A 57,671-nucleotide genomic window follows, 5' to 3' on the forward strand; every position below is an offset into this window, starting at 1 on the left:
ATGGTCGGCGTCATCAAGTCCGGAACCAGATTCGATCCGCAGCTAGCGCTTGCAAAACTCTAGCTGACACAGTATCTGCGAAGGCGGGGACCCATTCCATGTCCCCGAAGTCGTTCAGCGTGCTATGGGTCCCCGCCTCCGCGAGGACGATGTGCAGGCTGAACTTGCTAACGGTCGCGAGGCGTCGCACCGCCGCCTACGCGAGGACGATGTGGGTTGCGTGCGCTGCGAAGGCAGCAGGCTGGTTAGAATTCGACTATCATTTACACCCTTTGGATTTTTCCGCCACTTCAAGTTACGACCATGATGATCGACCACGCTACAGACCACCCTGCCGACGACAGCGAACCCCTGGTGCAGGAGCCGCGCTTGTGGCAAGGCAATGGCTGGACGGCCAAAGTCATCAAGAACGAGGATGACGAGGGCTGGGCCGTGGCGATGATCAAGGATGGCGAGCCGGAGCCAGCCCTGGTGGGCCCCTGGACCATGGGGCGCGACAAGAAAAACCCGAAGCCGCTCGACACCAACGCCTTCCATACCCTGGTCAAGACCGCGTCCGAGGTATTGCGCCGGCACGAGCAGCAATTGCATGCAATGTTGCACAAGAGTACGGTCGTGACCGTGGGCGGGGCCGAAATCAAGGTCACGCTCGACATCGTGCCCGACGAAGATCATCCGTATGCCTTGCTGACGGCCATCGATGAATCGGGCGAAAAAATGGCGCAGGTGCGTACGGCGGCCAACTACAAGCTGACGCCCTCGGGCGCGGCAGACTGGGTTGAAAACGGCTTCCGCAAGCCCGCCTGACCTGCTAGTATTTCCCTAGTGCACCAGACTAGGGGAACCATGGAAAGCCGCCGACTTCAACGCCTCGAGGCTGTGCAGGCGATGCTGCTGCAAATTGGCCAGTTGTCGAACACCTGCAGCGACATTCATGCCTTCATTGGCGGCGTGCACCACGCACTGGGACGCATCATGTATGCGGCCAATTTTTACGTGGCGCTGTCGGACCGTAGCGATGGCAGCGTGCGCTTCGTGTATTTTGTCGACGAACTCGATCCGACCCCGGACCCGGAAGAACGCATCACGCTGGCCTCGCCCGAACAGTCGCCCACGGCCTGGGTCATCATGCACGCGCAGAACCTGGTAATGCGGCGCGCCGACCAGCAAGGGCGCGGCGCCCACTGGGGCCGCGGCAGCACGGCCGAACACTGGATCGGCTCCCCCTTGCTGGACCACCAGCACCAGGCGCTGGGGGCCATGGTGATTCAAAGTTACGATAGCGCGCACACCTTCAGCGACGAAGACGAAGCGCTATTCGCGCTGATTGCCAACCATGTTTCAAACGCGCTGCAAGGCTTGCAGAGTGTGGACCGGCTCGAGCGCGCCGTGCGCGAACGCACTGCCAGCCTGGAACACGAATCGGCGGAACGGGGGCGCGCGCTGGCAGCGCTGCAGCAAGCCCAGTCGGAACTGGTGCGGCAGGAAAAGCTGGCCTCACTGGGCCGCCTGGTGGCCGGGGTGGCGCACGAAATCAATACCCCGCTGGGCATCTGCGTGACCGCCACCAGCCATCTGGTGCAGGAGCTCAAACTCACGCGCGAGGACTTGGCGGCAGGCGCGCTGACCGAAGACGGCTTGCAGAGCTTTTTCGAGATCATCGACCAGTCGCTCAAGATCATGACTACCAATACCCAGCGCGCCGCCGCGCTGGTGCGCAGCTTCAAGCAGGTGGCGGTGGACCAGTCGTCGGATGCGATCCGCACGTTTGCCCTGAAACCGTATCTGGAAGAAGTGCTGCTGTCGCTGCAGCCCAAACTCAAGGGCCGCGCCGTCACCGTGGGTTTGACCTGCGACGCGGCGCTGCGGATGGACAGTTTTCCCGGCGCCCTGTCGCAGATCGTCACCAACCTGGTGATGAACACGCTGGTGCACGGCTTCGCGCCGGAGCAGGCAGGCAGCATCGTGATCACGGTGCGCGCTGACGACGACGAGGTGCTGTTTGATTACAGCGACGATGGCGCCGGCATGGACCAGGCCACGCTGGCGCAGCTGTTCGATCCATTTTTCACCACCCGGCGCGGGCAGGGCGGCAGCGGCCTGGGGGCGCACATTGTCTACAACCTGGTGACCGGCCCGCTGGGTGGCAGCGTGAAGGTGGACAGCGCCCCGGGGCAGGGCTTGCAGTACCAGCTGCGCTTTCCGCGCAGCCGCCGTCCGCTGAAGTGAATCAGTCGGGCCAGCGCCGGTTGATCTCCACCGCGCGGTCGATGTGGGCAATCAGCAGGTCCACGTATTGCGGGTCGAGGTGGGCGCCGGCCACGTCGCGCAGGTGGTCGAGCACGCGTTCGATGGGCCAGGCTTCCTTGTAGCAGCGCTTGTGGCACAGGGCGTCGAACACGTCGGCCACGGCCACGATGCGCGCATAGCGGTGAATGGCCTCGCCCTTGAGGCCCTGCGGGTAACCGCTGCCATCGTATTTTTCGTGGTGCTGGTGGGCGATGACGGCAGCAGCCTTCAGGATGGGCCGCTGCGAGCCATCCAGAATCGACAAGCCCACTTCGGGGTGCTGCTGCATGATGGCCCATTCTTCGGGCGTGAGCTTGCCCGGCTTGAGCAGCACCGCGTCGGGCGTGGCGATCTTGCCGATGTCGTGCATGGGGGCGGCGTGCATCAGCACCGCTGTTTCGTCTTCCGGCAGACCCGATACTTCGGCCAGCAGGTGGCAGATCTGGGACATGCGGCGCACGTGGTTGCCCGCTTCGCTGGAACGGGACTCGACCACATCACCCAGGCGCAAAATCAGCTCGGCCTGGGTATCGGTGATTTCCTGGGTCAGCAAAATATTGTCGAAGGCGATGGCCACGCCCGAGCAGAACACTTCCAGCAGCTGGGCATCAATGTCGGAAATCTCTTCCACGCCCTTGAGCACCAGCAGCGAGGCTTTGCCGCTGCTGTTGGGGAAGTAGCCCACGTAGGTGTCGCCATGCAGGCGCGAGATGCGGTTGCTGCGCGCTTCGTCGAGCTGGGCCAGCAGGTCCGGACCGACCACGTTGGCGCCGATGTCGCCAATCTGGGCCAGCACTTCGTACTCGGTTTCACCGCTGACCAGGCTGGCGCCGGAAACGCGCAGCAGCATGCTTTGCTCCAGGCGCAGCAGGGCCACCACTTGCTGCAGCAAGCCGCTGGCAAAATCCTTCAGATTGCGTTGCTGGAAGATGTGGGCAGAGGCGGCGATGACGCGCTCCAGGCCTTCCCGGTAACTCATTTGCACGCGCCGCGCCTGTTCGACCTGCATGATGTCGCGGTAGGCGCGCAGGGCAGCGAAGGTGGTGGTAAACAGCTTGGTGCGATCGAGTTCGGTCTTTTCTTTGTAGTCGTTGATGTCGTAATTGACGATCACCCGCTCTTCGGGCGCCTGGCCGGGCTGGCCGGTGCGCAGCACGATGCGGGTGAACTGGTTGTTCAAGTCTTCGCGCATCCAGCGTGCCACTTCCAGGCCGCTGTCTTCCGCTTCCATGACCACGTCCAGGAACACCAGCGCAATGTCGCTTTCGGACGCCAGGATGTGCTTGGCTTCCTGGCCGCTGTAGGCATGCAGGAAAGTCAGGGCGCGGCCATCGAGCCGGAAGCGGTTCAGGGTGAGTTTGGTGATGTCGTGGATGTCGGGCTCGTCATCGACCAGCAAGACTTTCCAGGGGGCGAGTTTGGGCGCAGACGCGGCAGCGAGAAAAGTCATGGAAAGGATTCCGGTAGAGGGTCGAATCGATTGTAGTACGGCCCTCTGTTATTGACAACAAGCAAGACGACCTGTCATGCATACCTTTTCTGGCAGCGTTCGCAATAAAAGCTGCGCCGGCGCGACTGGCCCAGGTGGCCCTTTTTGAAGGGGATGTGGCAGCGCGGGCAGGTGGACTTGGTGTGGGCCAGCCAGTGCTGCTTGAGGACGAACTGTTTTTTCCATTCCAGGAAATCGAAGCTGTACTGACGCGCCTGTTCGACCAGTTGGCGCAGCTTGGGTGCGGGCAGGTCGCCAATGCGGGCCAGCGGGTGCAGGCGGATGCGGAACAGCACTTCATTCTTGATGATGTTGCCCACGCCGGCAAAAATGTCCTGGTCGAGCAAGGCGTCGCAGGCCAGCAGATCGGGCGCGGCGCGCAGCTTTTTGCGCGCCAGGGCCGGATCCCAGTCCGGTGACATGACGTCGCCGCGCCAGTCGTAGGCGCCGTCCAGATCCGCGTCGATCTGGCGCACCGAGCAGGCGTAGAAATTGAGTTCGCTACCGTCGGTGCATTGCAGAGACAGGCGCGGGGCGCTGGCTTTGCGCTCGTCAATACGATAGCTGCCAAACAGCATGAAGTGGATGCGCAGGGCGGTGTTCGGCAAGGCAATCAGAAATTGCTTGCCGAAGCTGCGCACGGCTTTGATTTTGGCGCCTTCCAGGCTGGGCAGGTCGAGGGTGCGCGTGTTGCCTTCCGCGCGGGCGATGGTCTTGCCCTTGAAGCGCGCCGCTTCCTCGCGCAGGATGACAATGGATGGGCCTTCCGGCATGGTATTCCTCCTTGCTATCCATTTTGTCGGGGAATGTTCTACGGCTGTGTGCGCAGCCTAACAATTCGATACAAACTGGGGACAATGCGGCTCTGGCAGGGCGCGCAAAAGGGCGTATATTGGTTTATAACCTGTACGAAAGGAAGCAATCATGAGGAACTTGATCCGGCCTGCGGCCCTGGCCGCACTGGGATGGATGGCACTGGCCAGCAGCGCGGCGCTGGCCAATCCCGCCACGGTCACCTATGCCGAACCTGACCAATTTACCGACGTGCCGCGCTCGGCCTGGGATCGGGAGCGCATTCTTAAGCAGTTGAGCGGGCATTTCGATGCGCTGGCGGCCAGGTTGCCGGCCGGGCAGACGCTCAGTGTGGAGGTGCTGGACCTGGATCTGGCGGGACGGACGTTTCCTGGGGCGATGCGCAATCCCGATCTGCGTGTGATGGGCACGGGGGCTGACTGGCCGCATATGCGCTTGCGGTATGCGGTCAAGGAGGGTGACAAGGTGATCAAGAGTGGCGAGGATACGCTGAGCAGCATGAGTTATCTGGAGCGGATTAATCGCTATGACAAGGGCGATAGTTTGCGGTATGAGAAGGCGATGCTTGATGAGTGGTTCAAGAGCAAGATCGTAGTGGGCTGATCTGCCGCTACATCCTCCTCGCGAAGGCGCTGGCGCATGCGCCAGCCCTATTCCACGCTGAACGACTTCGGTAGCGTGGTATGGGTCCCCGCCTTCGCGAGGACGATGTAGGGGCGCTTTTACTTTGCGGGTGCTTTGCCTTTAATCAATCCAGTTGGCGCGCGGGAATTTGGCGCGGAATTCTTCGGGCATGACGACCACTTCGCTGGTCTTGTAGTTGTAGAACACGAAGCCGGATTTGGCCATGGCAATCAGGGTCTTGTCCTTGGGCCGGGTGATGCGGAAGGTGATGTCGCCGCCGTATTTGTTGAAATCCATGACGCCCACTTCGAACAGCAACTGGTCGCGCGCGTGCGCTTCGCTGCGGTAGGTGGTGGCCAGGTCGGTGACGATGATGCCGGTGCCGTCGCGTTCGCTCTCGCGCACGCCAAATTCATACAGGAAGCGGGCGCGCGCTTCCGAAATCATGGAAATCATGGAATCGTTGCCCAGATGGTTGGCGCCGTTGATGTCGGTCACGCGCACCGTCAGCGGGGTGGTGTAGTAGAACTGCTCTTCGGGGAAGTCGAGGTGGAGGCGGGCCATGGTGGTCTCGTTTGGTCTCGTGTTAGAGGGGGAAAACGCGCGCGGCAGGCCGCACCGCGCGCACGAAAAAGGCGTAGGACGCCAGGGCGATGAGCAGCAGCATGCCAAACAGCAGGGCCGCGCCAGCGTGGTGATCGATGACGGCAGCGAGCACCAGCGGGCCGGCCGCCTTGGCCAGCAGCGAGGGGGCCGCCAGCGCGCCGGCAATGGCACCGTAGTTGCGCGCGCCGAACAGGCTTTGCGGGACGATGCCGCGCACGATGGTGAGAATGCCGTTGGACAGGCCGTACAGGACGCAGAACAGGGCCACGGCCGTTTGCTGGCGCCCGCATACAAGCAGGGCCAGCAAGGCGGCAGGCAGGGCCGCGAAGCACAGCTTGCCGATGGTGGCCGGCGCCAGGCGCTGGCCCAGTGCCATTTCGCCCAGGCGCCCCGTCACCTGCATGGGGCCGATCAGGGCAGCCAGCAGGACCACGCTCGCCATGGGGTGGCCCAAGCCGTGCAGGATGGGAATCAGGTGCACGGACAGGCCGGAAAAAATGAAGCTGTTGCAGGCAAAGGCGGCCGCCAGGGTCCAGAAGGCGGGGTGGCGCAGGGCTTGCCGCAAGCTCAGGTCGCTGTCAACGCGGGCGCGCTGCGGCTGGGGCCCGGGCGCCGGGCCGTCCAGCAGCACATGCAGGGGCAGGCACAGCAGCAGCTGCAGCAGGGCGTAGTACCAGAAGGTGGTGCGCCAGCCGGCGTTGCTGTTCAAGGCCAGGGTCAGTGGCCAGAACACGGTGCTGGCAAAGCCGCCAAACAAGGTCAGGGTGGAGATGGGGCGGCGCGCCAACGCACCGAACGCATGGATCAGACTGGCGAAAGCCGCTTCATACAGTACCCCGGCCATGGCCACGCCCAGCACGGTCCAGGCCAGCGCATAGCTGAGGGCGTCGTGCGCGCGGCTGAGCAGGATAAAGCCGAGGCCGCACAGCAGCGAGCCGGCAGCCATCACGTAGCGCCCGCCAAAGCGGTCAATCAGCATGCCGGCCGGGGTGCTGGCCAGGCCGGCCACCAGCAGACACCACGAAAAGGCGCCAAAGGTCCAGGCCGACGAGAGGCCCAGGTCGCGCTCGATGTCGCGCGCCACGATGGCGAAGGCGTAGTACAGCGTGCCCCAGGAAACGATCTGGGTGACGGCGAGGATGGCGATCGGTTTGACGGTGCGGTGGTGTTCCATGGATCCGCGCATTGTACCGCCGCGCGCTAGGGCTGGGCGGGGGACGGTTCGCGCAGGCGCGTCTTGCGCACCACGCCCTCGGGGCCGAACAGGATCACGAATTCGGCGGCCTGACCGTGCGGGCGGGCCAGTTGATAGGCCCAGACCTGGTAGCCGCTGTCGAATTGCTGGACCTGGGCCGGACCAAGGGCGGCCTGCACGGACGCGACGCTGCTGTGGCCAGGCAGCACGGCGGCAGCCACGCGGGCCGGGTCCAGCGCGGGCTGGGTCGGGGCGATGCTGGCGCAGCCGCCCAGCCAGGCCAGGGTGCACAGCGCGGCGTGGCGGGCCTGGCTCCTCATGGGGTGTCCATGAAGTCAAAGCTGAGCAGGGTGTCGTCGGGCCAGCTGCGGTCCCACAAGGGCGCGTAGTAACTGCGATCGAGCAAGACCTGGCAGTCGCAGAAGGGCAGGCTGGCGCGGGTCTGGGTGCCGCCTGCGTACAGCATGGCCAGGGGCAAGGTGGCGCTGCGCGCGCCATGCTGCAGGGTCACGCCAAACACGGGGCGGTCGGCAAAGAACAGATAGTTGCCGTCAGGCTGGCTGCAGACCGCGTCCGGGTCGCTCAGCCAATCGGCCAGCCAGCCGAACAAGGGCGCGCTGTTGGAGACCAGGCCGGCCGTCATGCCGACCAAACATTCCAGGCGCAGGTCGCCCAGGCGGCGGGTGCCGGGCGGCAGGCCGGGCGTGGCGACCCAGGCGCGCCAGGTCAGGCTGCTGGTCTTGCGGTTGGCGAGCACGGCGGCGTCTTCGCGTGCAGCCAGCGCATCGCGCGGCAACGCGAAACTGCCGTCGGGGGCCAAGGCGATGGGGAGCGACACGGTGTCACCGGCCACGCGCAGGGTGAGGTCGGCCAGCCGCAGGCCGGGCGCACGGGGCAGCAGGCGAAAGCGCAGCGTGGCAGCGGGCGCCAATGCCTGGTCGCGCGCGAAGCGGTCCATTCCCTGCAGCATTTTTCGATAGGATTTGTCGACCGGATCGCGCGTGCTGGCGACCTGGACCGATGGCAGCGCCTCGGCCGCCATGGCCAGGCTGGGCAGGAACGCCCAGCTCGCCATAAAAAGTAGCTGTATGGCAATAAAATTTCGCATATGTCTTGGCGAAATCGTATTGCCTGCTGGCTTACCAGTGGCGCGGGCGGCCCGTGTCGAGGTGGACAAATTGCGAGTCGGGGTAATAGCCGACGCCGCCACCGTTGGCCTTGAGGGCGGCCTTGTGCAGGGCAGCCAGGTCGCGCCCGGGCATCCGGATGTCGATGGCCTTGCCTTCGAGGTGCATGCTGTGCTTGGCGACGCCGCCACTGGCTGCGGCCAGTTTGGCATTGCTTTCCGGCGAGCGGTAGCCGGAAATGACGTGCAGCACGTCGGTCCCGCCAAAGCGGGCACTGACGCGGTCCAGCAGGAGCAGCAATTCGGGGTCCATGCTGGCCACCGTGTTGTTGCGGTGGTCGCGCAGCAGCTTGTTGATGTCGGCCAGGGCTTCGGGAATGAATTCGCCTTCGGCCCAGAACACGCTCTTGATGCTTTCGCCCGTGTGGGTGTTGTACAGACGCAAGACGCGTTCGTGCGGCGCGGCAGCGGCAGCGCGCGCCACGGCAGGCACGGACAGGGCGGTGGCCAGCACGGCCGAAGTCTTGAGGAAGGAGCGGCGACGGTTCATGGTGCAATCCTAGCGCGTATTTCTTGAGTACCCATGATACCGCTGTCTCGCCTTGGGCGCATTAAATTGCGTGTAGGAATGCTTGCTGCATGACAGGCCAAAGCGGAAGAATCTCACCTATTGTTGCAAATTTGTGACGGCTCGGAAAGAGCTTTTCCATAGTGCAAACGAAATTTGGTTTGGTGACTTTGATGAAAATACAAAGATTCCACGTTAATTTAAAGCATATTTAAATTAATTCTTTTGCTATAGTCTTTGACACTTGTTTTTATCGTAGTAAGTCCACAGAGGGTAGCACAATGAAAATAATGAACCAGAGACTCAAGCCGCGCCTTGGCGCAACCATGTTTGGATTGATCGCGTCGCTTGGCTGCGCCGCACCGGTGTTGGCAGACACCATCAATTTCACCCCTCTCGCACCGGCCGTGTACGAGAGCGGGACGGCCATCAGCCAGGCCGGCTACAACATGCTGTTCGTGGAAAGCCCTGCGGGTGCGGCCGCAAATGTGGTCAGCGGCGTCGGCTCCGTGCTCGACGGCAACGATCCCTTCAGCTGCGACATCATTGGCTGCCCGGCCGGCGCCAACGGCAATTACCTGGCCATTCTCAATGATGGCGGCGTGCAATTTACCCATCCTGGTTCCCTCAATGGCTTTGCCCTCAGCGGCTTGAATTTCTCCTTCATTTCGCCGGTGCCAGTCGGCCCGGGCGATTACGGTCAACTGGTGCTGACCGGCACCAACTGGTTCGGTCAGACTGTCTCGACCAGCCTGGCCTTCCCTGGCCAGAACAACAATGGCCAGTTCCAGTTTGGCGCAGCCGCCCTGGACGCGGCCTTCCGCGGCAACGTGTTCACCAGCCTGACCATCAGTGCCTGCATCTACGACGTCAACAATGTCTGCAGCAATTCGGTGGACAGCCCGGCATTCAACCAGGCCCAGTTCGCCATTGATGATGTGGTTCTCAACGCCGTGCCGGAACCGGCCTCCTTCCTGCTGGCCGGCCTCGGTCTGGCAGCGCTGGGTGTGTCGCGCCGTCGTGCTGCCCGTTCCACTTCCCTCTGATCCAAGGACTGCATTCATGAATCTTCGCCCTATCTCCGCAGCCGTCGTGCTGCTGCTGTCCTCGCTGGCCGTCAGCGCCCAGGCGCAGGAAGCGCGCCGTTCCTACATCGTCCAGCTGGCCGACAAGCCGGTGGCCACCTACACCGGCGGCACCGCCGGTCTGGCCGCGACCAAGCCGGCTGAAGGCACCCGCCTCAATGTTGAGGCAGCCGATGTCCAGAACTACATCCAGTACCTGGAAACCAAGCAGGCCAGCGTGGCTGCCACCGTGCCAGCGTCGCAAATCACGCACGAATACAAAGTGGTCTTCAACGGCTTTGCTGCCTTGCTGACGGACGATGAAGTGCGCGCACTGAAGAAAAACAGTGCCGTGGCCAACATCACTGCTGACTCGGTGATGCAGCTCGACACCAACTACACGCCGACCTTCCTGGGTCTGGACGCGCCAGGCGGCCTGTGGCAGCAGCTGGGCGGCCAGGCCGGCGCCGGCGAAGATATCGTGATCGGTATCGTCGACAGCGGCATCTGGCCAGAAAACCCCAGCTTTGCCGACCGGGTCGACAACAATGGCAACGCCAGCCACAGCGGCAGCACCGTGGTGTACGGCGCCCCGCCAGCAAGCTGGAAGGGCAGCTGCGTGAGCGGCGAAGGCTTCACCGTCGCCAACTGCAACAACAAACTGATTGGCGCGCGCTACTTCAAGGCCGCCTCGCAAACCTTGCACTGGACCGAATTCCTGTCGGCCCGTGATTCGGTGGCAGGCGCCGAAGGCAGCGGCGGCCACGGCACCCACACCGCCAGCACGGCGGGCGGCAATGCCAACGTGATCGTCAACAACAATGGTCTGGTCTTGGGCAAAGTGTCGGGCATGGCACCGCGCGCCCGCGTGGCCGCCTACAAAGTGTGCTGGACCGACGGCGTGACAGGCAAGAACGGTTGCGCCACTGCCAACAGCGTGGCGGCCATCGAACAGGCGGTCAAAGACGGCGTGAACGTGATCAACTTCTCGATCGGCCCGAATGCTGGCGGCGGCTCGTTCAGCGAAGCGACCGAAGTGGCCTTCCTGGGCGCGGCCAGCGCCGGTGTGTTCGTTGCCGCTTCGGCAGGCAATGGCGGTCCGACCTCGACCAACGTCACCCCGACGGCCCACATCAGCCCATGGCTGACCTCGGTCGGCAACTCGACCCACAACCGTCTGTTCGTCGGTGACGCCGTCCTGGGCAGCGGCACCACCATGACCGGTGCGTCGTCGAACGCGCAGACCGGCTACGCCACCCTGATCCGCTCGCGCGATGCCGGCTTTGACGGTGTGCCAGTGACCGACAACCTGCTGCGCTGCTTCGGTTCGGCCGATGCCGTCGCTGCTTTGCTTGACCCGGCCAAAGTCGCTGGCAAGATCCTGGTGTGCGACCGCGGTGCCAACGTGCTGGTCAACAAGACGGCAAATGCCAAGGCGGCTGGCGCAGCAGGCGTGATCATTGCCAACGTCACGGGCGGCGCTGACACCATCATCAACCAGGCGCACTCGATCTCCACCGTGCACCTGAAAGCGGTCGATGGCAATGCACTCAAGGCCTACATGGATGCCAACGTCGGCACCGCCACTGCGTCGCTGGGCAACCTGCGCGGCGTGGTCGATCCTACCGTGCAGGCGCCGCAAATGGCGGGCGGTTCTTCGCGCGGCCCGAACGTTGCCAACAACAACATCATGAAGCCGGACGTGGCAGCCCCTGGCACCGACATCCTGGCCGGTGTGACGGCTGACCTCACGCGCGACGAGCGCAATGCGGTTGCCGGCGGCGCTGCGGCACCGACCAACTGGGCGTTCTACTCGGGCACCTCGATGGCCAGCCCGCACATTGCCGGTATCGCTGCACTGCTCAAGCAGAAGTATCCAAGCTGGACCCCGGCGATGATCAAGTCGGCCCTGATGACCACGGCCAGCATGACCAAACCGGACGGCCAGAATGGCGCGGTTGCCTGGGACGCGACTGCGCGCACCACCGGCACCTTGCCTTGGGGCCAGGGTTCGGGCCAGGTAACGCCAAGCGCGGCGTCCAATCCAGGCCTGGTGTATGACGCCAGCGAAATCGATTACGCACGCTTCCTGTGCGGCATCAACGCCGGTGTGTATTCGGCCGCCACCTGCAGCGCAGTGGGCACGATTCCAGCATACAACCTGAATCTGGCTTCGCTGACCGCAGCCAATGTACTCGGTTCGCTGACGCTGACCCGTACCGTGACCAACGTGGGCGCCACCAGCTCGACCTACAACGCCACGGCGGCGGTGCCAGGTTACACGGTTGACGTGCAGCCAGCCAGCCTGACGCTGGCGCCAGGCCAGAAAGCCACGTTCAAGGTCAAGCTGACCCGCACGACGGCACCGCTCGATACCTGGGTCTACGGCAGTCTGACCTGGTCTGATGGCGTGCACAATGTGCGCAGCCCGCTGACGGCGCGCGGTTCGGCCCTGTCGGCACCGGCAAGCGTGGCAGCGGAAGCGGCCACGGGTAGCAAGGTATTCACCATTGGTACCGGTTTTGCTGGTGCCCTGAGCGCGGTGAAATCCGGCCTGCTGCCTGCAGCGCAGGAAACCCGCACCGTTGGTGCAGCGGGCACCAACAGCACGGTCTACACCGCGGCTTGCCGTGCTGGTGGCGGCGCTGGTGTGAACGTGCACGCAGTGACGATCCCAGCCGGTACGCTGGCGGCGCGCTTCTCGCTGTTCGATGAAGACACTGCAGGTGGTGCGGACTCGGATCTGGACTTGATCGTGGTGACGCCATCGAACACCCTGGCAACCAGTGGCAACGGTGGCTCCAATGAACGCGTCCAGCTGGTCAACCCGGCACCGGGCGAATACAAGGTGTGCGTGATTGGCTATGAACCAGTGGGTGGTTCGGCTGAGTACAAGCTGTCGTCGTGGGTGCTGGCGCCTAACGTGATCAGCGGCGGCTTCAAGGCTACCTTGCCTGGTCTGGCCTATATGGGCGGTACCGGCACCGTGAGCGTGGGCTGGTCGGGCTTGGCTGCCGGCAAGCGTCACCTTGGCGCGCTGCAGTATGTGGTGGGCGGCGCCGTTCAGGGCACGACCGTGGTTGAAGTCAACACCAACGACCCGCTGCCGCAGTTTGACACGGGCCGTTCGGCACAGGCACTGGCTTACTAAGCAGCACAGTGTGAGTGGAGAAAGCGCCCTGCGGGGCGCTTTTTTTTTGGACGGACTGGCCAGCGAGGACGTAGTGGGCGGCGGCGAAGTCGCAAGCGCAATGCACGGCGATCGCGGCGGTTGACTGCTGTGTTCGGGTTGCTGATTGTACTGGAGGGAATTGCATGGTGCCGTCAGTATCGCGTTCGTGCTCGCAAGGCGCTGCCAAGGTGTCGTTCAGGTTAGCGGGGGGCAGTATCGCGTTTCTGCTCGCATGGTGCTGCCACTGTCTCTTTCAGGCTGGCGGGCGTCAGTATCTCGTTTGTGCTCGCAGGGCCCTGCCACGGTCTGGTTCAGGCTGGCGGGGCGGCAGTATTTCGTTCGTGCGCGCAGGGCGCTGCCGCGGTCTCGTTCAGGCTGGTGAGGCGTCAGTATCTCGTTCGAGCCGGAAGGCGTTGCCACTGTCTCGTTGATGCTCGCAGGGCGGCAGTATCTCGTTTGTGCTCGCAGGGCCCTGCCACGGTCTGGTTCAGGCTGGCGGGGCGGCAGTATCTTGTTCGTGCGCAGGGCGCTGCCGCGGTCTCGTTCAGGCTGGTGAGGCGTCAGTGTCTGGTTCGTGCTGGAAGGCGTTGCCACTGTCTCGTTGATGCTCGCAGGGCGTCAGTATCTCGTCAAGCTCGCCTGGCGCTGTATCGCGTTCAACCCCGCGCGGCATCGTCACTACCTCGTTCATCCCTGCCCGGCGTTGTCACTGTCTTGTTCATGCTCGCACGGCGTCCACTATCTCGATGATGCTCGCACGGCATCGTCACTCTCTTGGTCATCCTCGGCCCGCGTCTTCACTGTCTCGTTTATCCTCGGCCGGCGGCTTCACTGTCTCGTTCATGCTCGGCCGGCGTCGTCACTATCTCGTTCATGCTCGCACGGCGTCGTCACTATCTCGTTAATGCTCGCGCGGCGTCGTCACTATCTCGTTGGTGCTCGCACGGCAGTTTTGACTGGCTTGTTTATGCTCGCGCGGCGGCTGAAAGGCTTGCTCGGCACCGAACCGTGGCGCTAAACGAGTGTCCAACAAGGGAGCGCCTGATAGCAAGCTAACCACCGGAGACGAGCATGTTCGAGACTATGCGCCTGCGCCTCAGACCTACCACCCGCGCAGCCTTGCTGCGATTGCTCACCGCGCGCGAAGATCGGCGCGACCTTGATACGGTTGTCGACGAGATCTTGCTTGGATGGCTAGAACAAGTTGCGATTACCGATCCGCAGGCCACGCAGGCGGCGGCGCGCGGCTATCAATGGAGAAGTTTGTTTCTTCCCGAAGGAACATGTGTTCGATTTGAGTATAAACGCCGTACCTATCATGCCCACGTTCGCGGAGACCGGCTGCTGTATCAAGACCAGGCCTATTCGCCCCGTCAGCTCCTTCTGCATGTGACAGGCACGGTGCGAAATGCCTGGCGCGAACTGTGGCTGCGCAGTCCGGGAGACGCACGCTGGCACCTCGCCAATACGCGGCGCCACATTCTGCGACGCACGCCTCAGGGGCGCCATCCGCGCGGTATCGATACCCCCGACAACAATGCCGCCTTCGCGCAGCAAGCCCAGTCAGACCGGGCGCCGTCATCCACATCTGCGGCGTCTTCCAGGGCGGTGTCGCCAGCGCGCCAAATGAACACGACGATGGCGCCGCCACCCGCTGCGTCGCCCACCAATGCATTTCAATCCGGTCCGTCGCGGCAGGAACCTGGCGCGCGCCCAGCGGTGAGGAAGCCGGCAGCGCAACATCCCGCCTGGCGTGCAGAATCCTGGCCTCCGGCTGTGCCACCCCCAGCATCGCCTTCTTTGCCAGCATCAACGTCAGCAACGTCAGCATCAACGTCAGCATCAACGTCAGCAACAGCGTCAGCATCTACGTCGGCGCCCACATCCGCATCAACATCAACGCCGACACCAACATCATCGCCACCGGCCATGGCTGCCCGACTTTTCGGATTGGGGCCCCATCGCGGCAAAATCGCCACGTTGCGCGCTTTTCTGTATCGGGATGATCTTGTTCGAGACGACCAGCCTGACCTGTCGTGCCGAACTGGTGGCGCAGGCCCGGTGGGCGCAGGACGCTCGGGTCCAAGCGACCGGCGCTATTCCAGCTATCTGGCCAACCTGATGGCAGCGCGTTGCGCGCACGCGCTGTTATCCGGCTGAGGCAGCCAGTTCAAGAAGCGCACGCAGTGCGGCGTGCGCCGTCATCAGCCCCCGAAAAGTCAGTTGCTTAACCGAGGCCGAGGCTGGTTTGTTTTAGCGCGACCGCTTAGCGGGCCAGATTGGGGCCGCCCGCTGGCACGCAGCGGCCAGCGTTGCAGCTGGCGCCCGGATCGACCACCACCGAACATGTCGACATCATGCCGGACTTGGCATTCTTGTTCTTGCGTTCGGCGCTGTAGTCGGCCGCCAGGCGCGCTACTTTGGCAGCGTCGCCGGTTTTGGTCGAGTAGGCGAGATAACTTTCCGGGCCGCCGCAAGCCTTGTGGCCAACGGCGATTGTTTTGCATTGCGCCGAGGTGTCGCAAGCAGCCGCGCCAATTTCAGCCTCCAGCTGCTGCAGCAGTCCTGCAGCAGCAGGGGCAGCTGCGCTGGCCGCGCCTGGCGCTGCCGGTGCCGGCGTTGCCACGGCAACGACTGGCGCTGGCGTTGTTGCAGCCGCTGGTGCGGCGGGCGCTGAACCGGGCACGCCGCTGCAAGCGGCACTGGCGGTGGCGAGGAAGGCGGCGCCCAACAGACGCAGCAGAGTAGGGGAGAGGGTCGTTTTCATACCCTAATCATCGCCGAGACTTGCGCTGTTGGCAAGCGGCACACCCATCGATTCAAGGTTCGCGCGCAATTACGTCGAGCCCACCCAGCCGCGCCGCCAGAAAATCGAAGCAGGCGCGCACCCGCGGCGCCATATGGCGCGCACTCGGTACCAGCAATTGCACCGGCAGGGGCGCGGGCTCGTAGCTGCGCAGCAGGCGCACCAGGGCGCCTGTCTCCAGTTGCTCAGCCACCTGGTAAGACAGCGGCCGTCCGATCCCGCGCCCGGCCAGCAGTGCCATTAGAATCGCATCGATTTCGTTGACTGACAGGCGCGGCGTCAGGCGCACCACCACTTCCCTGGCGCCGTCGCGAAAACGCCACTCGGGCTGGGGCGCCAGCCCGGCATTGAAGATCACGTCGTGCCGCTCCAGCGCCGCCGGCGTGAGCGGTTCGCCGTGCGCCGCCAGATACGCCGGACTGGCGACCAGCACCCGCCGCACTTCGCCCACCTGGCGCGCCACCATGCTGGTATCGCCCAGGGTGCCGATGCGCACGGCCAGGTCGATGCCGTGCTCGATCAAATCGATGTTACGGTCGTTGAACACCAGTTCCACCTGCAGCTCCGGATGCTGGTCGAGAAAATCAATGATGGCTGGCGTCACGTGCCGCCGTCCGAACACGTGCGGCGCGGTGATGCGCAGCATGCCGCGCAGCGACGCACCTTCTTCTTCGCGCAGCGCCGCCTCGTAGTCGGCCAGCACACGGCGCGCCATCTCGGCCAGACGCATGCCGGCCTGGGTCGGTGCCAGCTTGCGCGTGGTGCGTTCCACCAGCCGCAGTCCCACCCGTTCTTCCAGTGCCGCCAGGGCCCGCGTCACGGCCGGCGCGGAACGCCGCAGCTTGCGTGCCGCGCCGTTCAGGCTGCCTGCATCAAGAATCGCCGTAAAAATATGCAGTTCATCGAGGCGGTCCATGCATTCTTCCAGAAATTGAAATAATGATTTGCAGATTACCATTATTTACGCCGCCAGGTGGAAGCGATAGCATGGGGTTTTCCGCTTCCGAGGCCCACATCATGCGCACGCCCGCTCCCCTGATCCTGCATGGCACCAAGTTGTCTGGCCATACCCATCGCGTTGAACTGCTGTTGCGCATGCTTGCCTTGCCGTTCGAGTTCGTCAACGCCCCCGCCGATGTCCGCGCCAGCGCCGCCTTCCGCATCCTCAACCCACTGGGTCAGATCCCGCTGCTGCAGGATGGCGCTGTCACGGTCGCTGACAGCAATGCAATCCTGGTCTACCTGGCCAAGCGCTACGCGCCAGGGAGCAACTGGCTGCCGGACGATGCCGCCGGCGCCGCCGCGGTGCAGCGCTGGCTGTCAGTGGCTGCCGGCGAAGTGCGCTTCGGCCCCGCCCTGGCGCGCGCGGCAACGCTGTGGCAGGCGCCAGGCGACCGCGCCCAGGCCAGTGCCTTGTCCACCCGTTTGCTCACCTTTATGGAAGCCCATCTGGCCGCGCGCGACTTCCTCGCCGCCCCGCACGCCACCATCGCCGACCTGGCCTGCTACAGCTATCTGGCCCATGCCCCCGAAGGCGGCGTCGCCATCGCCCCTTACCCGGCCCTGCAAGCCTGGCTGGCCCGGGTCGCAGCGCTGCCCGGCTTTGTCGCCATGCCCGCTTCGCCGCTGCCTGCTGCGCCGCTGCCTGCTTCGGCGCGACCATCATGAGCAGCTTCCACCCTGGCGAACTGCGGGCCCAGCACCTGGCCGGCGTGGTCGGCAACGGTGCCGGCATCCGCGCCTTCATGCCCGAGCAGCACCGCCTGTTCTTCGAAGCCCAGGCCTGCATGTTCGTGGCCACCATCGACGCCAACGGCCAGCCGCGCGCCCAGGTCCTGCACGGCAGTCCCGGCTTCGTCCACACGCCCGACGATGTCAGCCTGACCATCGCCACCGAGGCGCGCTTCACGCCTGGCAGCCCGATCGGCCTGCTGGGACTGGATTTTTCCAACCGCCGCCGCAACCGCGCCAACGGCGTGGTGCGCAGCAGCGTGCCGGGGCAGCTGGTGCTTGACCTGCGTGAAAGCTTCGGCAATTGCCCGCGCTATATCAGCCTGCGGGACCTCCACCTGGCCGCACCTGCGCCCGGACCGGTCACGCACTTCGCCGGGCTTGACCCGGCCGCGGCCGCGCTGGTCGCGCAGGCCGACACCTTCTTCATCGCCACCAGCGGTGGCGTACACGGTGTCGATATCTCGCACCGCGGCGGCGCACCCGGCTTCGTGCGTATTGACGGCACCAGCCTGCAGGTGCCCGATTACGCCGGCAACCGCTTCTTCAATACCCTTGGCAACCTGGTGCTCGATGCGCGCGCGGCGCTGCTGTTCCTCGATTTTGCCCGCGGCGATGTGCTGGAACTGCAGGGCAGCGTCTCGATATCCTGGCAACAGGACGGCGCCGCCCAGGTCCGCAGCTGGCGCTTCGACTGCCGCGCCGGCACCCTGGCGCGCGCGGCCCTGCCGCTGCGCTGGACCGATCGTTGAGGCTGCCAAACAAGGAGGCAATTGCTTCAGTATAATTGCGGCAAGCTGCCCGCCGCTTTTGCGCTACCATGAAAAGCCTGTGCAGCACGCCGATGGCCGTCCCGCCGTCCGCGCACACTCTTTTTGATGGGCTTTTAGCATGCCAACAGATTTGACCTCGACGCTGATTCCCGTCAGCGTGCCCGTTTCGCAGCGTATCCGCGAGCGTTTGGTAAACACCAAAACGCGCTTCCACGCCAACGACAATATCGCCAGCTTCATCGAGCCAGGCGAACTCGATGCCCTGCTCGATGAAGTCAGTGCCAAGCTGCAGGGCGTGCTGGAAAGCCTGGTCATCGATACCGCCAATGACCACAACACCCAGGACACCGGCCGGCGCGTGGCCAAGATGTTCATCAACGAAGTCTTTGGCGGGCGCTATGTCCCCATGCCGCCGGTGACGGAATTTCCCAACGCCTCGCACTTGAACGAGCTGATGATCGTCGGCCCCATCACCGTGCGCAGCGCCTGTTCGCACCATCTGTGCCCGGTGATCGGCAAGGTCTGGATCGGGGTCATGCCGAACGAGCACTCGGCCCTGATCGGCCTGTCCAAGTACGCCCGCATCGCCCAGTGGATCATGGGCCGCCCCCAGATCCAGGAAGAAGCCGTGGTCCAGCTGGCCGACGTGCTGCAGGAGAAAATGCAGCCGGACGGCCTGGCCGTGGTGATGGAAGCGGACCACTTCTGCATGCAGTGGCGCGGCGTCAAGGACATGGATGCGAAAATGATCAACAGTGTGATGCACGGCTCCTTCCTCAAGGACCCGAACCTGCGCCGCGAATTCCTGTCTTTGATTAAACGCTAGACCAACCGGAAGATCACCATGCTCGTCAGACTCCTGTACGCCAGCCGCGCCGTGGGCGACACCCAGAACGCGGTCATCCACGACATCATGCAGCAGTCGCATGCGCACAACCCGCACAACGGCATCACCGGCATCCTGTGCTACAGCGACAAGGTGTACATGCAGGTGCTCGAAGGCGGACGCGCCGCCATCAACGGCCTGTACGCCAAGATCCTGCGCGATGCGCGCCACACCGACGTGGTGCTGCTGCACTACGAAGAAATCTCCGAGCGCCGCTACGCCTGCTGGACCATGGGCCAGGCCAACCTGGCCAAGCTCAATGCCTCGACCCTGCTGCGCTTTTGCGAAGTCCCCGAAATCAACCCGCACGCCATGTCAGGCAAACACTCGCTGGCACTGATCGACGAACTAATGGCATCGGCCACCGTGGTGGGCCGCGCCTAACCCCCCCCCATCGTCCTCGCGAAGGCGGGGACCCATACCACGTCACCGAAGTTGTTCAGCGTGCTATAGGTCCCCGCCTCCGCGAGGACGATGTGGGGGCATCAGCGCCGCTGCTTGAGAAACCACTCAAACAACCCCGCCTTGTCATACGCATGCACCCAGGCATCAACATGCCCGCCCTCGGGCAGCACGGTATACTGCACATTGCCCCCCGCAGCCTTGAGCGCAGCCACCATGCGCGCCGACTCCTCCTCCGGCACAGCCTCATCTTTCTGCCCGTGGAAAACCCAGGTCGGCAGCGCGCGCAAACTACCCACCGTGCGCACGATGCCGCCGCCGCAGATCGGCGCCAGCGCCGCAAAATACTGCGGATAGCGCGCCGCCAGATCCCAGGCGCCGTAGCCGCCCAGCGACAAGCCGGTCAGATACACGCGGTCGCGGTCGACCTGGTACTTTTTAAGCACGTCATCGAGCAAGTGCTTCAGCGCCAGCGCGTCCCACGATTCGCCTTCGGGCAGCTGCGGCGCAATCACGATGAACGGGAAGTCCGGATCCTTGTCGGCGATCGCCGGCGGACCCCATGCCTTGACCTTGTCCAGATCGCTGCCCCGTTCCCCGGAACCGTGCAGGAACAGAATCAACGGCGATGCCGGACCGCGGCGCGAATACGATGTGGGCAAAAAGGCCAGATAGCGCAACTGTGAACGGAAGGTCGAGGTCAGCGCTTGCGCGCGCGTGCGGGCAGCGGCCGGCAGTGCCAGCGCCACGCCGAGGGCCAGGCCCGTCAGGGCCAGCAGGGAGCGTCGTTGCATGATGGTGGTCGAAAGAGGAAGACGGTCGATACTACCATGCACGGCCGGCACCGGCGCCGCCCCGCTAGGGCAAGTGCGCCAGCAGCGCAGGCACGCCGCCCGGCGGCAGCGGGGCATTGAGCGCGGCGGTCGCCACGCCCAGGTTGGACAACACCATCTTCAGATTCGAATGCAGGGACCAGAAGGGCGCGCCCACATTGCTGCCCGCGCTGTAGCGCGGCCCTTCTGCCACCAGCGCATCCCAGTGGCGCAGGCAAGCGTCCAGCAAGGCCTGGCGCCGGTGCTCGGGGTAAGCCCAGACCAGATTGGTTTGCGCCAGCAGGCCAACCAGGCTCCAGGGCGCTTCCAGCGACTGTGCCCAGACCGCGTCCACCACCGCCTGCGTGAGCCGGCCTTTCGCCAGCGCGTCCTGAATGGCCATGTGCAGGGCAAATGCATGGAAATGGGGCGCGCCCCCCAGCAGCGGGCTGGGGCCGTGCAGCACGATCAGACCGGGATGGTCGGCGCTGTCAATGCGCGCGCCGGCCGTGACCGCGTCCCAGCTGTCGCCGCGCGCCAGCGCCGTGACCCGTTTGCGGCAGGCCGCCAGCACGTCCTTGTAAATGCCGTACTCAAAGTCGGGAAATTGCATGCTCAGATCCCCACTGGCGACAGCAGGATCATCATGATGATCAGACACATCATCCCGACCGTCATGGTGGTGGCCACCATCACGGCCTGCTGCTGCGGGGTGAGCGGCGCCAGCTGGAAGCGCCGTTCGCGCACGGGCTCGCCCTCAGGCACCGGCACCGGTACCAGTTGCTGGCGCCGGTACTGATAGGTAATCACCCCTGGTTCAATGGCTTCGAACAGATAAATGCCGCCGGGCGCGGGCACTGCGCCAAAGGTGCCCGGTTCGCCGATCGGGCCCAGCGTGACAGGCACGCCGGCCGTGGCCATCAGGCCGGCATACATGCGTGCCTCGGCCCGGCCCGCGCTTTGCAGCGTGGTCGGCTTGATTTCATACAGGTGGCGCCGGCTTGGCGCCAGGTTCAGGATATCGGGCTTGAGGGCCAGGCTGGCCGCGCTCAGCGCGCCCGGATTGGCCGCAATGCCCAGCGCGCTCGCTTGCGACAAGATGGAGGACAAGGGAATGAAATTGGTAAACACCGGGTCGCCCGGATGCGCGCCCACGTAATTGGCGGCAATGCCGATGTGCGCCTGGTTGCCGATGTAATACGGGATCGGCTGGCGCCCGGGCGGCGCCCATGGTCCAGGCGCGACCGGCCCGCTGATTCCGCCCGCCACGGCCGGCGACAAGCCGCCCGCGCTCGCGCCCGCGGCCGCCATGGCCATGGCCCCGGCCATCATGGCGGCCAGGCCTTCGCGGGTGGCGTCGCTGATATGGCGCGCGACGGTGGCAAAGTCCAGCATGGCTTGCTGCTGGTCGCTCGGCAGACTCTGGGCCTGGCCGCCGAAAGCATCGAGCTCGCTCTGGCTGATGCCGGCCGCGTCAGTATGGGCCAGCCGCACCAGGGTGATGGCCGCGCTGATGCGCGCCACGTCCACGCCGGCCTGGGGCGGGCGGCTGATGAGCACCTCCAGCATGGACTGGGCTGCCAGGTCGTTGAGCACGCGCAGCATGTCCTGCATCGACAGGCCGTTCAGCAAACGGTAGGCGGCATCGTAGTCACCGACCCCGGCCACCGGATCGGGCCGGTTGAGGGCGGCGACCACCTGCTCGGTGATGGACGCGGGCGCGCCAGCGTCTTGCATGTCGATCCGCAGCGCACCCTGGCCTTGCTGAATCACATGGCTCAACTCGTGCGCAAGCAGTTGCTTGCCGCTGGCCGTGTGCGGCGCATACCGGCCGGCGCCAAACACGACATCGCGGCCCACGGTGTAGGCGGCGGCGCCCATGGCCTGCGCCGAACGCGCAGCCAGCGCGCTGGTATGCACCCGCACGTGGCCAAAGTCGTGCCCGAAACGCGCTTCGAAGAATTGCCGGCTGGCCTGGTCCAGCGGATGATGGGTGTGGCGCAGCGCTTGGTGTACCAGCGGCGGGGCTGCCGCAGCGGCGCTGTCGCGTCCGGCACCGGGCTGGCGCTGCAGGACGCCGTCGGTTTGCCCCGGGTCTGCCATGCGCAGGACGTGTGCGGCAGCCTGGTCGGCCTCCCGTTCGGCAGCATCATGGCTGGGACGACGCGACAAGGCAGGCGCAATCGGATGCACGGGCAGGCGGGCAAAATCGTGCCAGCCAGGCGCCGCTGGCGCGGGGCGCAAGCGTGCCGGCGCGGCGTGCTGCTGCGGGCTGTGCGCGGCGCCCGCCTTGCCCTTGGCGCTCTGGGGTTTCTCGGCAAAGGTGTGCATGATCCATCTCCCTGGCTGGGCCCGAAGCCCGTAAAGAGGCGCACGCATGCGCACGATAAATGCAAATCAAATGGATGCTGACGGCTAGCGCCGCCTTGAAGCGGCAGGCAAGAATGGTTGAATCATAACGGTTAACCGGGGCTGTCGATCACCGCGCGCGACATTTTTTTGTGGCCGCGCAGAGTGTTTCCGAGGTTTAATTTTCTGCCTGGCCCTGGGCCGCGATCCAGTCGCTCAGCTCGCGCCCCAGCACGCGCAGCCGGGCCGTCTCGACCTGGCGCTGTTTGTAGGCAGCGTGGCTGGCCGGTCCGGCCAGGGTCAGCTCGTGGCTGGCGCGGTCCATCAGCTGGATCTCGTACTCGAAAAAGAAATCGACATCCGGTTCCCCGGCCTGGCCCGGCACCGGCGCCATCCCGTGCAGATGGATCATCTTGCGCAGCGTGACCTGCAGGCTGGAAAAGCCGCTGCCGCTGTGTGGATTGTCACTGCGCGTCTGCGGCTGCGACAGGGCCAGCAATTCACGGTCCATGGTGTCGAACAGGGCCGCCGGGTAGGGGCCGGCACGGTCAATCAGGCTGCGGTAGCGGATGAAGACCTGCTTGGCCGCGTCCAGGTCCAGCAGGGTATTGCGGGTGCGCTGGGGATCGACATTGGTCACCGACAGCAAATGGGCGCGCTGCAGCGCGTGCAGCGCCAGCAGGCATTCAAAGCGGGTGGCAAACACCAGGCGCACGCCCAGGTGGTCGTAAATGTCAGCCGCCAGATAGGCTGCCTTTTGCAGCAGCTTGAGCAAAATGCTGTTGCGCCCCTTGTGGCTCTTCTTATCGTAATGCAGCAGCGGCAGGCGCACCTCGCCGTCGTGCAGGTAGAACTGTTCGCCCTCCTGGTGGATTACTTCATCGAGACCGGCAAACACTTGCGCCCGAATGGCATTGAAGTGGCGCAGTTTGAGGTCGCTGTCGATGTAAAAAATCCCGTGCATGACCTTCAGGATGGCGCACGACCACATGCGCTGCACATCGCCGCTGCCGGCGCGCTGGGACGCGTACACCAGCAGCTGGAGCGGGTCGCTCGCTGCGCGGACTTCAAGTGGAATCAGATGTGCCTGGCCGGGCGCCAGGAAGTGGGCGGTGATGAAGTCGACCGCCTCGCGGTGGCCGCGCAGCAGGCGCGCGCAGGTGGCGCTCTGGTCCAGGTCGAAGCCATATTCGCGCGCGAACTGGCGCGCGTCATGCAGATTGCGCAGCGCCAGCGCGGACAGGTCGATGGCTGACATGCCGCTGGTGATGGCATGCAGGTAGCCCCAGTTGAGCGAGAACTTGTGCTTGCCCTTGCGCGCCGTCGGCTCGGCCATGGAGCGCCGCGCCCTGCCTTATTTCGCCGACAGGCAAGTCTTCATGAAGGCCTTGCGCTCGTCGCCTTTTTTGCCGCTGGCGTCGGCATTGCAGGTCTTCATTTTTTCCTGCTGCGGCGTCATTTTCTTTTCCGGTTTGGCCGACAGACAGGTCTTCATGAAGGCCTTGCGCTCGTCGCCCTTCATTTCCTTGGCGTCGGCGTTGCAGGTGACCATCTTGCTTTGCTGGGCCGACTTGGGCGCCGGCGCCGCCTCGGGCGCGGCCCATGCTGCACTGCACAGTGTGAAAGCGGCAACCAGGGCAAATACGTTTTTCATGGCAGGATCCTAGGTGAGATGAAATGGATGTGCAACGCTTTTACTATACGGCAGCGCAGCCTGCCTGCATCGACTATTTACCTCGCGTAACACGAAACTGCGGCATTCAAGCAACGCTAGCGCACCACCGCCAGCTTGGTTTTTTTGCCGGCCCGATAGGTGTACAGCGTCATCGCCGGCTGTTGCAAGTCGCCGTAGGCATCGAAGGCAATGTCCCCCGTCACGCCGTGGTAGCGCAGGCGCGCCAGGGCCGGCACAAAGCGCGCCGGCTCGGCCGACTTGGCCTCCTGCATGGCCTTGGCCAGGACCATCACCGCATCGTAGGCATACGGCGCATAGGTCTGCAATGGCAGCTTGAAGGTGGTGCGGTAGCGCGCGCTGAAGTCGGCATAGGCCTGTTCGCCGTCGCCACTGACGCCGCCCGCCACCGCGCACAGCACCTTGTCCTCGCCCAGGCCGGCGCCGGCCAGCTGCGCCAGCTTTTCCGAACACACGCCGTCGCCGCCCATGAACTTCACGTCCAGGCCGAGCGCCTTCATTTGCAGCAGCATCGGCCCGGCCACGGCATCCATGCCGCCGTAAAAGATCAGGTCCGGCCGGGTCGCGCGGATCTGGGTCAGAATGGCGCTGAAGTCGGTCGCCCTGTCGCTGGTGAACTGGCGCGACACGATCGTCACCTTGGGGCTGGCGGCCCGAACCCCCTTGATGAATTCATCGGCCAGGCCCTGGCCAAAGGCGGTGCGGTCATCAATCACCGCCACCCGCTGTGCCTGCAGGCGCTGCACGGCCTGGCGGCCCAGCATGCTGCCGACCCGGCCATCATTGGCCACCAGCCGGAACGCCGACTTGAAGCCTTGTCGGGTGTAGGCCGGCGTGGTGGCCGAGGGGGTGATTTGCGCCACCCCGGCCGTGTGATAAATCTTCGAGGCTGGCACCGTGGTGCCCGAATTGAGATGGCCGACCACCCCAACCACGCCCGCATCGACCAGCTTTTGCGCCACTGCCGTGCCCTGTTTCGGGTCGCCGCCATCGTCTTCGGCCAGCAGCACCAGGCGCACCGGTTTGCCATCAATCTGGAAGCCGCGTGCATTCAAATCGTCAACCGCCAGGCGCGCGCCGTTCTCGGTGTCCTTGCCCAGGTGGGCACTTGGACCAGTGACGGGCGCGGCGCTGCCGATGCGCACCACCGTCTCGGCGCCCAGCGCCGGCAGGCAGCACGCAGCCAAGCACAAACATCCCAGATGCAGCCGCATAGCTTTGTCTCCCGTAAAAATTCTTGTAGCCAGTTTTGAGAGCGATTGTAGCTGGCGCGCCGCGCGCCGCCCGTTTAAATCGTTTGACACTGATTTGTTAAGTAAATATTATCGACCCAATTGGAAGGGCTTCCAATTTAGTGCTATCCACCATAACGAGACCGACAGGAGACAGGCATGAAACGACGTTTGGATTGGCTGCTGGGATGTGCCGCAGCCGTGTTAAGTACCGCATGTGCGGCCCAGAGCGCCTTGCCGGGACGGCTTGAAGCCGAGTCCTTTGCCAGCATGGCCGGCGTGGCCACCGAGGCCAGCAGCGACACTGGCGGCGGCCTGGACGTGGGCTGGATCGACACTGGCGACTGGATGAGTTATGCCGTCAATCCAGCCAGCGCCGGCTGGTACACGGTGCAGTACCGGGTCGCTTCGCCCGGCACCAGCGGCCAGATCGTGCTGTCGCAAAACGCGAAGGATATCAGCGCCGTGACGGCGGTGCCCAACACGGGCGGCTGGCAGAACTGGGCCACGGTCAGTGCGCGCGTCTATCTCAATGCCGGGCCCCAGCAGCTGGCCGTGTTTGCCAAGGGCGGCGGCTTCAATCTGAACTGGATCAGCTTTGCCGCCGAAGGCACGCCCAGCGCGCTGCCAGGCATTCGCCAGAACGGCGCATTCTGGGTCGACACTGCCGGCAAGAAGGTCGACCTGCGCGGCGTCAATCTGGGCAATTGGCTGCAGCTCGAATTCTGGATGATGAACCAGAGCATGTCCAACAGCGCTGGCGTGATCAATGACCAGTGCACGCTGGAGTCAACCCTGAGCAGCCGCTTCGGCCAGGCCGAAAAAGAGCGCCTGATGGGCGCCTTCCGCGACAGCTGGATCACCGCGCGCGACTTTGACCTGATCAAGAGCCTGGGCATGAACGTGGTGCGCGTGCCTTTCCATTTCAGCCTGGTGGAAGATGAAACGCGGCCCTATACCTTGCGTGCCGACGCCTGGAAGCACCTCGATTTTGCCATCAACGAGGCGGAAAAACGGGGCATGTATGTGATCCTGGACCTGCACGGCGCCGTGGGCGGGCAGGCTGGCGCCGCCGAGCAGCACGACGGCTGCGTGGGGGCGGCCCAGATGTGGACCAACAACAGCTACCGCGACCGCACCAAGTGGCTGTGGGACATGGTCGCGTCGCGCTATCGCGGCCGCACTGCAGTCGCAGCCTACGATCTGCTCAACGAACCATGGGGCACCGACGCCGGCACCATGGCCGCCTTTGCCTACGAATTGTTCAACGTGGTGCGCGCCAAGGACCCGGAGCATGTGATCATCCTGCCAGGTCACAACAGCGGTATCGATGCGTATGGCAATCCGAACACGCGCGGCCTGTCCAACGTGGCGCTGGGCATGCACTTCTACCCTGGGCTGTGGGGTTGGAATGAAGTGCAGGGCGCCGCGGCCCAGGCCAATGTGCACGCCAACTGGCTGCACTGCAATACCAGCGGCACGGGCGAATCGTGCGACTGGAACAGCAAGCTCACGGCCTTGCAGACCCCGTTCATCATCGGTGAATTCCAGCCCTGGGCGCTGACCGGCGCCTTTGGCGGCCAGGTCACGCGCAAGACCTACGATATCTATAACCAGTACGGCTGGGCCGGCACCAGCTGGGCCTACAAAACGGTCAGCTACGCTGGCTCGAACGGCGACACCAACAGCTGGGGCTGGGGCGTGGTGAGCAACAGCAGCAATGGCGGCGCGATGGGCAGTATCAATGTCAGCACTGCCTCAAGCGCCCAGATTGAGAGTTATTTCCGCGCGTTTGCATCGCAGGCGCTGGTGCGCAACGAAAGCGTGGCGTACTGGATGAACTGGAAGCCGGCCGTGGGCGCGCGCATCGAAGCTGAAATGTTCGCTTACCACAAGGGCATGCGCATGGAAACGACCAGCGACAGCGGCGGCGGCTTCAACGTGGGCAACGTGGACAATAACGACTGGATGAGCTATCCGGTCAACGTGCCCAAAACCGGCTGGTACAACCTGCAATTCCGCCTGGCCAGTCCGTACAGCGGGGGCCAGTTTGCCTTGAGCCGCAACAGCACCGACCTGGTCACCGTCACGGTACCCAACACGGGCGGCTGGCAGAACTGGCAAACCGCCACTGCAGCGGTGTACCTCAACGCCGGCCAGCAGGACTTGACGATTTATAGCAAGGTCGGGGGCTGGAACATCAACTGGTGGCAGTTGAGCGCGCAGTAATCATTGGGGTCACTTAGTTGGGAAGCTGGTCGCCGGCCGATGCTGCGCCGGCGCCAGCGGACGCGCTGGCCAGCGGCGGCGCCACTTGCGGCGCTGGCCGTGCGGCCGGGCTGCATGCCGTGAGCATGAAGGTCACGACAGCCAGCACCAGAAGGAAGAGAATCTGCAAACGTTTCATGGACGCGCCTCAGGAAAAAACCTCAGTATTGCATTTGTCGCAATCTGAGGTCCAACGTAAAACGCGCCTGCTTTTACCGTTCAGGCAGCCAGACGTTCGACCACTTCATCGCACCATTGCTGGGCTTGACGGTCGTCATTGCGCGTGCGCAGGAAGGTGTAGCCGGCGTGCAGCGCATCATTGGTCAGATGGCGGTTATTGCGCGCCGCAATCGTCAGATACTGCAGGCCGCGCTGGTCGCCTTCGTCCAGCAGGATGCAACCGAGGCTGAACGCAGCGCGCGGGAACGGTCCGCCTGGCTGGCGCAGCAGGTATTCCAGCACCGGCTTGGCTTCGGCTGGTGTTTCAAACTCGGCTTTCAGGCGCGCCAGTTCCTGCAGATCCACCAGCGACAGGGTATTGAGCGGCACAAAGCGCAGCGCTTCCAGGCGGGCGTGGGCACGCTTGACGTAGCGGTGACGCTCGGCCCAATCCTTCTTTTCCGCATTCCACCAGGCTTGGTCGAATTCGTTGGCCAGATGTTCGGCCAGGCGTCCCAGCAGGGTGGCGGCGGCACTCTTTTCCAGCGCCTCGGGCAGCACCGGTTTTTGACCGAGTGCCTCGACCCGCTCGCGCAGGCAGGGATGGGTGTCGGTGACGCCTGATTTTTCTTCCCACGCCGCTTTCAGACGCGGCTTGGTCGACCATTCTTCATGGCTCATGCGAAACGCCGTGCTCATGGACTGATACGGCATGAACACCGGACGCTCGCGCGTGTCGGCCTGGGTATACAGGGTCGACCAGAAATTGGTGTGGAACCAGCTGGCCAGCAGATTGCTGCGCACCAGCGCGGCGGCCATCACATCTTTGCCTGCCACACGGCCAGCGGCGCGGTCGGCCGAGAATTCATCCTGGCGCGACAAGACGAAGGTGTAGGCATTGAAGTAGGGCATGAAAGCGCCCAGCATCCGTACCAGGGTGGTGTGCACCAGGGTGGCGCTTTCGTCCGCTTCCAGGCGTTCGTGCACCGCGCGCAGCGTGCGCCGCTGGCGGTAAATCCAGGCGTGCACCTTGCCGTGGGCTGCGGCCAGGTGGGCGTATTCGCGGGCCACGCTGGCCATGATTTCGGTGGTGCTCTGGCCAAACATGAAGGGCAGGCCCAGCATCAGGTAATTGGTATTCGGTCCGATCAAGCCCCAGCGCGGCAGTTGCGCGATAGCGGCATTGTATTCGGTGTCGACCAGGACCCAGTCAATGCGCGGGCCCTTGAGCTTGGCCTGCATTTTGTCCAGCATCTTGAACAGTACCGGCGCTTCGGACCGCGTCACGGGGCGTCCCGCAGGCGTGGACAGGGGCGTGAGCATTTCACGCAGCAAAATATAGGCCACCGGCAGCAGCAGCAAGCCGAACATGCCGGCCAGGAAGACGGTGCGGTTCATGCCCGCATGGGCAAAGTGCGTGATCGCAAAACCGAGGATCAGGGTCACCAGGGCCAGGGCGCCAAACAGCACCACATAGGCCACGCAACTGAGCAGCAACACCTTGATACGGAAAGCCCGCGGCGCGTTGCTGGACTCGGTTTCAAGTCGTTCTATGAGCCAGCTGATTTCTTCGTCGTCCACCGGGACCTCCTAATTGCGAATCGGCAATTCTACCGTAGTGGTGAAAAATACAATACATGCATTGTTGTTTTTTCCATTAAAACGGCGTCATTTGTAACAGATTCTTACATCTGATGACGCCGTGCGTTGCCATAGGTCAACAAATGTGTTGCTCTATTTCATTTCAAGTGCTTCCGGCAAGCCTGGCGCAAACTCGGCGCCGTGCTTGACCTGGGCGGTCGATGCTTTCAGCGTGGCGCCAATGGGCTCGGCCCGTCCGCCCAGGCAGCGCGCCAAAAAGTTTTCCGCTACCGCCTGGAAGGCGATGTTGTTGACCGGCCGCGCAAAGCCATGGCCTTCGTCCGGAAACAGCACATAGGTGACCGGGATTTTTTTGGCGCGCATCGATTCGACGATCTGGTCCGATTCACGCACATTCACACGCGGATCGTTGGCGCCCTGGCCGATGAGCAGCGGGCGCACGATCTTGTCGGCCGCGTACAAAGGCGAGCGCTCCTTGAGCAAGGCGCGGCCAGCGTCGGTGGTGGGGTCGCCCATGCGCTTGTAGAACTGCTGTTTGAACGATTCCCAGTAAGGCGGGATGGTTTCGAGCAGCGTAAACAGGTTGGATGGGCCGACAATGTCGACCCCGCAGGCGAAGGTCTCCGGTGTGAACGCCAGGCCGGCCAGGGTGGCGTAGCCGCCGTACGAGCCGCCCATGATGGCCACTTTGTCCTTGCTGGTGATGCCTTTGGCCACGGCCCAGTTGACCGCGTCCAGCAAGTCTTCGTGCATCTTGCGGCCCCATTGCAGGTCGCCGGCGGAGATGAATTTTTTGCCGAAGCCAGTCGAGCCGCGGAAGTTCACCGACAGCACCGCGTAGCCGCGGTTGGCCAGCCACTGGTGGTAACTGTGATAGCCATACATATCGCGTGCCCACGGCCCGCCGTGGACGAACAGCACCATGGGCTGCGGCCCCTTGGCCCCTTTCGGCAGCGACAGATACGACACCAGCGTCATGCCGTCGCGCGCCTTGATTTCCTCGGCCTGCATGGCCACCAGCGGCGCCCCATCGAGTTCGGGCCGCGCCACGAACACCTTGGACAAACGTTTGCCCTTGCGCTCGTACAGCCAGAACGAATACGGGCTGGTGACGCGGTCGATGGCGACGATCCATTTGTCGTCGGCTTCGCTGCGCGAGACGATCGCGTAGTCACCCTTGGCGGCGCGCTTCAGATAAGCCAGGTCGGCTTTCACGGCCGGGTCCACGGCAATCTGCTCGCGCCGCAGGTAGCTCACTTCGTAGGCCTGGATGCGGCCTGTCTTCTGGTCATACAGGGCGTCGCCAATGTCGGCGCGCGCATCCTCGGCCACCACGCTGAACTTGCCGCTGGCCAGATCCTGGGCCATCAGCGCTGCTGTGTCGCGTCCACGCGAATCGGTCCAGTACAAGGTTTTGCCGTCAGCGGTGAATTCGAGCGGCCGCGTGGTGAGCGAGTCATCCAGGCCCACTTCGATGGCGGGTGCCGGATCGGCCTTGCCGTCGGCCCAGCGATAGTAATCGGTGCCGCCGTCGCTGCGTGACTTCGACGCCATGCGCAAGTGCAGGTCGTCGTCGGCAATGAAGTCGGCCCAGCCATCGTTCTGCTGCACCAGCGTGAGCTTGCCGGTGGCCAGATCAAGACTGTGCACGTCGTGCCATTTCGGATCCCGGTTGTTCACGCCGATCAGGATGCGGTCCTTGACCTTGCGCCCGACCTTGACCAGCTGGACCCGGGTTTTTTCGAACGGCGTGAGGCTGGTCTGGGCGCCGGTGTAGACGTTCACGCCGTACAGCAGAAAGTTCTCGTCACCGCCCTTGTCGTTGATGAACAGCAGCGACTTGGAATCGGGCGACCAGAAGGCATTGCGGATCGGGCGCTTGGTTTCGCTGGTCAGTGGCCGGCCGCTATTGGGCTTGTCGAGCGGCGCCACCCAGACATTGAGCACGCCGTCGCGCGGCGCGATCCACGACAGCCACTTGCCGTCCGGGCTGATGCGCCCGGCCGTACGGGTGGGATTGCCGAAAAACTTGGCGCGCTCGATCAGGGGCACGCCGTTCGCGGGCGGGGCCGCGGCATGCGCCAGGGACGGCAGCACAACACTTGCAGAAAACAGCAGGACCAGCGCAGAACGGATCATGAAAACCTCGCTTAGTGAATGGACCAACAGGACAGGCATATAACGAAACGCAAACCACATCGCCCTCGCGCAGGCGGGGGCCCATACCACGCTGAACAACTTCCGCAACATGGAATAAGAAGGATCGAATCCAAGCCTGACACTGGCAACTCGGCTCATGCCGCCGGCCGTATCACCCCGTCCGCCATCGCTGCCAGCAATTGCGCAAACGGCGCAGGCCGCGCAAACAGATAACCCTGCATGCAGTCGCATTCGTTGGCGCATAAAAAATCGGCCTGGGCCTGGGTTTCCACGCCCTCGGCCACCACCCGCAAGCCCAGGTGGCGCGCCATCGCCAGAATCGCTTGCACGATTGCCAGGCCGTTGACGTCGGACGGGGTGTCGTGAATGAAGCTGCGGTCAATCTTCAGTTCATACAGCGGCATGCGGCGCAGGTAGGCCAGGCTGGAATAGCCGGTGCCGAAGTCGTCGATCGAAAAACGCAGGCCCAGCGCGGCCAGTTCAGCCATGCGCTTGACGGTGTCGTCAAATTTATCAATCAGCAGCCCCTCGGTCACTTCCAGGATCAGCAGATGCGCCGGCGCACCGGTCTCGCGCAAGGTGGCCCTGACCTGTTCGACGAAGTCAATCTGGCGGAACTGGCTGGGACTGACGTTGACCGACAGCGGCAGCGCGTGGCCGGCCGCGCCCAGTTGCACCACCGCCAGGCAGGCTTCGCGCATGGCCCAGTGGCCCAGGCTGTGAATCAGGCCTGATTGTTCGGCAATCGGGATGAAGGTATTCGGGGGCACCGAGCTGCCATCGGCGCGCTGCCAGCGCATCAGCAGTTCGGCGCCGGCAATGCGCCCGCTCGGGTCTACCTGCGGCTGATAATGCATCTGCAGTTCGCCCGCACCCAGCGCCAGCGCCAGACTGCGCGCCAGCGTCAGGCGCTGCTCGACGTCGGTCTGCATCGCTTCTTCGTAGAACACGATGCCGTTGCGGCCGTCGGCCTTGGCGCGATACATGGCGGTATCGGCTTCGCGCAGCAAGTCGTCGGCCGTGTCGCCGGTACCGGGGAACAGGGTCGCACCCAGGCTGGCGCCGGACTGGTAGGACTGGCCATCGATGATGAACGGTTCGGCCAGGGCGGCGCGTACTTTTTCCGCAATCATCAGGGCGTGATGGGCAGCTTCCACCGTTTCCGCACCCAGGCCGGGCAGCAGCACCACGAATTCGTCGCCGCCGATGCGCGCCACCGTATCACCCTTGCGTACCAGCGCCGTCAGGCGCGCGCCGGCATGGCGCAGCAGCGCGTCGCCCACCGCGTGGCCGCGCGCGTCATTGATGTCCTTGAAGTGGTCCAGATCAATGAACATCACGCCGCTGTAACTGCCATCACGGCTGGTGGTCTCGAGCAGCTTGGCGATCCGGTCCATCAGCAGGCGCCGGTTGGGCAGGCCGGTCAGCACGTCGTAAAAGGCCAGCCGGTGAATGTCGTCTTCCGATTTGCGGCGCTCGGTAATGTCGCGCTCGACGACCAGCCAGTGGGTGTTGTTGCCGCCTTCGTCGGCAAACGGCACCATGTCGGTCTCGACCCAGTAGGGTTCACCGTCGCGCGTGTAATTGAGCAGTTCGGCGCGCACGGCTTCCTGGCGCGCCATGGCCGCTTCGATACGGCTCAAGGTGGTGTGGCTGGTGGCCGGCCCCGACAAATGCCGCAACGGCTGACCCAGCAGTTCGGCGCGCGCGTAGCCGGAGCGGCGCTCAAACGCGTCGTTCACGAAAATCACCGGCGCCCCCTGGCCAGGCGAGGGACCGACTTCGGCAATCAGCACCATGTCGTTCAGGCGCGCCAGGGCGGCAGAAGTCAGGCGCAGTTCATTGTTGAGCGCGTGCAGCTCGTTGCGTCCCAGTTCCATGGTCACGGCGGTGGCGCTGACGGTGGTCAGCGCAGCGGCCAGCTGGCGCAGCAGCACCCCGCAGGACAGGGTGATGATGCCGGTAATGAAGACAAAATTGACCGCGATGATCAGCGGCCGCGTGATCAGGCCGCCCCCGGTCAGCAGCGAGATGGCCAGCACTGCCACGCCGGTGATCGCCAGCCACCAGTAAGCCGGCCGCAAACCGAGCAGCAGGGCGGCCAGCACTGGCACCGCGGCCAGGTAGATCTGGCTGACCGGGCGGTTTTGCAGCATCAGCGCGGCGCCCACGGCAAAGGTGACGGCCATGAAGCTGAAGACCCGGAACGAGAACGGCAGGCTGCGCCAGTGCCACACCGCGAGCAGCCACAGCATGGCGATGGTGTCGATCACAGCCACCAGCCACAGCTTTTCACTGATCGCCAGCAGGACGCTGGGCACGGCGGTGGCGCCACCCAAGATGAGTACAACCAGCAACAGCCGGTGAAAGATCTGCAGGCGCCAGTGGGCGATGTCGCTCGGGCCGGTCAAGGTGTCGGATCCTCGTTGTACTTCGGGGAAAAAGCGCCTTCTCAATCCACGCGGCAGTGGAACTGAGTATTTTGATAACCATACCACAGCTTTCTGTTTATGCATCCGGTCTTCTCCCTGTGGCCTGCCCGCGTATTTTTTTGCGCCTTGGCCCTTGCCGGATTTGGTTTAGGCTGGAGTACCTGTTAGACTTTTAGAAATATATGTCTGCTTGAAACAATGACTTCTTTTAAGGAGCGCAAGCAGCAACAACAGCACCAATACAAGAACTTAAAGGGGTACGATCCGATGACAAACCGGTCCGGGCAATGCGTTCCGAGATTGCCGGCTGTGTTGGTCTGCGCGGCATTCGCCGGCGCGACACCAGTCCATGCACAAACCACGCCTGCGGGCGATATTCCCGAAGTGATCGTCACGGCCCAGCGCAGTGCCGCGCCCGCTTCCAGGACCCCGGTCTCGATGACGGTCCTGTCAGGCGAGCAGCTCGCTGCCGCCGCGCTCGACAGCCCCTCCGCCGTCGGCGCGCGGCTACCCAATGTGCATATGGATGGCGCCCCGGATGGTCTGCGCATCACCATCCGCGGCGTGTCGAATGCCGACACCACCGAAAAAGGCGACCCCTCGGCCGCTTTCATGCTCGACGGGATCTACATCGCGCGTCCACAGGCGCAGGACCTGAGCTTCTTTGATATCGCGCGGGTGGAAGTGCTGCGTGGTCCGCAAGGCACGCTGTACGGCCGCAATTCGACTGCCGGTGTGGTCAACGTGATTTCCAACGCGCCAGGCCAGAGCCTGGAAGGCGCTGTCAGCGTCGACCTGGGCAACTACAACAGCCGGCGCGCCAGCGCCATGCTCAACGTGCCGGTCAGCCCGTCGCTGGCGCTGCGCGCGGCCGTCGCTTACAACCAGCACGACAGCTATCTGATCAACCGTCAGGGCACGCCCTACACCCTGGGCGGCGACCGCGACGACATCTCGGCGCGCCTGTCGGCCAAACTGGCGCTGGGCGAGCAGGGCACGCTGCTGCTGCGCTACGAGCGCAGCACCGTCAAGCAGAACAATGACAGCCACGTGCCGTCCTCGAACTTTTATACCTTCGACGCGGCGGGCCAGCCCCACTGGAAGGATGGCAGCACCGATGAACGCCTGACCAACAGCTTCGTGCCCATCAACGCCCCCCTGCAGCAGGGCAGCGGCCGCGCCGTGAGCGATGGCTTGAGCGCGGAGCTGGAGTGGAATCTGGGCCAGGCCCGTTTGTATTATGTGGGTTCGCACCGCCGCTTCGAGCACAACCAGCGCGCCAATTTCTATTACGGCATCACGCCCGCATTTGCCCTGGGTGTGCGCCAGCGTTTTGACGGCGATTACAAGCAGGATTCGCACGAGCTGCGGCTGGCCTCGCAGGGCTGGGGCGCGCTCACCGCGCAGGCAGGCTTGTACTGGTTCCGCGAACAGTCGCAAGTGCTGTACAGCTTCCGCGACCTGGAATTGCTGCAGCTGCCGCCTTATTATGTGTTCCCGCATGGTCCGACCGAAGCCACCGGCAAGGCCGTGTTTGCCCAGGCCACTTACGGCTTGAGCGAGCGTCTGCGCGCCACAGCCGGTGTGCGTTTCTCGCACGACGACAAGTCGCGCATCGGTTCCACCAACTTCCAGCAGGCTGAAACCTTCAACCCGGCCACCGACCTGCGCTTGTTGAATGCAGCCGAACTGTCGACCAGCAAAACCACCTGGCGCCTGGGTACCGAATACGATCTGGACAAATCGTCCATGCTGTTTGCCACCGTCTCGACCGGCTACAAGGCGGGCGGCTTCAACGACGGCTGCCTGGCCGGTACCAGCGCGCTGGGCATCGCCTGCCCGGCGCAGCTGGCAGTGCCCGAAAACGCCCTGATCTACCAGCCCGAAACGCTGACCTCGTGGGAAGCCGGCTTCAAGTCGCGCTTCTGGCACAACCGCGCCACCTTGAGTGCCACCGCCTTCTATTACGACTACGCCAATTTGCAGCTGTCAGGCGTGGTGTCGGTCCAGGGTGCGCCGCGCTTCGTGACCACCAATGCCGGCCAGGCCCGCGTCAAGGGACTGGAAGTGGAAGGCCAGCTCAGTGTGACGCCAGTTGATCGCCTCAGCTATTCGCTGGCGCTGCTCGACGCCTACTACAGTGCTTATGCGCCCGATGGCGTGACCTCGTGGGCTGGCCGCAAGCTGGACCGCTCGCCGACCACCACCTTCTCGCTCGGCTTCGACCACAGCTTCGTGTTTGCCGCCTCGCGCCTGAAGGCCGGTCTGTTCACGCGCTACAGCAGCGCCTACGACATCAGCGTGCCAAGCCAGTTGCGCCAGTACCGCATTGCGTCACGCACCCAGAGCGACCTGACGCTGGCTTACGCGCGCGATGGTGCCGACTGGAGCGTGCATGGCTACGTCAAGAACCTGGAAGACAAAGTGCGGCCGATTTCGATCGACAGCTTCGGGATGGTGGTGCCCAGTGCGCCGCGCACCTGGGGTGCACGTCTTGAATACAGGTTCTGAACGGCGCCTGCGCGCACTGTCCCTCAACGCTTGACTGGATTGGCCCATCCCCTATGAATGCATTGATGAAGCGCTTGCCTTACCTGACGTTTGCCTTGCTGGCGGTGTTTTTGATCCTGACGGCGCTGCGCGGCCAGTCGCAAACCACGCTGATGCTGGTGGCCAGCTCGGTCGTGATGTTTGCCTGCTGCTGGGCCAGCGCCATCCATATGCTGGGCGCACGCCCGGCCCTGCATTTCGTGATCATTGGCGTCACCTGCGGCTGGGTGGCCGAGCAACTGGGCTCATCCTACGGCTGGTTCTTCGGCAGCTATGATTACACCGACGTGCTGGGACCGGTCCTGGGCGACGTGCCGCTGGTGATTCCGCTGATGTGGTTTGCCCTGTGCTACGTGGCCTACGTGATCGGCAACCTGATTGTGTGGCAGGCACCCACCGACGGTGATGCCCCGCTGGGCCAGTCGCTGGTGATGTCGCTGCTGGCGGCCATGATCGTGGTGGCCTACGACCTGGGCGCCGACCCGTACATGGTGTTCACGCTCAAGGCCTGGATCATGGAAATGAAGGACGGCTGGTGGTTCGGCGAAACGCTGCAGGGCTTCTTCGGCTGGGCCTTTGTCACCTTCGTGGTGGTGTTCGGCTTCCGCCTGACGCTCAAAAAGGTACCGCTCAAGCCGGCCCCCAATATGGCGCACTGGCACCTGCTGGTGCCGCTGCTGGTGTACGGCGGCAGCATGGTATTTCAGATGTGCTTTGGTAACCCGGTCGAAACGCGCACGATCGCCCTGTTCGCCATGGGCATTCCGCTGCTGTGCGCGGCCATCGGCTGCTGGCGCTGGAACCATGAGCAGAAGGCGCGAGGGACCGCATGAGTGCGTTGCCGGGGCAGGATCTGGAAGTCCAGCTGGAAGACATGCGCATGCGGGCCGACCCGCTGGCCGACAATACCATCGCGGCTTTGCTCGGACCCTGGACCAATCTGCAGCAGGCCGCACGCGGCAACAATGAAAACTGGGCCGTGCTCGACTTCATCAATGCCCAGATGGCGCAATGGCAGTCGAACGGCGGCCTCGATGCATGGAAAACCGACAGTCCGAATGACGACGCCCTCACGCGAGAATTGAAGGCGTATGTGCGGGCCGGCATCGGTCTGCCTGCCTGGGCCGACCCGGTCCGCATCGAACGCGCCGAAAAGCTGTTCATGGATTACGGCATGCTCTCGTGCACGCTGCTGTTCTGTTCCAGCCTGCCGGAATGCTATGTGATTCCCGACCTGGCTGCCGTGCTGCACGTGGCCGGCCAGCTCGAAGCCCACACCGACCACCGCATCCGCTCCACTGCGGCCATGATTTTCCCGGTCATGATGATCGGCGGCCTGACCCGGCCCGAAGGCGGCGGCTTGCCGCAGGTGCTCAAGGTGCGCCTGATCCACGCCATGATCCGCAACCTGATCTTGCGCGGCAATCCAAGCGACGCCACCCGCGCCGACCAGGTGCCAGCGCTGGAGCAGGGCGGCATCACCAATATGCACCGCGCCCTGTTTTCGCACGGCTGGGACCTGGCCCGCGACGGCGTGCCGTGCAGCCAGGACGAACTGGCCTACACCCTGCTGACCTTTGGCTATGTATTCTTGCGCAGTATGCGCAAGCTGGGCCTGGGCTTGCCGCACGAAGATGAACTGGCCTATCTGCATGCCTGGAACGTGATGGGCCATGTGCTGGGCATGGAAACGACGCTGATGGCTGAAACCATGGAAGAGGGCGAGGCGCTGTTCGCCCGCCTGCAGGCGCGCGGCCGGGCCGACCAGCCGCTGGTGCACGATGTGCGTCCGGCCCTGGGCCAGGCGCTGATGAAGACCATGGAAAACGTGATTCCTCTGCATGCCATCAAGCCGTTCCCGGTGCTGCTTACGCGCTACCTGTGCGGCAAGACCACGGCCAAGGACATTGGCATCGACCACCGCGTACCCTGGTATTCGCGCATGCTGTTCTGGGTCGTGATGATGATCACGCGCGGCATTGACGCCCTGGGCCGCCTGGTGTTTCCTGGTTTTTCGATGTGCCGCATGATCACCCGTGTGGTGGGTTACCAGTTTACCGTGCGCGTGCTGATGGACCAGACCCGGCCCCTGAAGCTGCCGCCAGCCCTGCTTGGCCAGGTCAACAGCATGACCGGCAGCTGGCACGTTGACCCGCACGCGCCCAAATGGATCAACAAACTGGAACAGCGTCTGACCGGGCGCGGCCCGCAGGCCGGTTCGACCGAGGCCCGTCAATGAGAGCGCTGCTGGCCTGCCTGTGCGCCTTGCTGGCGCTGTGTTGCGGCGGGCCGGCCCACGCTGCCGCTGGCGTTGCCGATGCAGCACCAGCGCTGCTGCTGCGCGACAGCACGGCGCAGGTGGAAGCCTGGCCGGTGCTGCGGGTGCAGTTCGACGGCAGCGGCGCACGCACCGTCGAGGACGTGCTGGCCCGTCCATTCAATACGCCCACCTCGGCCTACGCCACCCTCGGCGTGCACCGCGAAGTGGTGTGGCTGCGCATTCCCGTTGCGGTGGCCGCCGGCGGCGATGGCCAGTGGGTGCTCGATATCGATTACGCGGTGCTCAACCGGGTTGACGTGTATTTGAGCCAGAATGGCCAGTCGACCCGACTGGCGGTGATGGGCAACCTGGTCCCGGCCAGCAAAACGGCACTGGGCGGACGGGCGCCGGCAGTGGCGCTGAATCTGGCCCCTGGCCAGAATTACGAACTGCTGCTGCGGATCGAAAATATCGGGTCGAAGATCCTGCCGATCCGCCTGTCCAAGCCAGCCGCCTTCCATGAGACGGCGCTCAACGAACAAATCCTGCAAGGCATGCTGATCGGCCTGTCGCTTTGCCTGCTCCTTTACAGCCTGGCCCAGTGGCTCAATCTGCGCGAACCCCTGTTTGGCAAATACGCGCTGCTGGTGGCGGGCACGCTGATGTTTTCGGTCGAATTTTTCGGCATCGGCTCGCAATACCTGTGGGGCGCAAGCGCCTGGATGACCCAGCACTCGGGCGGCCTGTTTGCCCTGATGGCTTCGTGCGGCGCTTATCTGTTCGTCGAACAGGCGCTGGCCCGGCCCGGCTTTGACCGCATCTTCAGCCGCCTGATGCACATCGGCGCCGGCCTGACCGTGCTGACCGCCGTCCTGTTCGCGGCCGATCTCATTTCGGTGCAAGTGCTGGTGACCATTGTCAGCACCCTGGGCCTGATGCCCATGCTGCTTGGCTTGCCGGGCGCTTTTACCCGTGCCCGCCGCGGCGACGCGGTCGGCATCTACTTCCTGGTGGGCTGGGCCATCAGCTTCCTGTCGTCGCTGATTCTGGCGCAGGTCATTGCAGGACGGGTGGCAGCAGGCTTCTGGACCATGCACGCTCTCCAGTTTGGCAATACGGTGGACATGCTCATTTTCATGCGCATTCTGGGCATGCGCAGCAAGGCGATGCAAAGTGCGATGCTGCGCGCCGAGGCAGCCACGCGCATGAAGTCGGACTTCCTGGCCAACATGAGCCACGAAATCCGCACCCCGATGAACGCCATCATCGGCATGAGCCGCCTGGCCCTGATGACCGATCCGAGCGAAAAGCAGCGCAATTACCTGACCAAGATCCAGGGCGCGGGCGAACATTTGCTGGGACTGATCAACGACATCCTCGACTTCTCCAAAATCGAAGCGGGCAAGATGACGCTGGAGACGGTCGTGTTCGACCTGGCCGACGTGCTGGACCATCTCTCCAGTGTCACGTCGGTCAAGACCGACAGCAAGCAGGTGGAACTGGTATTCCGGGTTGACCGCGCGGTGCCGGGCAAGCTGGCCGGTGACCCGCTGCGCCTGGGACAAGTGCTGATCAACCTGACCGGCAATGCCGTCAAGTTCACCGACAAGGGCGAGGTGGTGGTGGCCATCGATCTGGTCGAGCGCACCGGTGAAGCCATGATCCTGCGCTTTTCCGTGAGCGACACCGGCATTGGCATGAATGAAGAGCAACTGGCCGGCCTGTTCCAGTCCTTCAGCCAGGCTGACAACTCCATTTCGCGCAAATACGGCGGCACTGGCCTCGGTTTGTCGATCTCGCGCCAGCTGGTGGAGCTGATGGGAGGCCGCATCAAGGTCACCAGCACGCCGGGCGTGGGCAGTCGCTTCAGCTTTACCGTGCGCCTCGGCGTGGCCGATGGCATGCTGGCGCCGGCGGCGCCGCCCATGGCGCTGCTGCACCAGGTGCGGGTGATGGTGGTGGACGACAGCGCCAGCGCCGCTTCGGCCCTGGTCGACATGCTGGCCTCGTTCGGCATTGCCGCCGAGGCGGCCGACAGCGGCCCGCGCGCGCTCGAGATGCTGGCCGCAGCCGTGGCCGCCGGCGAGCCGTACCACGTGGTGCTGATGGACTTCATGATGCCCGGCTGGGACGGGATAGAAACGATTCGCCGGATTCGGGCCGACCGCCGCTTTGCGGCCCCGCCCGCGATCTTGATGGTGAGTGCCTATGCGCGCGAGGAAGTGGTGCGCAAGGACGACCAGGTGCAGCCGGAAGGCTTCTTGTCCAAGCCGGTGGGACCATCGCTGCTGTACCACAGCCTGCTGCAGGTGCTGCGTCCGGAAGCGGCCAGCGAGGCCGGCCAGGACAGCCGCACTGGTTTGCGCGAAGGCGATCTGGCGCGGCTGGAGGGCGCCCGTATTCTGCTGGTTGAGGACAATGCCAACAACCGCGAGGTGGCGATCGACTTCCTGGCCGCGGCCAAGGTCGTGGTCGACATCGCCGTGCATGGCGGCGAAGCGGTGCACAAAGTGCGCGATAACGACTATGACCTGGTACTGATGGATATCGCCATGCCGGGCATTGACGGCTTTACCGCCACACGCCAGATCCGCGCATTGGGCAACCGTGACCGCTTGCCGATCGTGGCGATGACGGCGCATGCCATGGCCGGCGACCGTGAACTGAGCCTGGCCGCTGGCATGAACGACCATGTGACCAAGCCGATTGATCCGGAAGCGCTGTTCAAGGCCCTGCTCAAGTGGATTGCGCCGGAGCGGCTGGCGCTGCCGGCCATGTCTGCGCCCGCCATCGTGGTGCCACCTGCGCCGCCGCCCGCGCCGGTCAGTGCGCCGCCCGCTGCCCAGCCAGCGGCAAGCGCGCCGGCGTCCGCGCTGTCGATCAGCATTGAAGAACTGGCCCCAGTGGCTGGCGTGGAATGGGAGTTGGCCCTGGCCAGCGTCGATTTCAAGCGCGAACGCCTGTACCGGCGTTTGCGCGGCTTTGTTGGGGAATACCGCCGTTCGCCGCAAATCGTGCGCGAGGCGCTTGCCAGCGGCAACTTCGAACCACTGCAAGGCCTGGCGCACAATTTGAAGTCAAGCGCGGTCTACGTCGGTGCAAACGGACTGGCTGCGCTGGCGGGCGACATTGAAATGGCACTGCGCGCGGGCGATACCGCAGCGGCGCTGGAAATGGGCCCGACGCTCGTGAGCGCGCTCGATGAGCTGCTTGATGGCCTCGATGCGGTCGAATCGGCGCCGCCTTTGATGGCTGCGCCGAGCCTGGCGCCAGCGGCGCACAAAAGCGCGCCGGGGCTGGCCGCCGCCGACGTGGCACGCCTGATGCGCCGTCTGGGCACCTTGCTGATGGCCGACGACGCCCAGGCTGACGACACCCTGCACGAACTGCAGACGGCATTGCGTTCGCGCGGCCATGACGATCAGCTTGCACAAATTCGCCGCGCGGTCGACGATATCGAATACAGTGTCGCTCTCGTGGCGCTGTCGGTATTGGCGCGCACGCTCGAAATTGAACTGGCGGAGAAGGCATGAACGTAGGCGCAACACAGAAAGTACTGGTGGCAGATGATGACGCCATCAATCGTCAGGTACTGGGCGAACTTCTGAAACCCGAATACTCGGTTTTGCTGGCCAAAAACGGCGAGCAGACCCTGGAGCGGGCCGTGCGTCACTTGCCGGATCTGATTCTGCTCGACGTGATGATGCCTGACATGGATGGCTACGAAGTGCTGCGGCGCCTGCGCGCTGATCCGCAGACGGAACACATCGCCGTCATTTTCATTTCCGGTCTGGACCGGCCTGAAGACGAAGCCAATGGCCTGAACCTGGGGGCGGCCGACTATATCGCCAAACCATTCAATGCCACTGTCGTCACGGCGCGCGTGGCGCTGCACTTGCAAGTGGTGCGCCAGCGCCGCATGCTCGAACGCCTGGCGCACATTGACGGCCTGACCGAACTGGCCAACCGGCGCCGCTTCGACGAGGTGTACGCCAACGAATGGCAGCGCGCGCGCGATGCACGCCGGCCGCTGTCGCTGGCCCTGCTCGACATCGATTGCTTCAAGCAGTACAACGACCGTTACGGCCATCCGGCGGGCGACCGCGTACTGCGCTCGGTGGCGCGCACCGCATCATCTTTCATGCGGCGCCCGGTCGACCTGGCCGCGCGCTACGGCGGCGAGGAACTGGTGCTGCTGATGCCCGACACCTTCAGCGAACAGGCGCAGCAACTGGTCACCGGCTTGCGCCTGGCGATCGAACAGCTGACCATCGCGCACGACGCCTCGGTGGCAGGGCCTTTTCTGACGGTGAGCGTGGGCGGCGCCACGCTGGAACTGGAGGCGGGCGAATCGGCAGCCGAACTGCTGGACGCGGTGGACAACCAGCTTTACCGCGCCAAGCACGCTGGCCGCAATCGCGTTGAATGGCGCGGCCCCCTGGCAGCACGCCCATAAACGGATGGCAAATGGCTGAAAAGGGGCGTATTGTGATGCTCTGTTTTTGCCTTCATCTGAAAGGGTTCCACGATGTTCTTCCGTTTGCACGCAAGTCCGCTTGCCCTGTCGGTCCTGGCTGCGCTGTCCTGCGCCAGCGCCTTCGCCCAGGAACCGGTGCTGCCCGCGCCCGCTGCCATGGTGCTGGAAAACGTGCCGCCAGTGTCCGCCAGCGTGGCTGCCGATATCGCCCGTTATAACGACTTCAAGCCGACCGCGTTTGCAGCCTGGCACCCGAAGAAGCTGGAGATGATTCTGGTCCGGCGCCACAACAATACCCCGCAGCTGTTCCAGCTCGCCAAGCCAGGTGCGCCACTGACGCTATTGACCGATTACCCGGAGCCGGTGCGCGCCGCGCGCTATCAGCCACGCCTGGGCAAGTACTACGTGTTCAACAAAGATGCGGGTGGCAACGAAGTATTCCGCAGCTACCGGCGCGACGCGGGCAGCGCCGATGCGGTTCCCATCACGCCGGACGGTCAGCGCGTGCAGGGCATGTCCCTGTCGGAAAAGAGCGGACGCATGGTGTACGTGACGGTGCCGGTCAACCGCCAGGGCTCAAACGACCAGATCATGTCGACCGTCAGCCTGGTCGACCCGAAGCATCCGGAAGCAGCGCGCAAGCTGGCTTCACTGCCCGGCGGCGGCTGGTCTGGTTTTCGTTTTTCGCCGGACGACAAGCAGCTGGTCTACACCGAATACGTGTCGGCCAACGAAAGCTATGTGTGGCTGATGGATCTCGACAGCGGCAAGTCGCGCCGTATCACTGCCAAAGAAGGCGAGGAGAATGTCGCTTATTCAGGTGCCCAGTTCAGCCATGACGGCAAGGGCCTGTATGCGGTCACCGACCGCGGGGCCGAGTTCCAGCGTCTGACCTACATCGACCTGAAATCGATGAAGCACACCACGCTCACTGGCGAGATCGAATGGGATATCGAGGATTTTGATTTGTCGGCCGACGGCAAGCTGCTGGCCATGGTGGTGAACCAGGACGGCATGAGCGTGCTGCGCCTGATGCGCACGCGCGACCACAAGATGCTGCCGGTGCCGAAGCTGCCGCTCGGTACCATCGGCGGCATGGAGTGGCATCACGACAGCCGTCACCTGGCGCTGTCGCTGGCGTCGAGCACCAGTCCATCTGAAGTCTACAGCGTCGACATCAAGACCAATGCCGTCACGCGCTGGACCACGCACGAAAAAATGGCGGTCAACGCGGCCGCCTTTGTGGAGCCCACGCTGGAGCGCTGGAAGTCGTTCGACGGGCGCAGCATCTCTGGCTTTGTGTACCGCGCGCCGGCCGCCAAATTCCCCGGCAAGCGTCCGGTCCTGATCAATATTCATGGCGGTCCCGAAGGGCAGTTCCAGCCAGGCTTCCAGGGCCGCAGCAATTACTACACCGACGTAATGGGCGTGACGGTCATTTACCCGAACGTGCGTGGCTCCAGCGGCTACGGCAAATCCTTCCTCAAGCTGGACAACGGCCGTTTGCGCGAACACTCGGTGCGCGATATCGGCGCCTTGCTTGACTGGATTGCCACCCAGCCCGACCTGGACCCGGCCCGGGTAGCGGTGTCGGGCGGCAGCTATGGCGGCTACATGTCGCTGGCCGTGTCGACCATGTATCCGGAGCGGATCGCCGCCGCCATCGATGTGGTGGGCGTGTCGAATTTCGTCACCTTCCTGGAAAAGACCGAGAGCTACCGGCGCGACCTGCGCCGGGTTGAATACGGCGACGAACGCGATCCGGCCATGCGCGCCTTCCTCGAATCGATCGCGCCGGCCAACAATGCGGCGCGCATCAAGAAGCCGCTGTTCGTCATCCAGGGCAAGAACGACCCGCGCGTGCCGTACCAGGAGGCGGACCAGATTGTCGCCACCGTGCGCAAGGGCGGCACCCCGGTCTGGTACATGACGGCCAATGACGAGGGTCATGGCTTTGCCAAAAAGGCCAACGCCGATTACCAGTTCTTCACCTCGATCGACTTCCTCAAGACCTATCTGCTGGCGCAATAAGCACATCGCCCTCGCGGAGGCGGGGGCCCATGCCACCTATCCGAATTCGTTCATGTGGCATAGGCCGCGCCTCCGCGAGGGCGATGTATGGGTTTGTGCCTCGTTTTTCGACTTATCTCCCTGCGACGTATTTACAACAAAAGTGCGGCGCCGGGGCGCACTCGGCATTCTATTGTCGAGATAACATTGTCAATACGCTACACTGGCTTTCCATATGGTGTGGTCTCAGCTAAGTGAGCGTTCACCCACATCGTCCTCGCTTGCGCGAGGACGATGCATCACTGATCGGCGACTGCCCCTTCCACCAAAGGAGTGTGCGATGACCCTGATGACGACCCTGAAACTGGCCTGCGCTGCCAGCGTGTTTACCGCCGCCGCATCCCAGGCTGCCGTGATTGCCAGCTTTGACGACTTGATCGCGCCGCCCGCTGCCGATTCCGCCACCGGCCTGCAATACACCAATCCGGACAACAGCCTGCTCTACCAGGGCGTGAGCTGGGATGCCGATTTCACGGTGGTCGGCGATGCGTACCGGGTGTCGGCGTCGGGCCCACTGTTCGGGATCCCGCACTCGGGCGGCTACTTCGTCACCAATCAGTCGGGCCGTTCCGGCCTGTCCATCATCACCAGCCAGATCCTCACAGGCGCCTGGTTTGGGCGCAATCAGTATTATGGCTTTACCGAAGGCGGTGCCGATCAGATCACCATCGTTGCCATGGGCGGCGAGCAGGAACTGGGGGCGGTGGTTTTTGATTTGCCCGAGTCCCATCCGGGCCAGCCGGAACCGCTCTCGTTTGTCGATACCAGCGTGTTTGCCAGCTTGAGCGGCATCACCGGCTATCGTATCGACCGGCGCGAGCTGGGCACCCAGGCCGGCCACTGGGTGGCGGACGACTTCCAGTTCATTCTGCCCAACGCGGTACCGGAGCCGGGCAGCCTGCCTTTGCTGGCCGGGTCGCTGGGACTGCTGCTGGCGTGGCGCCGCAGGCGCGCCTGATCAGCGTGGCGTTGCGAACACCTGGGTCCAGTAGATGCGTGCCGGCACCCGCGCCTGATTGACGGCGTAGCCGGCGCCCATCTCGGTCAGGTCGTCGCGCATGATGTTGGCGCAGTGACCGGGGCTGTCAAGCCAGCCTTGCACGACTTCCTCGGGCGTGTCCTGGCCTGCGGCGATGTTTTCAGCGACGGTGCGCCAGCGGTAGCCGGCAGCGATGGCCCGCTCGGCCGCAGTACGGCCATCCTTGCCGGTGTGATTGAGGTAACGCAGGGCTGCCATATCGGTGCTGTGCACCAGTGCTGCCTCGGCCAGTGCGCCATTCCAGACCAGGGGGCCGGCCGCGGGGAACGAGCGCGCGCCGCATTTGCGCTCGACGGCGCGGGCCCGGTTAACCGCTGCCAAAATAAGATGCCCGGCCTCGTCCTGCGACGGTAACAGCGTCGACGCTGGCGGCGGCGCCGGCTGGGCCAGTACGATCAGCCAGTCGCTCCCGGAACGCACCACACCCACGGCGGAAAAGCGCGCACTGCGCAGCACCGTGCAGTAGCGCTGTTCAATCATGCCCATCACAACGGCGGCATCCTCTGTACCGGAAACGGAGATCGCCTCGGCTTCGCGCGCGCGGTAACCGGCGCGCTCGAGCGCCACGTCCAGCAAGATGCCACGCCCGACCCGTACCTGCGACAGGGCGGCAGGTGCTGACAGCGGCGGCTGCACCGGCGCCGGACGGCCTTCACAGCTGGCAGGCGCCGCCCGGAATGCATTGATCAGACCAATCAGCGGGTCGGGCGCGCGTGCGCCAGCTGCCCCTGCGGACAGCAGCAGAACCGGCAACAGCGCGTAAGGTCGGGGCCACATGAGCGCAGCATACACCGGACGGGCAGGCTGCCGCGCAGGGAAGGCCTAAATACTTACCACTTGATCTCGCCTTTGGCCACCTTGGCGCTGGTCTGCAAGCCGGACTGCAGGCCGGCAGTGGGATACAGCTTTTGCATGGTGGTCACCAGTTCGCCCGAGTTGGCCGCCTTGTCCGCAGCGTCGCTAAAGCGCGTGACGTATGCGCGGGTATAGGCAATGCTGGCTGGGGTCATGGCGGCGCCGGGCGCGAAGTGGCCTGGCACCACGGTGTTTGGGTGCAGCGCTGCAATGCCATCCAGTGTGGCGAGCCAGTCCTGGCGCGACTGCGCCGTTTGCGAGTCGGCCATCCACACATGCAAGCCGTTGAATAGCACCACGCCACCGACCACCGCCTTGATCGACGGAATCCACAGATAGGTACGCTCCGGTGTCGGCCCGCTGACGATCAGGGCCTTGCCTTCCAGCGTCAGCCGATTGCCCTTGAGCGCTTCAGGATAGACGATTTTTTGCGGCGCGTTTTCCTTCAGGATTGGCCCCCAGTAGGCGGCCTTGGCGTCCGCCTTCTTGTGCATCGCTTCCACCGTCTGCGCGGTGGCCACGATCTTCGCATCAGGGAAGGCTTGCTGCAGCACGTCCAGGCCGAAGTAAAAATCCGGGTCGCCGTGGCTGATGTAAATCGTGGTCAGGCGTTTGCCGCTGGCGCGAATGCGCTCGGCCAGTTTCTGCGCTTCGGCGCGCGAAAATTGGGCGTCGACCAGAATGGCGTCGCGCTTGCCTGCCACCAGCACCGAGGCCACCGGGAAGATCGCTGCTTCGCCAGGGTTGACGACATCGAGTGTGAGCGCGGCAGCGCCAGCGCTCCCGTGGGCCACGGCGCCGGCCAGCAAGGCAGGGAAAAGCAATTTGCGGATGGACATGGGTTTCTCCTTGTAAGTGATGCGGGCCATCTTACGTTGCAATTTATGATGGAAAAACCAGCTAAACTGACCATATTAATTGCATAAATCGAGCGAATCATGGACCGTGTTACCGCCGCAAGGGTGTTTGTGGTCATTTCGGAAAGGGGCAGCATGATTGCCGCCGCCGATGCGCTGGACATGTCGCGCGCGATGGTGACGCGCTATCTGGCGCAGATGGAGCAGTGGGCCCATGCGCGCCTGTTCCACCGCAGCACGCGACGTCTGAGCTTGACCGATGCAGGCGAGCAGGCGCTGGTCCGTTGCCGCGCATTGCTGGCGCTGGCCGACGCCATGCCCGACAGCGGCGCCGCCGGCGCCCAGCCCCATGGCTTGCTGCGCATGAGTTGCAGCCCTTCCCTGGGGCAGGCCGTGATGGCGCGCATCGTCACCGCATTTCTGCAGCAGCACGCGCAGGCGCGGGTGGATCTGCAAATGACCAATCAGGCTGTCAATCTGGTGGAAGACCGGATCGACCTGGCCATCCGCATCACCAACGCGCTCGATCCCAACCTGATTGCGCGCCGGCTGGCCGACTGCGATTCAGTGGTGTGCGCGGCGCCGGCCTACCTGGCCGCACACGGCACCCCGAGCCGGCTTGAAGATCTGACCCGGCACAACTGCCTGACCTTCACCCACTTCGGCAAGCATCTGTGGCAGTTCACGCGGGATGGGCAGGCCGAGGCGATTCCGGTGAGCGGCAATCTGAGTGCCAATGATCCGCTGGTGCTGCTGGCGGCCACCCAGGCGGGAGCCGGCATTGCGCTGCAGCCGCGCTACAGTGCCATGGGCCCGATCGCGCGCGGCGAACTGGTGGAGCTGCTGCCGCAATTTGCCCCGCAGGCGCTGGGCATTTATGGTGTGTACGGCTCGCGCCAGCACATGTCGGCGCTGCTGCGCGCGATGCTCGATTTTCAGCTGGCCTGGTTTGCAGGCCAGCCTGGCTGGCAGAACAGCGCCCCTTAGCGCACTGGCTTGACCTTGGCTGCAGCCTCGCGCGCCAGCTGGCGTGCGCTGTCGGCGTCGGCCGCGCTGGCCAGCGCCACGCCCATGCGGCGCCGTGCGAACGATTCCGGTTTGCCGAACAGGCGGATGTCGGTGCCGGGAACAGCCAGCGCTTCGGCCACGCCTTCAAAGGCGATGCCGGCCGCATCCAGCTGGCCGTAGATGACGGCCGATGCCGCCGGCGTGCGCAGCGCCACATTGACGGGCAAACCCAGAATCGCCTTGGCATGGATCTCGAATTCGCTTTGCACCTGGCTGGCCATGGTGACCATGCCGGTGTCGTGCGGGCGTGGGCTCACTTCCGAGAACCAGACTTCATCGCCCTTGACGAACAGTTCGACGCCGAACAGGCCCAGGCCGCCCAGATCGGCCGTGACCTTGGCCGCAATCTCGCGCGAGCGCGCCAGCGCCACCGGGTTCATGCGCTGCGGCTGCCACGATTCCACATAGTCGCCGTGCACCTGGAGGTGGCCGATCGGTTCGCAGAACTGGGTTTCGATCGTCCCGTCGGCTGCACGCGAGCGCACCGTCAGCAAGGTGATCTCGTAGTCGAAATCGACGAATCCTTCGACGATCACGCGCCCCGAATCGACGCGGCTGCCTGATGCGGCATAGTCCCAGGCGGCCTTGACGTCGGCTGCGCTATCGAGCTTGGACTGGCCCTTGCCAGACGAGGACATGATGGGCTTGACCATGCACGGGAAACCAATGTGCGCGCTGGCCTCTTCCAGTTCGGCCAGGCTGCTGGCAAAGCGGTAAGGTGAGGTCGGTACCCCCAGCGTCTCGGCGGCCAGGCGACGGATGCCTTCGCGGTTCATGGTCAGGGCTGCGGCGCGGGCGGTGGGAATGCAGGTCAGTTTGCCAGCCGCTTCCAGCGCTACCAGCGTTTCGGTGGCAATGGCTTCGATTTCGGGCACGACCAGGTCGGGCTGCTCCTGTTCGATCAGGGCCGCCAGGGCGGCGCCGTCGGTCATGTCGATCACGTGCGCGCGGTGCGCCACCTGGTGGCCGGGCGCGTTCGGGTAGCGGTCGACGGCGATCACTTCCACGCCCAGGCGTTGCAGCGAAATGATGACTTCCTTGCCCAGTTCTCCCGATCCAAGCAGCATGATGCGGGTGGCGGAAGGCGAAAGCGGGGTGCCAAGGCGGCGGGGCGTGATCATGATGGTCGGTTCCAGGTGGGATGGGGCAAATGCGCGATGATACCAAATCGGCCCGGTCCAAGCGGGCGGGCGTTGACCGCACCGGCCAGAGCGAGGATACTTTCGTGGCTCGTTGGCGCGCTTGCGCGTACGTACGAATCCGATCATTTCCGACCATGGAGTCCGCATTGAAAAACGCCACCTTTGTTCCGCTGCTGCTGGCCGCATCGACCGCCCTGGCGGCCGGCCCGGCTTTCGAGCCGCAGCGCCTGGCCTCGCACGTCAAGGTTCTTTCCTCCGACGCCTTGGAAGGCCGCGCCCCCAACACGCCGGGCGAAGAAAAAACCGTCGCCTACCTGATCGAACAGTTCCAGGCGGCCGGCCTCAAGCCGGGTGGCGACGTGGTTGACGGCAAGGCCAGCTGGACCCAGAAAGTGCCGTTGGGCCGCTTCGAGATCAAGGGCCCGCTGGCGCTGTCGCTGGCCAATGGCGACAAGAGCGAGCCGCTGGCCCAGGGCGAACAGATCGCCGTGCGCGCCGCCATGAACGGCGAATCCAAGGTCGACTTCAAGAATGCGCCGCTGGTATTCGTCGGCTACGGCGTCAGCGCACCGGAGCGCAAGTGGGACGACTTCAAAGGTGTCGACCTGAAAGGCAAGCTGGCGGTGGTGCTGATCAACGATCCCGACTTCGATACCGGCAAGGGCGCCTTTGGCGGCAAGGCCATGACCTACTACGGCCGCTGGACCTACAAGTTTGAAGAAATGGCCCGCCGCGGCGCCATTGGCACCCTGATCGTGCACGAAACGGCGCCAGCCTCGTATGGCTGGGACACCGTCAAAAACTCGAACACCAACGTCATGTACGACGTGGTGCGCAAAGAGCCGGCCAAGTCGCACGCGCCGATGGAAGCGTGGATCCAGCGCGACCTGGCCACGGCCTTGTTCAAGCGCGCCGGTCTCGATTTTGAGGCAGCGCGCAAGCAGGCGCGCCTGCGCACCTTCAAGCCGGTGGAACTGAAAGGGCAAACCCTGTCGGCGCAGTACGCGGTCGACGCGCAGGTGATCAACTCGAATAACGTGGTGGCCCGCATCGACGGCAGCGAGCGGCCCAACCAGTACGTGATGTACAGCGGCCACTGGGATCACCTGGGCGTGGGTCTGGCTGACGCCAAGGGCGACACCATCTACAACGGCGCGGTCGACAACGGCACCGGCATCGCGGCGCTGCTGGAAATGGCGCGCACCTATGCAGGCCGTCCGGCGCCCAAGCGCAGCGTGGTATTCATGGCGCTGACGGCCGAAGAGCGCGGCCTGATGGGCTCCGAGTACTATGCGGCCAACCCGCTCTACCCGCTGGGCAGCACGGTCGGCGTGATCAATATGGATGCCCTGAGCCCGTACGGCCCGGCGCGCAATTTCTCGCTGTCCGGCAGCGCCAAGCAGGACTTGCTGGACCGCCTGGTGGGTACGGCCAAGCAGTGGAAGGTGCGCTTCTCGCCCGATCCAAAACCGGAAGCAGGCCACTTCTTCCGTTCGGATCACTTCCCGTTCGCCAAGCGCGGCGTGCCGGCCATCTCGTTCCAGTCGGGTGAAGACCTGGTCGACGGCGGCGTGAAAGCAGGGGCTGCGCACGAAGAAGCCTACACCACCAATAACTACCACCAGCCGTCGGATGAATTCAATCCGGCCTGGCCGTTTACCGGCATGGCGCGCGACATGGAAATCCTGTTCGCGCTCGGTAACGATCTGGCTAATTCGAGCGACTGGCCGACCTGGTCGAAGGATTCGGAATTCCGCGCAGCGCGTGACGCCAGCGCGGGCGAGCGCAAGTAAGCAAGCCAGTGTTGACTCCATAAACATCGTCCTCGCGGAGGCGGGGACCCATAGCACATCGAGCGCACCACAGAGCATGCGTGGCATGGGGCTGGGGCATGCCCCAGCACCTTCGCGAGGACGATGTCGGTGATGGTATCCTTACGGCTTACTCACACGGAGCAGCGGTCATGGTTTCATTGCAAGAACAATTTCTGAAGGCGGGTCTGGTCGACAAGAACAAGGTCAAAAAAGCGATCCAGGACAAGAGCAAGCAGATCAAGGAAGAGCGCCGCAGCGGTACCCAGACCGAGAACGAAGCGCGGCTGGCGGCCCAGGAGCTGCAGCGCAAAAACGCAGAAAAAGCCCGCGAAGCCAATGCCCAGCGCGATGCAGCTGCCGCACAAAAAGCCATCATCGCGCAGATCGTACAAATGGTGCAAAAGAACCGCCAAAGCAAGGGCAACGGCGATATCGCCTACAACTTCACCCACGGCAGCAAGATCGAACGGATCTATGTGTCAGCAGCCGTGCAGGCCCACCTGATGGCAGGCCGCCTGGTGATCGTGTGCCAGGGCGGCACGGTCGAACTGGTGCCGCGCGTGATTGCCGACAAAATCGCCGAGCGCGACGCATCGATGGTGGTACGCGTGAACAAACCAAGCACCCAGGTGGACGAGGATGATCCCTACGCGGCTTACCAGATCCCCGACGATCTGATGTGGTAAAAGCGTTACAGCCGCCGCACTAGCCCGTCGCTGCCCAGCTCGTAGCTGGCCAGGTCTTCGGCCAGAAAAAGCTGGCCTGCGTAATACTGGCGCGCTTCCGCGTCGATCTCGGCCATGCCGTTGGGGAAATCGTAGCGGGCGCTGAAGTGGGTCAGAATCAGGTTCGGCAGTTTTGCTTCGGCCGCAAACTGGGCGACCCGCTGTACCGAACTGTGGGTCGGCCCCGGCCCAACTTTTTGCAGCACCGCTTCCGTGTAGGTCGCTTCGTGCACCAGAATCTGGGCATCGCGGCAGGCGTCAGCCAGCAGGGCAGGGGTGTCGTTGTCGCCGCCCACCACCAGCACGGCGCGTTCCTGCTGCACGGCGCAGACGTCATCTGCCCGCACCAGGCTGCCATCGTCCAGCACCAGATCTTGCCCCGCCTGCAGCTTGCCCCAGTCCGGGCCCGGCGCCACGCCACGTGCGCGCAAGGCGTCGGTGTCAAGTTTGCGCTTGCTGCGTTCGACGTCAAAGCGATAAGCCACGCTGGGCGCGCGGTGCGACAGCGGATGGCGCGTGATGCGCAGTCCCGTTTGCTCGTGCACCAGCTCGCTGGCGTCCACATCAATGTAGACCAGTGGAAACGTCAGGAACAGTTCGGTATGCAGCAGGGTGGCGTCCAGCCACGCCTTGAGGGCGAGCGGCGCAATCAGAATCAGAGGGCGGGTGCGGCCCGTCATCGAAGCGCTGGCCAGCAAGCCGGGCAGGCCGTAGCTGTGGTCGCCATGAATATGGGTGATGCAAATGCCGGCCAGTTCGTGCACGCTCAGAGGCACATGTTGCAGCCGGTGCTGGGTGGCTTCGCCGCAATCGACCAGCCACCAGTCACGGTTCAGGCCAGTCTGGACCGCCAGCGCAGTCACGTTGCGGTTCTTGGTGGGCACGCCCGACGAGGTGCCAAGGAAGGTCAGTTTGAACATGCCGTCATTATCGTCTGAAATGGAATGTTAAATCTTGCTCCGTTAGAACGATAAGCGGGTTACATTATGTGTTCGGCATGTTCAATGGGGTTTGCATGCGTTACATGGATTTCAGTTCCTGGAGTGGCGCCATGACCACCCTGATCGGCCTGGCAGTATTTACGCTGCTTGGTGTTGGCGTCCGAGTGCTGATGATGCAGACCATTCAGCAACGGCGCGAGCGCATGAACCGCCAGATCAACGAGCGTCTGCGTACCCTGATTGCCGCTTACCGTACCCTGGGCGGCTCCTTCACTGGCGAACTGACGGTGGACCCAAGCCATCTGCGCGATCTGCGCGCCAGCGCACCGGGCGACGAGGCACCGGGCTCGGAACGTGCCCGCCGCATCCGCGATGCGGTCGAAGCGGCGCTGGCCGACATTCTTTTGCTCGGCACCGAATCGCAGTGCCGCCTGGCTGGCCAGGCCGCCAGTGACATGGCCGCCGGGCGCCCCATCCATACCGCCGATCTCGTCATTTCCCTGCGCAATTTTATTCGCGAAGCACTCGATCTGGAGCCGATCGCGCCAGACGTGCCAATCCCCTTGCAAGGTCCGACCCGGTCACAAGCGGGCGGCGCCCGCGGCAAAGGAGAGGCCGCTGGCAAAGGCGGCGCGCGTGCCGGCGGTGGCAGCGGTGGCAGCGGCACGGGGATGGGCATGACTGGCGCGCCCAAGGACGGCGAAGGCGAACACCCGCACTGATTCAAAGCACAAGCAGTTCCAGGCAGGACCATTTACCCAAAGGAGCCTTTATGCAAATGCCTCATCAGCGTGTTTGTCAGTGCATCATGCTCGTGCTATCCGGATTTTGGTCGATGACCGCCTGCGCCGCCGACGACGAGATCGCCACCGACCGGCCCGACTTTGTGGAGTCGAGCAATGTGGTCGGCAAGGGCCGCTTCCAGATCGAAACCAGCATTGCCGGTGAACGCAGCAACAACGATGGCGTGCGTGCCCGCCTGCTGTCGACCCCTACGCTGTTGCGCATTGGCGTGAGTGACACGCTCGAACTGCGCGTGGAAACGGATGGGCGCCTGCAGTCGCGCGTGAGCGTGGACGGCGGCCCCACCTTCAAGACCAATGGCTACGCCGACACTGCAGTCGGCATCAAGTGGCATGCGCGCGACGCGGTCGGCAGCGCGCCATCGATTGGGGTACTGGCCCACCTCGACCTTGACTCCGGCTCGTCGCCGTTCCGCGCCAATGGCCAAGGCGGCTCGCTGCGGGTGGTGGGCGAATGGGATTTGCCGGACGGCTTTTCGCTTGGGGTGATGCCAGGACTGTCGTGGCAGCGGGACGACAATGGCGCACGCTATACGGCCGGCATCTTCGGCGTTGTGCTGGGCAAGGAAATCAGTGCAGAACTGCGCGGCTTTGTCGAATTATCGGCGCCGCACATTGCCAAAAGTGGCCGTGGTGGCAGCGAGGCCACCATCGATGTGGGGCTGGCCTGGCTGCTGGCACCGACTGTGCAGCTCGATACCGCCTTTTCGGGTGGCTTGAACCGGCAGACCGCCGACCAGGCACTCACAGTCGGCCTGTCCGTCAAATTCTGAAGCGGAGACCATGATGACCTTTACAATCAAGCGGCGCCTGTTCCTGTCGAATCTGCTGGCAGTGGTGTTTGTCATGCTCGTTGGCCTGATCGGCTGGCGCGCGGTCGGCACCCTGGACGCGTCGATGGACGCCATCAGTATTAATGAAGCGGCCATGAAGGACCAGTTGCAGGCCGACCAGGCCCATGACGCGCTGCGCGCTGATATCCTGGCCGCCTTGCTGGCCAGCGGACAGGGCGATGCCGCCGCGCTGGAACAGGTGAAAAAAGATGTCGATGAACATATTGCACTGTTCCGTGCACGCATCAAGAGCATGGACAGCGCCGGCACTGACGCCGAGGTGCGCCAGGCCATCGACCAAGTGCGGCCGGACATGGACCGCTATCTGGCCCAAAGTGCCGAGATGGCGCGGCTGGCGCTGGCCGACAAGGAGGCGGCCCAGGCGCGCTTCCCGGCCTTCATGGCCAGCTTCCGCGTACTGGAAAAGAGCATGGGCAATTTGAGCGAACTGATGGAAAAGGATTCCGACAGCGTCAAGGAGGTGGGCGATGCCGCCGTCGTCAGTTCAACCAGGCAAATAGTCGGCTTCGCGTTGCTGGCGCTGGTGTGCATGGTGGTGTCCGGCGCCTGGATTGCGCGCTCGATCACGGTGCCGCTCGATGCCGTGGTTGGCTTTGCCGCGCGCGTGGCCGAGGGCGACCTGTCAGGCCGCATGGACACCGTCGACGGCGACCGCACCGAAACCGGCCTGCTCAAGCAAGCCCTGGTCAACATGAATGGCAATTTGCACCGCATCGTCAGTGAAGTGCGGCGCGGGACCGAAACCATCACGCTGGGCTCGCAGGAAATTGCCGCCGGCAATCTGGACCTGTCATCGCGCACCGAAGAGCAGGCCAGTTCGCTCGAAGAGACTGCCGCGTCCATGGAAGAACTAACCTCGACCGTTCGTCAGAACAAGGAAAACGCTGGCCAGGCCACGGAACTGGCGGCGTCGGCCTCGGCATTGGCGCAGCGTGGCGGCCAACTGGTCGGACAAGTGGTGCAGACCATGGGCCAGATCAATCAGTCCTCGGGGCAGATTGTCGACATTATCGATGTGATCGAGGGCATCGCCTTCCAGACCAATATTCTGGCCTTGAACGCGGCAGTGGAGGCGGCACGCGCTGGCGAGCAGGGGCGCGGCTTTGCGGTGGTGGCAGCCGAAGTGCGGGCACTGGCGCAGCGGTCAGACACGGCAGCCAAGGAGATCAAGGTGCTGATCGACGCCTCGGCCGGCCAGGTGGAGGCCGGTAGCCGGCTGGTTGACCAGGCAGGCGCGGGCATGGACGACATTGTGGCCGGCATCGCGAAAGTCAGCAGCATTGTGGCCGAGATTGGGGCCGCAACGCGGGAGCAGGCCACGGGCATCGATCAAATCAATGAGGCCATCGTCAATATCGACAGCGCAACCCAGCAGAACGCAGCGTTGGTGGAGGAGGCGGCCGCCACGGCAGCGTCGCTGGCCCAGCAGACTGAGGCGTTGACGAAAGTAGTGAGCGTGTTCCGGCTGGCTGCGGCCTGAACGGATTTTCTTGCTCATCCGTGTTTTACCGTACGGATAGATTGAACCTGCTCTGGCATCCTGAATGCATTACTTCAACACATTCAAGGAGCGCGATCATGGGTAAATATTTTTTAGGTTGGCTGCTGGGCGTGCCGGCGGTGGTTTTGGTGATTCTGTACCTGATCTTCAATTGACCGGATGGCCGCTCAGGCGGCCATATGCGCCAGTACAAAGGCGGCCAGAAATCCGGCAACGGTGATCAGGCCGCTGAAATCATGGGCCACTTCGTATGCTTCCGGCACCATGGTGTCCGCCAGCATGGCCAGAATGGCGCCCGCTGCGGTCGCCGTGGTCGCGCCGATGACGTCGTCGGAAAAGTGGCGAAACACCGTGTAGCCGGCCAGCGACGCCAGGCTGCATGCGAGCGCGATGGTGGTCCACATGCCGAACACATACAGCGGGCTGCGGCCCGCTTTTTTCATGCCTGCCGCGCTGGACAGGCC

The 57,671-nt window shown here is 64.0% G+C and carries 48 protein-coding genes (1 of these 48 running past the window's edge); 24 read left to right on the forward strand and 24 right to left on the reverse strand.

The features are described from left to right. Nucleotides 1-306 precede the first annotated feature (306 nt). Together BUC24_RS25505 and BUC24_RS25510 are read left to right on the forward strand one after the other, a co-directional pair. Nucleotides 307-807 carry a hypothetical protein gene (locus BUC24_RS25505; protein WP_073223572.1) on the forward strand — a complete coding sequence of 167 codons (501 nt, stop codon included), beginning with the start codon at nucleotides 307-309 and terminating at the stop codon, nucleotides 805-807. 39 nt (nucleotides 808-846) lie between these two features. Continuing rightward, nucleotides 847-2,229, forward strand: coding sequence for a sensor histidine kinase (locus BUC24_RS25510; protein WP_073223432.1), 1,383 nt, complete (start codon nucleotides 847-849; stop codon nucleotides 2,227-2,229). A 1-nt stretch (nucleotide 2,230) separates the two neighbouring features. Here the strand turns inward: BUC24_RS25510 and BUC24_RS25515 are convergent, their stop codons facing one another. Then, nucleotides 2,231-3,739: an HD domain-containing phosphohydrolase gene (locus BUC24_RS25515; protein WP_073223434.1), complete on the reverse strand. Its 1,509-nt coding sequence runs from the start codon at nucleotides 3,737-3,739 to the stop codon at nucleotides 2,231-2,233. Between the two features lie 74 nt (nucleotides 3,740-3,813). Next, complete coding sequence (locus tag BUC24_RS25520) at nucleotides 3,814-4,551, reverse strand: DNA-formamidopyrimidine glycosylase family protein (protein WP_073223436.1); 738 nt, start codon at nucleotides 4,549-4,551, stop codon at nucleotides 3,814-3,816. A gap of 151 nt (nucleotides 4,552-4,702) precedes the next feature. Between BUC24_RS25520 and BUC24_RS25525 the strand changes: the two genes are divergently transcribed. After that, nucleotides 4,703-5,194: a DUF3016 domain-containing protein gene (locus BUC24_RS25525; RefSeq protein WP_073223438.1), complete on the forward strand. Its 492-nt coding sequence runs from the start codon at nucleotides 4,703-4,705 to the stop codon at nucleotides 5,192-5,194. A 141-nt stretch (nucleotides 5,195-5,335) separates the two neighbouring features. Here the strand turns inward: BUC24_RS25525 and BUC24_RS25530 are convergent, their stop codons facing one another. From BUC24_RS25530 to BUC24_RS25550, 5 genes are all read right to left on the reverse strand, one after another. Further along, a complete protein-coding gene (locus BUC24_RS25530) occupies nucleotides 5,336-5,779 on the reverse strand; it encodes a thioesterase family protein (protein ID WP_073223440.1) in 444 nt (147 codons plus the stop codon). Nucleotides 5,780-5,801: 22 nt separating this feature from the next. Beyond that, a complete protein-coding gene (locus BUC24_RS25535; RefSeq protein WP_073223441.1) occupies nucleotides 5,802-6,995 on the reverse strand; it encodes an MFS transporter in 1,194 nt (397 codons plus the stop codon). A gap of 26 nt (nucleotides 6,996-7,021) precedes the next feature. Beyond that, complete coding sequence (locus BUC24_RS25540) at nucleotides 7,022-7,336, reverse strand: hypothetical protein (protein WP_073223443.1); 315 nt, start codon at nucleotides 7,334-7,336, stop codon at nucleotides 7,022-7,024. Next, nucleotides 7,333-8,091, reverse strand: coding sequence for a hypothetical protein (locus BUC24_RS25545; RefSeq protein WP_229448818.1), 759 nt, complete (start codon nucleotides 8,089-8,091; stop codon nucleotides 7,333-7,335). Before BUC24_RS25545 ends, BUC24_RS25540 begins: the two co-directional genes overlap by 4 nt. 64 nt (nucleotides 8,092-8,155) lie before the next feature. Further along, the gene (locus tag BUC24_RS25550; RefSeq protein WP_073223445.1) at nucleotides 8,156-8,692 is read right to left on the reverse strand and encodes a peptidoglycan L,D-endopeptidase MepK; all 537 of its coding nucleotides are present in this window, start codon (nucleotides 8,690-8,692) and stop codon (nucleotides 8,156-8,158) included. 308 nt (nucleotides 8,693-9,000) lie between these two features. On the opposite strand from BUC24_RS25550, the gene BUC24_RS25555 reads away from it, so the two are divergent. The 3 genes from BUC24_RS25555 to BUC24_RS27055 all read left to right on the forward strand — a co-directional run bounded on the left by BUC24_RS25555 (nucleotide 9,001) and on the right by BUC24_RS27055 (nucleotide 14,952). Then, nucleotides 9,001-9,756, forward strand: a complete 756-nt coding sequence (locus tag BUC24_RS25555) for an NF038120 family PEP-CTERM protein (protein ID WP_073223447.1) — start codon at nucleotides 9,001-9,003, stop codon at nucleotides 9,754-9,756. 16 nt (nucleotides 9,757-9,772) lie between these two features. Beyond that, the gene (locus BUC24_RS25560; RefSeq protein ID WP_073223449.1) at nucleotides 9,773-12,925 is read left to right on the forward strand and encodes a S8 family peptidase; all 3,153 of its coding nucleotides are present in this window, start codon (nucleotides 9,773-9,775) and stop codon (nucleotides 12,923-12,925) included. 1,445 nt (nucleotides 12,926-14,370) lie between these two features. Beyond that, entirely contained in the window at nucleotides 14,371-14,952 is a 582-nt protein-coding gene (locus BUC24_RS27055) for a hypothetical protein (RefSeq protein WP_178372624.1), read from the forward strand. A gap of 260 nt (nucleotides 14,953-15,212) precedes the next feature. Here BUC24_RS27055 and BUC24_RS25570 read toward each other — a convergent pair whose 3' ends face one another. Together BUC24_RS25570 and BUC24_RS25575 are read right to left on the reverse strand one after the other, a co-directional pair. Continuing rightward, nucleotides 15,213-15,713, reverse strand: a complete 501-nt coding sequence (locus BUC24_RS25570) for a hypothetical protein (protein ID WP_143167662.1) — start codon at nucleotides 15,711-15,713, stop codon at nucleotides 15,213-15,215. Between the two features lie 52 nt (nucleotides 15,714-15,765). Next, nucleotides 15,766-16,668: a LysR family transcriptional regulator gene (locus tag BUC24_RS25575; protein WP_073223453.1), complete on the reverse strand. Its 903-nt coding sequence runs from the start codon at nucleotides 16,666-16,668 to the stop codon at nucleotides 15,766-15,768. Between the two features lie 71 nt (nucleotides 16,669-16,739). Between BUC24_RS25575 and BUC24_RS25580 the strand changes: the two genes are divergently transcribed. From BUC24_RS25580 to BUC24_RS25595, 4 genes are all read left to right on the forward strand, one after another. Continuing rightward, a complete protein-coding gene (locus tag BUC24_RS25580; RefSeq protein ID WP_229448819.1) occupies nucleotides 16,740-17,420 on the forward strand; it encodes a glutathione S-transferase family protein in 681 nt (226 codons plus the stop codon). Then, a complete protein-coding gene (locus tag BUC24_RS25585; protein WP_073223455.1) occupies nucleotides 17,417-18,235 on the forward strand; it encodes a pyridoxamine 5'-phosphate oxidase family protein in 819 nt (272 codons plus the stop codon). Before BUC24_RS25580 ends, BUC24_RS25585 begins: the two co-directional genes overlap by 4 nt. Before the next feature lie 139 nt (nucleotides 18,236-18,374). Further along, the gene (folE, locus tag BUC24_RS25590; protein WP_073223457.1) at nucleotides 18,375-19,082 is read left to right on the forward strand and encodes a GTP cyclohydrolase I; all 708 of its coding nucleotides are present in this window, start codon (nucleotides 18,375-18,377) and stop codon (nucleotides 19,080-19,082) included. Between the two features lie 18 nt (nucleotides 19,083-19,100). Continuing rightward, the gene (locus BUC24_RS25595; protein ID WP_073223459.1) at nucleotides 19,101-19,526 is read left to right on the forward strand and encodes a BLUF domain-containing protein; all 426 of its coding nucleotides are present in this window, start codon (nucleotides 19,101-19,103) and stop codon (nucleotides 19,524-19,526) included. A gap of 101 nt (nucleotides 19,527-19,627) precedes the next feature. On the opposite strand, the gene BUC24_RS25600 is transcribed toward BUC24_RS25595, so the two are convergent. From BUC24_RS25600 to BUC24_RS25625, 6 genes are all read right to left on the reverse strand, one after another. Continuing rightward, nucleotides 19,628-20,338 (reverse strand): carboxylesterase family protein, encoded by a 711-nt coding sequence (locus tag BUC24_RS25600; RefSeq protein ID WP_083599163.1) that lies wholly within the window; start codon nucleotides 20,336-20,338, stop codon nucleotides 19,628-19,630. 64 nt (nucleotides 20,339-20,402) lie between these two features. Beyond that, nucleotides 20,403-20,969, reverse strand: a complete 567-nt coding sequence (locus BUC24_RS25605; protein ID WP_073223461.1) for a hypothetical protein — start codon at nucleotides 20,967-20,969, stop codon at nucleotides 20,403-20,405. A gap of 2 nt (nucleotides 20,970-20,971) precedes the next feature. Continuing rightward, complete coding sequence (locus tag BUC24_RS25610; protein WP_073223463.1) at nucleotides 20,972-22,687, reverse strand: eCIS core domain-containing protein; 1,716 nt, start codon at nucleotides 22,685-22,687, stop codon at nucleotides 20,972-20,974. A gap of 196 nt (nucleotides 22,688-22,883) precedes the next feature. After that, nucleotides 22,884-24,041: a TIGR04552 family protein gene (locus BUC24_RS25615; protein ID WP_073223465.1), complete on the reverse strand. Its 1,158-nt coding sequence runs from the start codon at nucleotides 24,039-24,041 to the stop codon at nucleotides 22,884-22,886. Nucleotides 24,042-24,059: 18 nt separating this feature from the next. Then, nucleotides 24,060-24,359, reverse strand: a complete 300-nt coding sequence (locus BUC24_RS25620; RefSeq protein WP_073223466.1) for a PsiF family protein — start codon at nucleotides 24,357-24,359, stop codon at nucleotides 24,060-24,062. Nucleotides 24,360-24,475: 116 nt separating this feature from the next. Further along, entirely contained in the window at nucleotides 24,476-25,612 is a 1,137-nt protein-coding gene (locus BUC24_RS25625) for a branched-chain amino acid ABC transporter substrate-binding protein (protein WP_073223468.1), read from the reverse strand. A gap of 177 nt (nucleotides 25,613-25,789) precedes the next feature. Between BUC24_RS25625 and BUC24_RS25630 the strand changes: the two genes are divergently transcribed. Continuing rightward, nucleotides 25,790-27,859 (forward strand): carbohydrate-binding protein, encoded by a 2,070-nt coding sequence (locus BUC24_RS25630; RefSeq protein WP_229448839.1) that lies wholly within the window; start codon nucleotides 25,790-25,792, stop codon nucleotides 27,857-27,859. A 13-nt stretch (nucleotides 27,860-27,872) separates the two neighbouring features. On the opposite strand, the gene BUC24_RS27060 is transcribed toward BUC24_RS25630, so the two are convergent. The 4 genes from BUC24_RS27060 to BUC24_RS25645 all read right to left on the reverse strand — a co-directional run bounded on the left by BUC24_RS27060 (nucleotide 27,873) and on the right by BUC24_RS25645 (nucleotide 34,230). Then, nucleotides 27,873-28,037: a hypothetical protein gene (locus BUC24_RS27060; RefSeq protein ID WP_178372625.1), complete on the reverse strand. Its 165-nt coding sequence runs from the start codon at nucleotides 28,035-28,037 to the stop codon at nucleotides 27,873-27,875. Nucleotides 28,038-28,117: 80 nt separating this feature from the next. Next, nucleotides 28,118-29,638: a M48 family metallopeptidase gene (locus BUC24_RS25635; protein WP_073223469.1), complete on the reverse strand. Its 1,521-nt coding sequence runs from the start codon at nucleotides 29,636-29,638 to the stop codon at nucleotides 28,118-28,120. A gap of 153 nt (nucleotides 29,639-29,791) precedes the next feature. Further along, nucleotides 29,792-31,798, reverse strand: a complete 2,007-nt coding sequence (locus tag BUC24_RS25640; protein WP_073223471.1) for a S9 family peptidase — start codon at nucleotides 31,796-31,798, stop codon at nucleotides 29,792-29,794. Between the two features lie 155 nt (nucleotides 31,799-31,953). After that, nucleotides 31,954-34,230 carry a putative bifunctional diguanylate cyclase/phosphodiesterase gene (locus BUC24_RS25645; protein WP_073223473.1) on the reverse strand — a complete coding sequence of 759 codons (2,277 nt, stop codon included), beginning with the start codon at nucleotides 34,228-34,230 and terminating at the stop codon, nucleotides 31,954-31,956. Nucleotides 34,231-34,560: 330 nt separating this feature from the next. Between BUC24_RS25645 and BUC24_RS25650 the strand changes: the two genes are divergently transcribed. From BUC24_RS25650 to BUC24_RS25680, 7 genes are all read left to right on the forward strand, one after another. After that, a complete protein-coding gene (locus BUC24_RS25650) occupies nucleotides 34,561-36,762 on the forward strand; it encodes a TonB-dependent receptor (RefSeq protein WP_229448885.1) in 2,202 nt (733 codons plus the stop codon). A 65-nt stretch (nucleotides 36,763-36,827) separates the two neighbouring features. Then, on the forward strand, nucleotides 36,828-37,634 hold the full coding sequence (locus BUC24_RS25655) for a carotenoid biosynthesis protein (RefSeq protein WP_229448848.1): 807 nt from the start codon (nucleotides 36,828-36,830) through the stop codon (nucleotides 37,632-37,634). Next, a complete protein-coding gene (locus BUC24_RS25660; protein WP_073223477.1) occupies nucleotides 37,631-39,040 on the forward strand; it encodes an oxygenase MpaB family protein in 1,410 nt (469 codons plus the stop codon). Before BUC24_RS25655 ends, BUC24_RS25660 begins: the two co-directional genes overlap by 4 nt. Next, a complete protein-coding gene (locus tag BUC24_RS25665) occupies nucleotides 39,037-42,594 on the forward strand; it encodes a hybrid sensor histidine kinase/response regulator (protein WP_073223479.1) in 3,558 nt (1,185 codons plus the stop codon). The genes BUC24_RS25660 and BUC24_RS25665 overlap by 4 nt, the downstream gene beginning before the upstream one ends. After that, on the forward strand, nucleotides 42,591-43,517 hold the full coding sequence (locus BUC24_RS25670; protein ID WP_073223481.1) for a diguanylate cyclase domain-containing protein: 927 nt from the start codon (nucleotides 42,591-42,593) through the stop codon (nucleotides 43,515-43,517). Before BUC24_RS25665 ends, BUC24_RS25670 begins: the two co-directional genes overlap by 4 nt. A gap of 72 nt (nucleotides 43,518-43,589) precedes the next feature. Continuing rightward, a complete protein-coding gene (locus tag BUC24_RS25675) occupies nucleotides 43,590-45,569 on the forward strand; it encodes a S9 family peptidase (protein WP_083599167.1) in 1,980 nt (659 codons plus the stop codon). Nucleotides 45,570-45,888: 319 nt separating this feature from the next. Next, entirely contained in the window at nucleotides 45,889-46,566 is a 678-nt protein-coding gene (locus BUC24_RS25680) for a PEP-CTERM sorting domain-containing protein (protein WP_073223483.1), read from the forward strand. Here the strand turns inward: BUC24_RS25680 and BUC24_RS25685 are convergent, their stop codons facing one another. Continuing rightward, nucleotides 46,567-47,424 (reverse strand): CAP domain-containing protein, encoded by an 858-nt coding sequence (locus BUC24_RS25685; RefSeq protein ID WP_073223485.1) that lies wholly within the window; start codon nucleotides 47,422-47,424, stop codon nucleotides 46,567-46,569. It abuts the gene before it with no gap. Nucleotides 47,425-47,477: 53 nt separating this feature from the next. Further along, nucleotides 47,478-48,341 (reverse strand): MBL fold metallo-hydrolase, encoded by an 864-nt coding sequence (locus BUC24_RS25690; protein ID WP_073223585.1) that lies wholly within the window; start codon nucleotides 48,339-48,341, stop codon nucleotides 47,478-47,480. 99 nt (nucleotides 48,342-48,440) lie between these two features. Here BUC24_RS25690 and BUC24_RS25695 point away from each other — a divergent pair, with 99 nt between their 5' ends. Further along, nucleotides 48,441-49,346, forward strand: coding sequence for a LysR family transcriptional regulator (locus BUC24_RS25695; protein WP_073223487.1), 906 nt, complete (start codon nucleotides 48,441-48,443; stop codon nucleotides 49,344-49,346). Here the strand turns inward: BUC24_RS25695 and purT are convergent. Continuing rightward, entirely contained in the window at nucleotides 49,343-50,548 is a 1,206-nt protein-coding gene (purT, locus tag BUC24_RS25700; protein ID WP_073223489.1) for a formate-dependent phosphoribosylglycinamide formyltransferase, read from the reverse strand. The genes BUC24_RS25695 and purT overlap by 4 nt on opposite strands. A gap of 167 nt (nucleotides 50,549-50,715) precedes the next feature. Between purT and BUC24_RS25705 the strand changes: the two genes are divergently transcribed. Together BUC24_RS25705 and BUC24_RS25710 are read left to right on the forward strand one after the other, a co-directional pair. Further along, nucleotides 50,716-52,362, forward strand: coding sequence for a M28 family metallopeptidase (locus BUC24_RS25705; protein WP_307188479.1), 1,647 nt, complete (start codon nucleotides 50,716-50,718; stop codon nucleotides 52,360-52,362). A gap of 170 nt (nucleotides 52,363-52,532) precedes the next feature. Further along, nucleotides 52,533-53,069, forward strand: coding sequence for a DUF2058 domain-containing protein (locus BUC24_RS25710; protein ID WP_073223493.1), 537 nt, complete (start codon nucleotides 52,533-52,535; stop codon nucleotides 53,067-53,069). Nucleotides 53,070-53,074: 5 nt separating this feature from the next. On the opposite strand, the gene BUC24_RS25715 is transcribed toward BUC24_RS25710, so the two are convergent. Continuing rightward, nucleotides 53,075-54,028, reverse strand: a complete 954-nt coding sequence (locus BUC24_RS25715; RefSeq protein ID WP_073223495.1) for a ribonuclease Z — start codon at nucleotides 54,026-54,028, stop codon at nucleotides 53,075-53,077. 95 nt (nucleotides 54,029-54,123) lie between these two features. On the opposite strand from BUC24_RS25715, the gene BUC24_RS25720 reads away from it, so the two are divergent. The 3 genes from BUC24_RS25720 (at nucleotide 54,124) to BUC24_RS27480 (ending at nucleotide 57,186) form a co-directional block, all read left to right on the forward strand. After that, nucleotides 54,124-54,771: a hypothetical protein gene (locus BUC24_RS25720; RefSeq protein ID WP_073223496.1), complete on the forward strand. Its 648-nt coding sequence runs from the start codon at nucleotides 54,124-54,126 to the stop codon at nucleotides 54,769-54,771. Between the two features lie 113 nt (nucleotides 54,772-54,884). Beyond that, nucleotides 54,885-55,625: a transporter gene (locus BUC24_RS25725; RefSeq protein ID WP_229448850.1), complete on the forward strand. Its 741-nt coding sequence runs from the start codon at nucleotides 54,885-54,887 to the stop codon at nucleotides 55,623-55,625. Between the two features lie 10 nt (nucleotides 55,626-55,635). Next, complete coding sequence (locus BUC24_RS27480) at nucleotides 55,636-57,186, forward strand: methyl-accepting chemotaxis protein (protein ID WP_083599170.1); 1,551 nt, start codon at nucleotides 55,636-55,638, stop codon at nucleotides 57,184-57,186. 188 nt (nucleotides 57,187-57,374) lie between these two features. Here the strand turns inward: BUC24_RS27480 and BUC24_RS25735 are convergent, their stop codons facing one another. Continuing rightward, nucleotides 57,375-57,671, reverse strand: the 3' portion of a protein-coding gene (locus tag BUC24_RS25735; protein WP_073223500.1) for a ZIP family metal transporter. It continues 450 nt past the right edge of the window; 297 of the gene's 747 nt are visible here — the last part of the coding sequence; its start codon lies off the right edge, out of view — the gene reads right to left on this strand; it ends in the stop codon at nucleotides 57,375-57,377.

Origin of the sequence: Massilia sp. CF038 (genome assembly GCF_900129765.1) — a bacterium.
Classification (GTDB): domain Bacteria; phylum Pseudomonadota; class Gammaproteobacteria; order Burkholderiales; family Burkholderiaceae_D; genus Telluria_A.

Coding starts and splice junctions, on each gene's coding strand:
- BUC24_RS25505 (WP_073223572.1), top strand. CDS start 307: ATGATCGACCACGCTACAGACCACCCTGCCGACGACAGCGAACCCCTG.
- BUC24_RS25510 (WP_073223432.1), top strand. CDS start 847: ATGGAAAGCCGCCGACTTCAACGCCTCGAGGCTGTGCAGGCGATGCTG.
- BUC24_RS25515 (WP_073223434.1), bottom strand. CDS start 3,739: ATGACTTTTCTCGCTGCCGCGTCTGCGCCCAAACTCGCCCCCTGGAAA.
- BUC24_RS25520 (WP_073223436.1), bottom strand. CDS start 4,551: ATGCCGGAAGGCCCATCCATTGTCATCCTGCGCGAGGAAGCGGCGCGC.
- BUC24_RS25525 (WP_073223438.1), top strand. CDS start 4,703: ATGAGGAACTTGATCCGGCCTGCGGCCCTGGCCGCACTGGGATGGATG.
- BUC24_RS25530 (WP_073223440.1), bottom strand. CDS start 5,779: ATGGCCCGCCTCCACCTCGACTTCCCCGAAGAGCAGTTCTACTACACC.
- BUC24_RS25535 (WP_073223441.1), bottom strand. CDS start 6,995: ATGGAACACCACCGCACCGTCAAACCGATCGCCATCCTCGCCGTCACC.
- BUC24_RS25540 (WP_073223443.1), bottom strand. CDS start 7,336: ATGAGGAGCCAGGCCCGCCACGCCGCGCTGTGCACCCTGGCCTGGCTG.
- BUC24_RS25545 (WP_229448818.1), bottom strand. CDS start 8,091: ATGGCGAGCTGGGCGTTCCTGCCCAGCCTGGCCATGGCGGCCGAGGCG.
- BUC24_RS25550 (WP_073223445.1), bottom strand. CDS start 8,692: ATGAACCGTCGCCGCTCCTTCCTCAAGACTTCGGCCGTGCTGGCCACC.
- BUC24_RS25555 (WP_073223447.1), top strand. CDS start 9,001: ATGAACCAGAGACTCAAGCCGCGCCTTGGCGCAACCATGTTTGGATTG.
- BUC24_RS25560 (WP_073223449.1), top strand. CDS start 9,773: ATGAATCTTCGCCCTATCTCCGCAGCCGTCGTGCTGCTGCTGTCCTCG.
- BUC24_RS25570 (WP_143167662.1), bottom strand. CDS start 15,713: ATGAAAACGACCCTCTCCCCTACTCTGCTGCGTCTGTTGGGCGCCGCC.
- BUC24_RS25575 (WP_073223453.1), bottom strand. CDS start 16,668: ATGGACCGCCTCGATGAACTGCATATTTTTACGGCGATTCTTGATGCA.
- BUC24_RS25580 (WP_229448819.1), top strand. CDS start 16,740: ATGGGGTTTTCCGCTTCCGAGGCCCACATCATGCGCACGCCCGCTCCC.
- BUC24_RS25585 (WP_073223455.1), top strand. CDS start 17,417: ATGAGCAGCTTCCACCCTGGCGAACTGCGGGCCCAGCACCTGGCCGGC.
- folE (WP_073223457.1), top strand. CDS start 18,375: ATGCCAACAGATTTGACCTCGACGCTGATTCCCGTCAGCGTGCCCGTT.
- BUC24_RS25595 (WP_073223459.1), top strand. CDS start 19,101: ATGCTCGTCAGACTCCTGTACGCCAGCCGCGCCGTGGGCGACACCCAG.
- BUC24_RS25600 (WP_083599163.1), bottom strand. CDS start 20,338: ATGCAACGACGCTCCCTGCTGGCCCTGACGGGCCTGGCCCTCGGCGTG.
- BUC24_RS25605 (WP_073223461.1), bottom strand. CDS start 20,969: ATGCAATTTCCCGACTTTGAGTACGGCATTTACAAGGACGTGCTGGCG.
- BUC24_RS25610 (WP_073223463.1), bottom strand. CDS start 22,687: ATGCACACCTTTGCCGAGAAACCCCAGAGCGCCAAGGGCAAGGCGGGC.
- BUC24_RS25615 (WP_073223465.1), bottom strand. CDS start 24,041: ATGGCCGAGCCGACGGCGCGCAAGGGCAAGCACAAGTTCTCGCTCAAC.
- BUC24_RS25620 (WP_073223466.1), bottom strand. CDS start 24,359: ATGAAAAACGTATTTGCCCTGGTTGCCGCTTTCACACTGTGCAGTGCA.
- BUC24_RS25625 (WP_073223468.1), bottom strand. CDS start 25,612: ATGCGGCTGCATCTGGGATGTTTGTGCTTGGCTGCGTGCTGCCTGCCG.
- BUC24_RS25630 (WP_229448839.1), top strand. CDS start 25,790: ATGAAACGACGTTTGGATTGGCTGCTGGGATGTGCCGCAGCCGTGTTA.
- BUC24_RS27060 (WP_178372625.1), bottom strand. CDS start 28,037: ATGAAACGTTTGCAGATTCTCTTCCTTCTGGTGCTGGCTGTCGTGACC.
- BUC24_RS25640 (WP_073223471.1), bottom strand. CDS start 31,798: ATGATCCGTTCTGCGCTGGTCCTGCTGTTTTCTGCAAGTGTTGTGCTG.
- BUC24_RS25655 (WP_229448848.1), top strand. CDS start 36,828: ATGAAGCGCTTGCCTTACCTGACGTTTGCCTTGCTGGCGGTGTTTTTG.
- BUC24_RS25660 (WP_073223477.1), top strand. CDS start 37,631: ATGAGTGCGTTGCCGGGGCAGGATCTGGAAGTCCAGCTGGAAGACATG.
- BUC24_RS25665 (WP_073223479.1), top strand. CDS start 39,037: ATGAGAGCGCTGCTGGCCTGCCTGTGCGCCTTGCTGGCGCTGTGTTGC.
- BUC24_RS25670 (WP_073223481.1), top strand. CDS start 42,591: ATGAACGTAGGCGCAACACAGAAAGTACTGGTGGCAGATGATGACGCC.
- BUC24_RS25675 (WP_083599167.1), top strand. CDS start 43,590: ATGTTCTTCCGTTTGCACGCAAGTCCGCTTGCCCTGTCGGTCCTGGCT.
- BUC24_RS25680 (WP_073223483.1), top strand. CDS start 45,889: ATGACCCTGATGACGACCCTGAAACTGGCCTGCGCTGCCAGCGTGTTT.
- BUC24_RS25685 (WP_073223485.1), bottom strand. CDS start 47,424: ATGTGGCCCCGACCTTACGCGCTGTTGCCGGTTCTGCTGCTGTCCGCA.
- BUC24_RS25690 (WP_073223585.1), bottom strand. CDS start 48,341: ATGTCCATCCGCAAATTGCTTTTCCCTGCCTTGCTGGCCGGCGCCGTG.
- BUC24_RS25695 (WP_073223487.1), top strand. CDS start 48,441: ATGGACCGTGTTACCGCCGCAAGGGTGTTTGTGGTCATTTCGGAAAGG.
- purT (WP_073223489.1), bottom strand. CDS start 50,548: ATGATCACGCCCCGCCGCCTTGGCACCCCGCTTTCGCCTTCCGCCACC.
- BUC24_RS25710 (WP_073223493.1), top strand. CDS start 52,533: ATGGTTTCATTGCAAGAACAATTTCTGAAGGCGGGTCTGGTCGACAAG.
- BUC24_RS25715 (WP_073223495.1), bottom strand. CDS start 54,028: ATGTTCAAACTGACCTTCCTTGGCACCTCGTCGGGCGTGCCCACCAAG.
- BUC24_RS25720 (WP_073223496.1), top strand. CDS start 54,124: ATGCGTTACATGGATTTCAGTTCCTGGAGTGGCGCCATGACCACCCTG.
- BUC24_RS25725 (WP_229448850.1), top strand. CDS start 54,885: ATGACCGCCTGCGCCGCCGACGACGAGATCGCCACCGACCGGCCCGAC.
- BUC24_RS27480 (WP_083599170.1), top strand. CDS start 55,636: ATGATGACCTTTACAATCAAGCGGCGCCTGTTCCTGTCGAATCTGCTG.